At 70.2% G+C, this 57,671-nt stretch carries 49 protein-coding genes and 1 tRNA gene (1 of these 50 running past the window's edge); 15 read left to right on the forward strand and 35 right to left on the reverse strand.

Annotated elements, in window-relative coordinates; all coding sequences use genetic code 11:
- Positions 1-54: 54 nt before the first annotated feature.
- Positions 55-1,632 (reverse strand): DUF7059 domain-containing protein, encoded by a 1,578-nt coding sequence (locus tag AB4079_RS05395; protein ID WP_441786268.1) that lies wholly within the window; start codon positions 1,630-1,632, stop codon positions 55-57.
- A 63-nt stretch (positions 1,633-1,695) separates the two neighbouring features.
- Between AB4079_RS05395 and AB4079_RS05400 the strand changes: the two genes are divergently transcribed.
- The 4 genes from AB4079_RS05400 to AB4079_RS05415 all read left to right on the forward strand — a co-directional run bounded on the left by AB4079_RS05400 (position 1,696) and on the right by AB4079_RS05415 (position 4,097).
- Positions 1,696-1,971 (forward strand): acylphosphatase, encoded by a 276-nt coding sequence (locus tag AB4079_RS05400; RefSeq protein ID WP_441786269.1) that lies wholly within the window; start codon positions 1,696-1,698, stop codon positions 1,969-1,971.
- Positions 1,972-2,098: 127 nt separating this feature from the next.
- Positions 2,099-2,992 (forward strand): aminodeoxychorismate lyase, encoded by an 894-nt coding sequence (locus AB4079_RS05405; RefSeq protein ID WP_441786270.1) that lies wholly within the window; start codon positions 2,099-2,101, stop codon positions 2,990-2,992.
- 144 nt (positions 2,993-3,136) lie between these two features.
- Positions 3,137-3,472 (forward strand): hypothetical protein, encoded by a 336-nt coding sequence (locus AB4079_RS05410; RefSeq protein WP_441786271.1) that lies wholly within the window; start codon positions 3,137-3,139, stop codon positions 3,470-3,472.
- A gap of 13 nt (positions 3,473-3,485) precedes the next feature.
- A complete protein-coding gene (locus AB4079_RS05415) occupies positions 3,486-4,097 on the forward strand; it encodes a dihydrofolate reductase family protein (RefSeq protein ID WP_441786272.1) in 612 nt (203 codons plus the stop codon).
- Here the strand turns inward: AB4079_RS05415 and AB4079_RS05420 are convergent.
- The 15 genes from AB4079_RS05420 to AB4079_RS05490 all read right to left on the reverse strand — a co-directional run bounded on the left by AB4079_RS05420 (position 4,075) and on the right by AB4079_RS05490 (position 21,633).
- The gene (locus tag AB4079_RS05420; protein ID WP_441786273.1) at positions 4,075-4,854 is read right to left on the reverse strand and encodes an alpha/beta hydrolase; all 780 of its coding nucleotides are present in this window, start codon (positions 4,852-4,854) and stop codon (positions 4,075-4,077) included. The genes AB4079_RS05415 and AB4079_RS05420 overlap by 23 nt on opposite strands.
- Positions 4,851-5,639 (reverse strand): HpcH/HpaI aldolase/citrate lyase family protein, encoded by a 789-nt coding sequence (locus AB4079_RS05425; RefSeq protein ID WP_441786274.1) that lies wholly within the window; start codon positions 5,637-5,639, stop codon positions 4,851-4,853. The genes AB4079_RS05420 and AB4079_RS05425 overlap by 4 nt, the downstream gene beginning before the upstream one ends.
- The gene (locus AB4079_RS05430; protein ID WP_441786275.1) at positions 5,636-6,823 is read right to left on the reverse strand and encodes a CaiB/BaiF CoA transferase family protein; all 1,188 of its coding nucleotides are present in this window, start codon (positions 6,821-6,823) and stop codon (positions 5,636-5,638) included. The genes AB4079_RS05425 and AB4079_RS05430 overlap by 4 nt, the downstream gene beginning before the upstream one ends.
- Complete coding sequence (locus tag AB4079_RS05435) at positions 6,820-8,844, reverse strand: formylglycine-generating enzyme family protein (protein WP_441786276.1); 2,025 nt, start codon at positions 8,842-8,844, stop codon at positions 6,820-6,822. The genes AB4079_RS05430 and AB4079_RS05435 overlap by 4 nt, the downstream gene beginning before the upstream one ends.
- The gene (locus AB4079_RS05440; protein ID WP_441786277.1) at positions 8,819-9,748 is read right to left on the reverse strand and encodes a ribokinase; all 930 of its coding nucleotides are present in this window, start codon (positions 9,746-9,748) and stop codon (positions 8,819-8,821) included. Before AB4079_RS05440 ends, AB4079_RS05435 begins: the two co-directional genes overlap by 26 nt.
- Positions 9,745-11,127, reverse strand: coding sequence for an ADP-ribosylglycohydrolase family protein (locus AB4079_RS05445; RefSeq protein ID WP_441786278.1), 1,383 nt, complete (start codon positions 11,125-11,127; stop codon positions 9,745-9,747). The genes AB4079_RS05440 and AB4079_RS05445 overlap by 4 nt, the downstream gene beginning before the upstream one ends.
- Positions 11,127-12,269 carry an ADP-ribosylglycohydrolase family protein gene (locus AB4079_RS05450; protein ID WP_441786279.1) on the reverse strand — a complete coding sequence of 381 codons (1,143 nt, stop codon included), beginning with the start codon at positions 12,267-12,269 and terminating at the stop codon, positions 11,127-11,129. Before AB4079_RS05450 ends, AB4079_RS05445 begins: the two co-directional genes overlap by 1 nt.
- A 58-nt stretch (positions 12,270-12,327) precedes the next feature.
- Positions 12,328-13,620 (reverse strand): ABC transporter substrate-binding protein, encoded by a 1,293-nt coding sequence (locus tag AB4079_RS05455; RefSeq protein WP_441786280.1) that lies wholly within the window; start codon positions 13,618-13,620, stop codon positions 12,328-12,330.
- A gap of 29 nt (positions 13,621-13,649) precedes the next feature.
- On the reverse strand, positions 13,650-14,531 hold the full coding sequence (locus AB4079_RS05460) for a carbohydrate ABC transporter permease (RefSeq protein ID WP_441786281.1): 882 nt from the start codon (positions 14,529-14,531) through the stop codon (positions 13,650-13,652).
- Positions 14,528-15,478, reverse strand: coding sequence for a carbohydrate ABC transporter permease (locus AB4079_RS05465; protein ID WP_441786282.1), 951 nt, complete (start codon positions 15,476-15,478; stop codon positions 14,528-14,530). The genes AB4079_RS05460 and AB4079_RS05465 overlap by 4 nt, the downstream gene beginning before the upstream one ends.
- Positions 15,475-16,515, reverse strand: a complete 1,041-nt coding sequence (locus AB4079_RS05470; RefSeq protein ID WP_441786283.1) for a LacI family DNA-binding transcriptional regulator — start codon at positions 16,513-16,515, stop codon at positions 15,475-15,477. Before AB4079_RS05470 ends, AB4079_RS05465 begins: the two co-directional genes overlap by 4 nt.
- Before the next feature lie 128 nt (positions 16,516-16,643).
- Positions 16,644-18,503, reverse strand: coding sequence for a thioredoxin domain-containing protein (locus AB4079_RS05475; RefSeq protein ID WP_441786284.1), 1,860 nt, complete (start codon positions 18,501-18,503; stop codon positions 16,644-16,646).
- Between the two features lie 221 nt (positions 18,504-18,724).
- Entirely contained in the window at positions 18,725-19,135 is a 411-nt protein-coding gene (locus AB4079_RS05480; protein WP_441786285.1) for a hypothetical protein, read from the reverse strand.
- Positions 19,136-19,193: 58 nt separating this feature from the next.
- Positions 19,194-20,027 carry an aldo/keto reductase gene (locus AB4079_RS05485; RefSeq protein ID WP_441786286.1) on the reverse strand — a complete coding sequence of 278 codons (834 nt, stop codon included), beginning with the start codon at positions 20,025-20,027 and terminating at the stop codon, positions 19,194-19,196.
- 28 nt (positions 20,028-20,055) lie between these two features.
- Entirely contained in the window at positions 20,056-21,633 is a 1,578-nt protein-coding gene (locus AB4079_RS05490; RefSeq protein WP_441786287.1) for a long-chain-fatty-acid--CoA ligase, read from the reverse strand.
- Positions 21,634-21,879: 246 nt separating this feature from the next.
- On the opposite strand from AB4079_RS05490, the gene hrpA reads away from it, so the two are divergent.
- Positions 21,880-25,752, forward strand: coding sequence for an ATP-dependent RNA helicase HrpA (gene hrpA, locus AB4079_RS05495; RefSeq protein ID WP_441786288.1), 3,873 nt, complete (start codon positions 21,880-21,882; stop codon positions 25,750-25,752).
- 102 nt (positions 25,753-25,854) lie between these two features.
- Here hrpA and AB4079_RS05500 read toward each other — a convergent pair whose 3' ends face one another.
- The 7 genes from AB4079_RS05500 to AB4079_RS05530 form a co-directional block, all read right to left on the reverse strand.
- Positions 25,855-26,637, reverse strand: a complete 783-nt coding sequence (locus tag AB4079_RS05500) for an SDR family oxidoreductase (protein ID WP_441786289.1) — start codon at positions 26,635-26,637, stop codon at positions 25,855-25,857.
- A gap of 59 nt (positions 26,638-26,696) precedes the next feature.
- Positions 26,697-27,473 carry an amino acid ABC transporter ATP-binding protein gene (locus tag AB4079_RS05505; RefSeq protein WP_441786290.1) on the reverse strand — a complete coding sequence of 259 codons (777 nt, stop codon included), beginning with the start codon at positions 27,471-27,473 and terminating at the stop codon, positions 26,697-26,699.
- Entirely contained in the window at positions 27,470-28,453 is a 984-nt protein-coding gene (locus tag AB4079_RS05510; RefSeq protein ID WP_441786291.1) for an amino acid ABC transporter permease, read from the reverse strand. Before AB4079_RS05510 ends, AB4079_RS05505 begins: the two co-directional genes overlap by 4 nt.
- A gap of 5 nt (positions 28,454-28,458) precedes the next feature.
- Positions 28,459-29,355, reverse strand: coding sequence for an ABC transporter substrate-binding protein (locus AB4079_RS05515; protein ID WP_441786292.1), 897 nt, complete (start codon positions 29,353-29,355; stop codon positions 28,459-28,461).
- Between the two features lie 235 nt (positions 29,356-29,590).
- Positions 29,591-30,469, reverse strand: coding sequence for a sulfurtransferase (locus AB4079_RS05520; RefSeq protein WP_441786293.1), 879 nt, complete (start codon positions 30,467-30,469; stop codon positions 29,591-29,593).
- Position 30,470: 1 nt separating this feature from the next.
- A complete protein-coding gene (locus AB4079_RS05525; RefSeq protein WP_441786294.1) occupies positions 30,471-31,460 on the reverse strand; it encodes a ribonucleotide-diphosphate reductase subunit beta in 990 nt (329 codons plus the stop codon).
- Between the two features lie 135 nt (positions 31,461-31,595).
- A complete protein-coding gene (locus tag AB4079_RS05530; RefSeq protein ID WP_441786295.1) occupies positions 31,596-34,100 on the reverse strand; it encodes a ribonucleoside-diphosphate reductase subunit alpha in 2,505 nt (834 codons plus the stop codon).
- Between the two features lie 262 nt (positions 34,101-34,362).
- Between AB4079_RS05530 and AB4079_RS05535 the strand changes: the two genes are divergently transcribed.
- Together AB4079_RS05535 and AB4079_RS05540 are read left to right on the forward strand one after the other, a co-directional pair.
- The gene (locus AB4079_RS05535) at positions 34,363-35,574 is read left to right on the forward strand and encodes an MFS transporter (RefSeq protein WP_441786296.1); all 1,212 of its coding nucleotides are present in this window, start codon (positions 34,363-34,365) and stop codon (positions 35,572-35,574) included.
- A gap of 210 nt (positions 35,575-35,784) precedes the next feature.
- A complete protein-coding gene (locus AB4079_RS05540; protein WP_441786297.1) occupies positions 35,785-36,594 on the forward strand; it encodes a hypothetical protein in 810 nt (269 codons plus the stop codon).
- A gap of 85 nt (positions 36,595-36,679) precedes the next feature.
- Here the strand turns inward: AB4079_RS05540 and AB4079_RS05545 are convergent, their stop codons facing one another.
- Together AB4079_RS05545 and AB4079_RS05550 are read right to left on the reverse strand one after the other, a co-directional pair.
- Positions 36,680-37,660 carry an aldo/keto reductase gene (locus tag AB4079_RS05545; RefSeq protein ID WP_441786298.1) on the reverse strand — a complete coding sequence of 327 codons (981 nt, stop codon included), beginning with the start codon at positions 37,658-37,660 and terminating at the stop codon, positions 36,680-36,682.
- Between the two features lie 109 nt (positions 37,661-37,769).
- Positions 37,770-38,864 (reverse strand): ABC transporter permease, encoded by a 1,095-nt coding sequence (locus AB4079_RS05550; protein ID WP_441786299.1) that lies wholly within the window; start codon positions 38,862-38,864, stop codon positions 37,770-37,772.
- A 95-nt stretch (positions 38,865-38,959) separates the two neighbouring features.
- Between AB4079_RS05550 and AB4079_RS05555 the strand changes: the two genes are divergently transcribed.
- From AB4079_RS05555 to AB4079_RS05565, 3 genes are read left to right on the forward strand one after another with little or no spacing between them, the layout of a single operon-like run.
- The gene (locus AB4079_RS05555) at positions 38,960-39,559 is read left to right on the forward strand and encodes a TetR/AcrR family transcriptional regulator (RefSeq protein ID WP_441786300.1); all 600 of its coding nucleotides are present in this window, start codon (positions 38,960-38,962) and stop codon (positions 39,557-39,559) included.
- A gap of 41 nt (positions 39,560-39,600) precedes the next feature.
- A complete protein-coding gene (locus tag AB4079_RS05560; RefSeq protein ID WP_441786301.1) occupies positions 39,601-40,767 on the forward strand; it encodes an acyl-CoA dehydrogenase family protein in 1,167 nt (388 codons plus the stop codon).
- Between the two features lie 53 nt (positions 40,768-40,820).
- The gene (locus AB4079_RS05565; protein ID WP_441786302.1) at positions 40,821-41,933 is read left to right on the forward strand and encodes an aminopeptidase P family protein; all 1,113 of its coding nucleotides are present in this window, start codon (positions 40,821-40,823) and stop codon (positions 41,931-41,933) included.
- Between the two features lie 21 nt (positions 41,934-41,954).
- Here the strand turns inward: AB4079_RS05565 and AB4079_RS05570 are convergent, their stop codons facing one another.
- Entirely contained in the window at positions 41,955-42,389 is a 435-nt protein-coding gene (locus AB4079_RS05570) for a DUF3054 domain-containing protein (protein ID WP_441786303.1), read from the reverse strand.
- 188 nt (positions 42,390-42,577) lie between these two features.
- Here AB4079_RS05570 and AB4079_RS05575 point away from each other — a divergent pair, with 188 nt between their 5' ends.
- Positions 42,578-45,478 carry an aminotransferase gene (locus AB4079_RS05575; protein WP_441786304.1) on the forward strand — a complete coding sequence of 967 codons (2,901 nt, stop codon included), beginning with the start codon at positions 42,578-42,580 and terminating at the stop codon, positions 45,476-45,478.
- On the opposite strand, the gene AB4079_RS05580 is transcribed toward AB4079_RS05575, so the two are convergent.
- Positions 45,417-46,403 carry a LysR family transcriptional regulator ArgP gene (locus AB4079_RS05580; protein WP_441786305.1) on the reverse strand — a complete coding sequence of 329 codons (987 nt, stop codon included), beginning with the start codon at positions 46,401-46,403 and terminating at the stop codon, positions 45,417-45,419. The two genes, AB4079_RS05575 and AB4079_RS05580, sit on opposite strands and share 62 nt — an antisense overlap.
- Before the next feature lie 69 nt (positions 46,404-46,472).
- On the opposite strand from AB4079_RS05580, the gene AB4079_RS05585 reads away from it, so the two are divergent.
- On the forward strand, positions 46,473-47,072 hold the full coding sequence (locus AB4079_RS05585; protein ID WP_441786306.1) for a LysE/ArgO family amino acid transporter: 600 nt from the start codon (positions 46,473-46,475) through the stop codon (positions 47,070-47,072).
- 78 nt (positions 47,073-47,150) lie between these two features.
- On the opposite strand, the gene AB4079_RS05590 is transcribed toward AB4079_RS05585, so the two are convergent.
- The 4 genes from AB4079_RS05590 to galU form a co-directional block, all read right to left on the reverse strand.
- Positions 47,151-47,226: transfer RNA gene (locus AB4079_RS05590), tRNA-Ala, on the reverse strand.
- A gap of 58 nt (positions 47,227-47,284) precedes the next feature.
- A complete protein-coding gene (locus AB4079_RS05595; protein ID WP_441786307.1) occupies positions 47,285-48,379 on the reverse strand; it encodes a hypothetical protein in 1,095 nt (364 codons plus the stop codon).
- A gap of 110 nt (positions 48,380-48,489) precedes the next feature.
- Positions 48,490-49,152: a GNAT family N-acetyltransferase gene (locus AB4079_RS05600; RefSeq protein WP_441786308.1), complete on the reverse strand. Its 663-nt coding sequence runs from the start codon at positions 49,150-49,152 to the stop codon at positions 48,490-48,492.
- A gap of 22 nt (positions 49,153-49,174) precedes the next feature.
- Positions 49,175-50,155: a UTP--glucose-1-phosphate uridylyltransferase GalU gene (gene galU / locus AB4079_RS05605; RefSeq protein ID WP_441786309.1), complete on the reverse strand. Its 981-nt coding sequence runs from the start codon at positions 50,153-50,155 to the stop codon at positions 49,175-49,177.
- Positions 50,156-50,214: 59 nt separating this feature from the next.
- Here galU and AB4079_RS05610 point away from each other — a divergent pair, with 59 nt between their 5' ends.
- Genes AB4079_RS05610 through mscL form a run of 3 tightly spaced genes read left to right on the forward strand, consistent with a single transcriptional unit; the run spans position 50,215 to position 51,634 of the window.
- Positions 50,215-50,799, forward strand: coding sequence for a 5-formyltetrahydrofolate cyclo-ligase (locus tag AB4079_RS05610; RefSeq protein WP_441786310.1), 585 nt, complete (start codon positions 50,215-50,217; stop codon positions 50,797-50,799).
- A gap of 37 nt (positions 50,800-50,836) precedes the next feature.
- Complete coding sequence (locus AB4079_RS05615; RefSeq protein WP_441786311.1) at positions 50,837-51,163, forward strand: FmdB family zinc ribbon protein; 327 nt, start codon at positions 50,837-50,839, stop codon at positions 51,161-51,163.
- A gap of 33 nt (positions 51,164-51,196) precedes the next feature.
- Complete coding sequence (gene mscL, locus AB4079_RS05620) at positions 51,197-51,634, forward strand: large-conductance mechanosensitive channel protein MscL (RefSeq protein ID WP_441786312.1); 438 nt, start codon at positions 51,197-51,199, stop codon at positions 51,632-51,634.
- Between the two features lie 653 nt (positions 51,635-52,287).
- Here the strand turns inward: mscL and AB4079_RS05625 are convergent.
- The 4 genes from AB4079_RS05625 to AB4079_RS05640 form a co-directional block, all read right to left on the reverse strand.
- A complete protein-coding gene (locus AB4079_RS05625; protein WP_441786313.1) occupies positions 52,288-52,470 on the reverse strand; it encodes a hypothetical protein in 183 nt (60 codons plus the stop codon).
- 38 nt (positions 52,471-52,508) lie between these two features.
- The gene (locus AB4079_RS05630; RefSeq protein WP_441786314.1) at positions 52,509-56,267 is read right to left on the reverse strand and encodes an AAA family ATPase; all 3,759 of its coding nucleotides are present in this window, start codon (positions 56,265-56,267) and stop codon (positions 52,509-52,511) included.
- Positions 56,268-56,411: 144 nt separating this feature from the next.
- On the reverse strand, positions 56,412-57,011 hold the full coding sequence (locus AB4079_RS05635; RefSeq protein WP_441786315.1) for a hypothetical protein: 600 nt from the start codon (positions 57,009-57,011) through the stop codon (positions 56,412-56,414).
- A gap of 52 nt (positions 57,012-57,063) precedes the next feature.
- On the reverse strand, positions 57,064-57,671 hold the final stretch of the coding sequence (locus AB4079_RS05640) for an MFS transporter (protein WP_441786316.1). 673 nt of this gene lie beyond the right edge of the window; the window shows 608 of its 1,281 coding nt (coding positions 674-1,281); its start codon lies off the right edge, out of view; its stop codon occupies positions 57,064-57,066.

A 57,671-nucleotide genomic window follows, 5' to 3' on the forward strand; every position in this document is an offset into this window, starting at 1 on the left:
GCCGGGCGGCGGGGCGGCGGGCGGCGGGTCGGCGGGCGGCCGGACGGCGGGGCGTCAGGCGCGCAGGAAGCCGTCCACGAGCAGGCGGCGTACCGCCGCGAGCAGCTCGCGCCGGAGGGCGCCTTCGTCCACCTCCAGCAGCTGCGCCAGCGCCGCGGCGATCGCGCCGACGCTGAGCTCGCCGTCGCAGGCGCCGACCAGGGCCGCCAGCCCGGTGTCGGCCGAGACGACCCGGCCGAAGCCGCCGCCCTGCCGCAGCAGGATGGCCGTGGGCGCGTCGGCTCCCGGCCAGAAGTGCCGCTCCTCCGTCACGTCGCCCGCGACGACGGGACGCAGCCGCGACAGGGCATCGTCGTCGAGGCCCGCCTGCAGATCGTGGCCCGCCAGCGCAGCTCCGACATGCACCCCGAGCCCGGCCTCGTTCGCGCCGACCGACCCGTGCAGCCGCTCGAAGCGCCGGAGCGTCGGAACGCCCTCCGCCCGGCGCAGCAGCAGGTAGCCGAACCCGACCGAGCGCACATCGCGGGCCTCAAAGTCGCCTAGCCAGGCGTCGAGCAGCCGCTCGAACTCCGGTGTCCCCTGCCGGGTGCCGCCGTCGCGGATCCACGTCTCTGCATAGCGGACGGCGTCCTCCACGTCGCGCTCGATGACCCATGCGTCGAGCGGCGCCGCCGACGCGTCCACCCAGCGGCGGACCCGTTCCAGCCCGTCGCCGCTGCCGCGGTACTCCCAGTTGCCCAGCAGTTGCGCGACACCGCCCGGCGTGAGATGGTCACCGCAGCCCTCGACGAAGGATGCGACCAGCGCATCCCCGACCATCCCGCCGTCGCGGTACTCGTACGCGGGAACGCCCTCCGACCGCGGGGTGATGACGAACGGCGGGTTCGAGACGATGTGGTCGAAACGCTCCCCCGCGACCGGCTCGAACATGCTCCCGAGCCGCAGCTCGACGCCGTCGATCTCGTTCAGCGCCAGGTTCAGGGCGGCGAGCCGCAGGGCGCGCGGGGAGATGTCGGTGGCGACGACCCGGCGGGCGTGGCGGGCGGCGTGCATCGCCTGGATGCCGCATCCGGTGCCCAGGTCGAGCGCGCTCTCCACGGGGTTCTGCAGCATCAGCCCGCTCAGGGTGAGGGATGCGCCGCCGACGCCGAGCACGTGATCCTCGGGGAGCGCGTGGCCGAGGGCCAGCTCACCGAGGTCGGACACGATCCACCACTCGGCGGGGCCGGCCGCGTCCACGAAGGCGTACGGGCGTAGGTCGACGGCGGCCCGAACGGTGTCGTCACTGTCGGTGTCGGCGTCGCCGGTGTCGTCGCCGCCGGTGTCGTCGCCGCTCCTGTCGGCGCCGACCGTGATGAGCCCCAGGGACGCGGCCCCGTCCATCCCGAGGGACGGGAGAGCGGCGGCCACGTCGTCGCGCGGAACCGGCCGCGACAGCACGAACAGTCGCGCGAGCGTCGCCAGTGCGGACGGCTCACGGCGGGCGAGCGACCGTTCGGCCGGGATGCGCTGCCCGCGGTGCAGCGCGTCCGCCGCCTCCTCGCCCCACAGCTGGGTCAGAGCGTCGACGGTCAGTCCGGCGGCGATCAGGTCGGAGCGGAGCTGGCGGATGCGGTCGGCGGGTTCGCTCATCCCCCCATTCAAACAGCAGCCCGGTGGGGACGAGAATCGCGGGAGCGGGGGCACAATGGGGCTGTGATCCGCAGGAGAGCGATCGTGACAGGGGGCGTCCAGGGCGTCGGCTTCCGCTGGGGCGCGCGGGAGGCCGCGCAGCGCATCGGCGTGACCGGGTGGGCGCGCAACCGCCTCGACGGCAGCGTGGAGGCCGAGGTCGAGGGGTCGCCCGAGCAGGTCGACCGGATGCTGGCCTGGTTGCGCTCCGGTCCTCCCGGCGCTGCCGTCGAGACCGTCGCCGTCTCCGACGCAGCCCCTGTCGGCGACTCCGCCTTCCGCATCCGCGAAACCGCCTGACCTCCTCCCCTGCGCCCCGCCCCGCCCCCCGCCGTCGAGTACACACAAACTGCACGCTCCAGGGCCGATCCGCGTGCAATTCGTGTGTACTCGACGGTGGGGGGATGTGCGCGTGCAGAATGGGGGGATGACGCGCGCGACTCTGCTGACCATCACCACGCCCACCGGAACGCCCGAGGCCGGGGATCCCGGCTACGTCGTGGCCGACTTCGACGCGCCGCAGGTGCGCATCACCGACCTCTCGGTGACCCGCGGCGACGGCGTGTTCGAGACGGTCGCCGTCATCAACGGCCACCCGCAGGCGCTGGAGCCGCACCTCGCCCGGCTGGCGCACTCCGCCGAGCTGCTCGACCTCCCTGTTCCGGCGGTCGATGTCTGGCGGGAGGCCGTTCAGGCGGGGGTGGCCGACTTCCTGACCCGGCACGGCGCCGTCGACGCCGAGCTCTTCGCGAAGCTGATCTACACCCGTGGCGTCGAGGGCTCCGGTTTCCCGAGCGGCTGGCTCTTCGTCGACGTCGGCGAGGACTTCTCCCAGGCGCGCCTCGGCATCCGCGTCGTCACCCTCGACCGCGGCCTCCGCCACGACGTCGCCGAGACGTCGCCGTGGCTGCTCGCCGGCGCCAAGACCCTCTCGTACGCGGTCAACCGCGCGGCGCAGCGGGAGGCCGTCCGCCGCGGCGCCGACGACGTCCTGTTCGTGAGCAGCGACGGCTTCGCCCTCGAGGGCCCGACCTCCAACGTGGTGACGCTCACCGATGGGGTGGTCCGGACGCCGAACACCGACCAGGGCATCCTGGCCGGAACGACCCAGGCCGCGGTCTTCGACTTCTTCCAGGCCCGCGGCCTGCGCACCGAGTTCGCACCGCTGACCCTGAACGACGTGCAGGCGGCCGACGCGATCTGGCTGGTCTCCAGTGTCCGCCAGGCGGCGCCGGTCACACACCTCGACGACCGCGAGTACCCGGTGGATGCGGCGCTCACCGCTGACCTGAACACGTACCTCCTCGCCCGCACGGAGTGAGCGGTAGACCTTCCGTGTCACCCCGATTCGACGGCCGTCGGCGGCAGCGCCTAGGCTGATTCCACTGCGCGGGCGACGGAGCCGGCGCGACGGCGGCCGCACCACGCAGCGCCGTCCACGACCCCGGGGAAGGGAGGGTGCGAGGTGAGCGAACAGGTGCCGCGCAGCATCGAGCTGCTTCGTCAGCAGGCGCGCGACGAGCTGTCCGCGATCATCGAGCACCGCTGCCGTGCCGGCGAGGACCCCTGGCAGTTCATCCCCGACCTCCCCAGTGTGGACGAGCAGGTCGTCATCGGTCTGCGGGCCGGAGCGATCGAGGACTTCGACCTCGCCGAGGAGCAGTCCCGGGCGCATCATCCCTCCGCAGGTCGCGACGTGTTCACACGGTTCGAGTACGGCGTGCTGCGCCGGATCGCCCTGGAGCACCCCGAACTGAGCGAAGCGGTCTGGGGGATGCTCGACAAGGTGGAGCGTGCCTGACTAGCCTTCCCGCATGGGAATCGTCACCGCCGACATCGGGATCTCGCTGGACGGCTTCGCCGCCGGACCGAACCAGTCGCTGGAGAAACCGATGGGCGAGGGCGTCGACGGGCGCCTCCACACCTGGATGTTCGAGAGCGCCGACGCCCACCAGGCGGAGATCGACGCCATCACGACGGCCGGCGCCTACGTGATGGGCCGCAACATGTTCGGCCCGGTGCGTCACGAGTGGCCGGGCCCGGACGAGCCGCTCGGCGACTGGGCCGGCTGGTGGGGCGACGAGCCGCCGTACCACGCCCCTGTCTTCGTGCTCACGCACTACGCCCGGGAGCCGCTGGAGCTGACCGGCACCACCTTTAGCTTCGTGACCGACGGCATCCATGCGGCGGTCGAGCAGGCGCGCGTCGTGGCGGGCGAGGCCGACGTGTCCATCGCCGGCGGAGCGGAGACGCTCAACCAGGCGCTGTGGGCGGGGATCGTCGACGAGGTGCGGCTGCACATCGTGCCGCTCACGCTGGGGGCCGGCGAGCGCGTGTTCGACCGCGTCCCGCCGCTCGACCTGCAGCTGATCCGGGAGCGGGTGACCCCCGAGGTCGCCCACCTCACGTACCGCGTGCGGCGCTGAACGCCCACTGCAGCGCGGGTCGCCAAGTCTCCCAGCCGTGGCCGCCGGGGAACGTCCGGAGTTCCGTGCGGATCCCGGGCACCCGCTCCGCTCGGCCGACGAGCCTGCCCGCCTGCGTGGCGACGGCCGCCGTCTCCGGTGCTCCGGGATGCGCTTGCTCGTGGTCGCCGACCGCCACCAGGAGCCGGGTGGTCACCCCGGCCGGGTACGCGGCGAGCGTGGTTCCGTAGCCCAACCGCTCGTAGACCGCGTGGTCGTAGCGGGCCGACTCCGTGCCGAAGGCACCCGAGTCGAGCGCCGACGACCCCTCGGGAGGGTCGGGGTCGTAGACGGCCGGGCTGAGGGCGATCACGGTGCCGAAGGTCTCGGGATGCGCAAACCCGAGCCGCACGGCCCCAGCTCCGCCCATCGAGTAGCCGGCGACCGTGCGGGCGTCCCGGCGGCACGTGACCGGGAGGGTCGCCTCCAGCCGGCCCACCAGGTCCTGGACGATCGCCGTCTCGATCGCCTGCCCGTCCGGATGCGCGGAGTCGACCCAGTAGCCGGCGCGGTCGAGCCACGGCGCATCCGGGATCGCGACGACGCCGGGCGGCAGCAGGTCGAAGACAGGCTCCCAGCTCTCGGCCCCGTCGCCGCGGCCGTGCAGCAGAACGGTGAGCGGATGCGGCCCCGGCCCCTCCGGCCGTACCAGGAGGAAGCGCAGCTCCTCGCCCAGCGCGGCGCTGCGGAGGCTCACCCATTCGGGCCGCCGTCTCATCGGCTCAGGATTGCTCGTGCTCGGGCCGCCATCGCTGCATCCACCATCTGCCCGTCGGCCAGTGTGGCGACGCCGTCCGCGCCGAGCGCTTCGAGGACGGCGTGCGCCCATGCGAGCTCGTCCTCCCGCGGCCGGAACACCTCGCGGATCACCGCCAGTTGCCTGGGGTGGATGGCCGAGCGCCCGTGCCAGCCGAGCCGGCGGCCGCGCTCGCTGTCTGCGCGCAGTCCGTCCAGGTCACGAATCCCGGGGTAGGCGGCGAGCATGGGCGCGGGCAGGTCGGCGGCGCGGGCAGCGACGAGCAGCCGCAGCCGGAGGTGATCGAGCACGAGGTCATCGCGCGTGCCCAGTTCTGCGGCCAGGTCCGACTCGCCCGCCCCCAGCGCGGTGGTCGCGGGATGGGAGGCCAGTTCGAACGCGCGCTCCAGGCCGAGTGCGGACTCCACCAGCACGGTGAGCGGGACGCCGGGCGCCAGCTCGGCGATGCGATCGAGCTCGGCCGGCGACTCCACTTTCGGCAGCCGCAGTCCGAAGGCGGCGGCGGTCGCGGTCAGCGCGACGACTTCATGCTCCGCGCCGCGATTGATGCGCACCTGGATCGCCGGGCCCGGGGCGACATCCCGGCCGGTCAGCCAGTCGGTGACCGACGCGAGCGCAGCATCTTTCCGGTCCGCTGCGACGGCGTCCTCCAGGTCGAAGATGACGATGTCCGCATCCGCAGCGACCGCCTTCTCGAAGCGGTCCGGCCGATCGCCGGGCACGTAGAGGGCGGTGGTGGCGGTCATACGACCCCCCTCTCGCGGAGCGCCGCGAGCTGTTCCGGCGTCACCCCGATCTCCGCGAGCACGTCCGCCGTGTCCTCGCCGTGGCGGCGGCCCGCCCAGCGGATGGCGCCCGGTGTCTCGGAGAGCCGGAACAGCACGTTCTGCATCTTCACCGGTCCCAGTTCGTCGTCCGGGACCGTCTGGACAGTCCCCAGGGCCCGATACTGCGGGTCCGCCAGGATGCCGCGCACGTCGTACACCGGGGCGATGGCGGCCTCCGCCGCCTCGAACGCCGCGATCACCTCGCTCGTCGGCCGCGCCACGATCCACGATCCGACGGCCTCGTCGAGCTCGTCCGCATGCTCGGCGCGGGAGTGACCGCTGGAGAACCACGGCTCGGCCACCACCTCCTCGCGGCCGACCAGGCGCAGGACGCGCTCGGCAATCGACTGCGAGCTGGTCGAGACGGCCACCCAGTCGCCATCGCCGGTGCGGTAGACGTTGCGCGGAGCGTTGTTCACCGAGCGGTTGCCGGTGCGCGGCTGCACGATCCCGAGCTGGTCATAGGCCGTGATCTGCCCCCCGAGCAGCATGAGGATGGGCTCGATGATCGCGAGGTCGATGACCTGACCGCGGCCGTCGCGCTCCGCGGCACGCAGGGCGACGGCGACGGCGTACGCGCAGCTGAGCGCGGCGATTCCGTCGGCGAGCCCGAACGGTGGCAGCGTCGGCGGTCCGTCCGGCTGGCCCGTCAGGGCGGCGAACCCGCTCATCGCCTCCGCGAGGCTGCCGAATCCCGGGCGCGACGAGTACGGACCCGTCTGTCCGAACGCGGTGACCCGCGCGATGACCAGGCGCGGGTTCGCCTCCTGCAGCCGTTCGGGCGAGAGTCCCCAGCGTTCCAGGGTCCCGGGCCGGAAGTTCTCGATCAGCACGTCCGCGTCGGCGGCGAGGGCCAGCAGCAGTTCGGCGCCGGCGGGATCCCCGAGGTTCATCGTGACGGTCCGCTTGTTGCGGCCGAGCGTCTTCCACCACAGGTTGACGCCGTCCCTGGCCGGTCCATGCCCGCGGGCGGCATCCGGCCGGGTGGGATGCTCGACCTTGATGACGGAGGCGCCGAAGTCGCCGAGGAAGGTCGCCGCGAGCGGTCCCGCGAACAGCGTGGAGACGTCCAGCACCCGGACGCCGTCGAGCGGAGCAGTCATAGGGCGTCCTCCTGATCCCACGCCAGCCGGAAACCGATGCTCGGCGAGCGGTCGACCCCGAGTCCCGGCAGCAGGTACTTGAAGCTGAAGGACGGCTCCCGGAGCCCGCCGTCGGCGTACCAGTCTGAGCCCTCCGAACGGTGCTCCGCGCCGCCCTTCAGAAGCACGAACCGGGTGATGCCGTCGTCGTGCTCGCTCTCGGTCAGGTTCCAGACTGCGGGATCCCGCCGCTCGATCCCCGTCTCGGCGGCGAGCTGCCACTCGAACTCGTCGGGCAACCGTGCTCCGGCCCAGGCGGCGTAGACCCGTGCATCGGTCAGCGAGACGCCGGTCACGGGCGCGTCCGCTGCGGCGTCCTGCGTTCCCACCAGGAAGCGGTGAGCGACGGCCGGCCGGTAACCGGTCTCGTCCAGGAAGGCGCGGAACTCAGCGACGGACACCTCTCGCGCGGCGACGGCGACCGGATGCGGAAGGGTGACGGTGAGGGTCTCGGCACGGTCGTCGTGCAGACGCGGTGGGAGCGGCTTCCACTCCTCGACGTAGGGCGCGCCCTGGTAGAAGCCGGTCTCACGGCGGCGGTACGTCACGACGATGTCGCGCGTCCCGGCGTCCACGAGCACAGCGTCGGCCGGGATGGATGCGGAGAGAGACCGGGCGGGGCGCACCCGCACCGACTCCCGCGCCGGGAACGCGGAGTCGGACGACGCCGTGTCGTCGGCCGCCGCGACGAGCAGCTCGGCGATGCCGGCAGGCTCCGGAGTGCCGGGCGCGAGCTCGAGAATCCCTGCGATCCCTCGCGCCGGCACTGTGATCGCGCGCACATCCCGCACACCGGCCGTCACGTCGTACCGGCGGGCGCCCTCGGCGAGGTCGCCGGCGAGTGGATCGCCGTGCCAGTCGGCATCGCCGCGGTTCACGATCGTCCACAGTGCGTGTCCATCGAGAGCCCACCGGGACACGTAGACGCCGGCCCCGACGGCAGCGTCCGTCGCGCCGTCGAGCGGCGACCACTCCCCCGCCACGAGCAGCTCGCTGAGTGCGCGCTGCACGCGCAGCATCCGTCGCAGCGTCCCCTCGTCGCGCGGGTTCCAGCCGACCCAGACGCCGAACACCGCATCCCAGACCAGGATGCCGGTGCCGTTCATCCAGGCGGCCTGCAGCTCGGCGCTGTGGTCGCGGTTCCAGCGGCGGACGCCGTGCATCATGTGCCGCCGCTCGAACCAGTGCGCGCGCATCACGCCGGGCGCCTCCGAGTCGGCGAACCACTGCGCCCAGCTGAGCTGGTGATCCTGGATGCGCTGGTTCGGCACCCGCGACTCGCCCTCGAGCACCTGCGCCGGCGTCGCGCCGAGCAGCGCCGCGACCAGGGCGGAGTCGCCCTCCTTCATCGTGTCGAGGAAGACGCCGTCCACGCCGAACTCCTGAACCAGCCAGGCGAGCTCGTCGGCGTCGGGACCGGCGGCGCGCCGGGTGCCGACATCCCACGGGTTGTAGTCGACGAACACCCGCAGGCCGCGTTCGTGGAAGCGGTCCACGACGTCCTGCAGACCGGGGACGTCGCAATAGAAGTCGAACTGGTTGCGGTCGTCGATCCCGATGACCGGATAGGCGTGCCACAGGACGACCCCGTCCAGGCCGCCCTGCGCGGACACCGCTTCGAGGAAACCGTCGACCGTGAACTCCTGGCGCTGGTGGTCGAACAGCCGGTCGTCCCACAGCCACACCTGCGCGACCGCGTAGGCCGACTGCGCCCAGCGGGTCTCCGGTCGGTCGTAGAGTTCGCCGGTGTAGCCGAGACGGTCACGCGCCTCCTCACGCCAGGCGGCCAGCTCCTTGCGCCACGCAGGCCAGTCCGCCGGGTCGTCCGGCGCCGCGAACACCTTCACGATGTCGCCCGTCTCGGGCGGTAGCCCACCGCCGATGGGCAGCGCCGTCGGCCGGTCGATCGGCCGCGGTACGAGCGGGTCGAACTGGTTGGTGCTGGCCTCGTCGGGGTCAGCTGCGGTCGGCGACGAAGGCACGGATCTCCTCGAGCGTGGGGATGGACGGGACAGCGCCCGGGCGCTGCACAGACAGCGCGGCGGCGGCCGTGGCGAAGCGGGCTGCGGCCGCCAGCGACGCGGAGCGGTCGGATTTGATCGCGGTGCGACCGCCCGCGCGGTCCAATTCCGCGGCGAAGGCGCCGCAGAAGGTATCGCCCGCGCCGGTGGTGTCCACCACTGCGACGCGGTGGGCGGGGACCGAGACGGGCTCCGCCCCGAAGGGCACCACCAGGCACCCCGCTCCGCCCAGGGTGAGCACCACAGACCGGCCGTCGGCCGCGAGTGCGGCTGCGGCCTCTCCGGGCGTCACGGTTTCCGGTGCCAGCAGTGCGGCCTCGTGCTCGTTGACCACCAGGATGTCGACCCTCTCGAGCAGCTCTGCCGGGAGGTCGCGCACCGGAGCTGCGTTCAGCACCACGAGTGCACCGGCCGCCCGAGCCTGCGTCGCCGCCTCGACGACGGTCTCCAGCGGTGTCTCCAGCTGCAGGAGGAGCACGTCGGCTGCGGCCAGTGCTTCCCGCTCGTCCGGCCGCAGTCCGGTCAGGAGGGCGTTCGCGCCCGAGTCGACCACGATGCTGTTCTCGCCCGCCGGGTCGACGGTGATGAGCGCGGTCCCGGTGGGGGCGTCGACGCGGCGATCGAGAACGGTCGCGCCCGTCGCACGGGCCTCGGCGGCCAGGCGGTCGCCCGCTGTGTCGCTGCCGAGCGCGACCACGAACGTGACGGCGGCTCCCGCTCGCGCAGCGGCAACGGCCTGGTTGTTGCCCTTGCCGCCCGCGACGGCGTCGGCCGACCGGGCGAGCACGGTCTCCCCCGGCGACGGGATGCGGTCGACCCGGTAGACGAGGTCGAGGTTCGCGCTGCCGACGACGACGGTGCTCATGCCGCCACCCCCCGGGTCCGTCGAGCGAGCTCGCTGAAGCGCACGTCCGAGAAGCCCGGCACCGACGTGGCCAGCCGGTCGTGCAACGGGTCGATCCACCGGCCGGGCAGCGCGGCGGCGCCGGTGAGCGCGCCGGCGATCGAGCCGGCGGTGGCACCGACGGAGTCGGTGTCCCAGCCGCCGGAGACGGCCAGCGTGATGGTCCGCTCGAACTCGCCTGCCCCGCGTGCGAGTGCGAAGGCGAGCAGTGCGGCGTTGTTCAGCACATGCACCCAGTGCAGCCCCCCGAACTCGGCATGCAGCGCATCGACGGCGGCGACATCGTCGAGGTCGGAGGCGGCGAGCTCGACCCCGCGGCGGACGGCGGCGGCGTACCGGCTCTGCGCCGGGACGACCGACAGGCCGGCGCGCAGCACCTCATCGATCGGGGTGCCGGCGACGGCCGCACTGCAGGCCGCAGCGACGAAGAGCGCCCCGTAGACGCCGTTACGGCCGTGGCTCAGCGCCGCGTCCGTCCACGCCAGGCGCGCGGCGGCGACGGGGTCGCCGGGCGTCGTCCACCCGTACACATCGGTGCGGATCTGCGCGCCGATCCAGTCCCGGAACGGATTCCCGACCCGGCCGGCGACAGCGGGCTCGAACCCGTCCAACAGGTTGCGGTACGTGATCCGTTCCGCCGTGAAGACCCGGCCGCCGGGCAGCGCGTCGAGCCAGGACTGCGCGACATCGTCGGTGGTGAAGCTCCGGCCGCGCGACTCCAGCAGCTGCAGGGCGATCAGCGGGAAGTTGAGGTCGTCGTCCTCCGGCATCCCGTCGATGTTCTCGACGAGGCTGGTCGGCCGGCTGCGACGGTTCCAGGGGTAGCGCTCCGCGACCGCCGGATCGAGACCGATCTCGGTGAAGTACGACCTGATCGGCCAGTTGCCCGTCGAGCGCGCAATTGCACGGATGCCCTCCAGCGAGACCTTCTCGACCGGTTTCCCGAGCAGGCAGCCGGCCGCCCGCCCGAGCCACGCGCCGAGGAGGCGATCGTCGAGACGCCCGCCGACGTCGCGCGGGCCGCCAGCGGCCGGCCGGCCCGCAGCCGAATGGCCGTCGCCCGGCGACGCCGCAATGATCTCGTCGAAACCCTCCGGCTCCGCCGCGACCAACTCCGCGGGGTCGGGACGCTCGTCCACCTCCCGCAGCACCTCGCGCGCCAGCCGGCGCAACGGCTCGGCAGCCGGCTCCGGCGTCGCACCACTGACCGGCGCGGACGCCGCTCCGCCTGCGTCGCGCCAGCGCTCGCGCAGGTCGGCGACCTCGCGGCCATCGAGCTCCGCCGCCACGAACGCGTGCGGCACCAGGTCCTCCGGTTGCGTCCAGGACAGGCGCAGCATCACACCGCCTCGGCGTCGATCAGCGCGTACGCCGAGCGACCCGCGGCGACGACGTCCGCCCGCCGCGCGTCCTTCGCCCACACATCCCGCGCGACGGACGCCATGACCGGCCCCGTCGCCGTGACATCGATGCGGCTGCTTTCCGAGACGGCCGTGAGCCACTCCTGCGGGACGACCTCCAGGCCGCCCAAGGCTCCGGCGATCGACCCGGCCATCACGGCGATGGAGTCCGAGTCGCGGCCGTAGTTGACCGCGCCGAGCACCGCCTCGCGGTAGTCGCCGCCGGACGCGATCAGCATGCCGAGAGCGATCGGCAGCTCTTCGATCGACTTCGTGCGGCTCGGGATGCGCGCATCCCGAGCAGGTGCACGGTAGTGCGGGCCGACCGTGTCGAACGGCTCGACCGCAGCCCGGAGCACGCTGAGTCCGGCGCGCCAGTCGGTGACCCGGGATGCGGCCTCCGCGACCGCTTCGATGGCGTCGCGGGTTCCGTCCTTCGCCAGCCGCAGCGCGGTAGCGATCACCGTGTCCAGGTCCGCTCCCGGCCGCATCGCCTCGGCGACGGCGGCGGCGAACACTCCAGCAGCCTCCCGGCCGTAACTGGACTGGTGTGCGCCGGCCACATCGATCGCTTCGGCGTACGCTGCGTCCGGTGCGCCCGCGTTGACGATGCCGATCGGCCCGACGTACATGGTGGCGCCGCAGTTCACGATGTTGCCGACGCCCGCCTCGCGCGGGTCGATGTGGCCGTAGTGCAGCCGGGCGACCATCCACTTCTCGGCCAGGAAGATGCGCTGCAGCAGCAGCGCTTCGGACTCGAACTCCGGGATCCAGCGCTTCTCGCCGATCAGCAGCGGGACGAGGTGGTCGGCGATCGCGTACGCGTCCAGGTGGTCGCGGAGCGTGTCGTACACCTCCACCAGCGCGTTCGTCATCAAGGTGTCGTCGGTGATGTGGCCGTCGCCCTTGTGGTAGGGCGCGATCGGTCGCGCGTTCCGCCAGTCGGCGAGGAACGGAGGGACGATGCCCTGGATGAAGCCGCCGTAGCGCTCCTGGATGGCCTCGGGCGTGTTGCCCTCGGCCGCTCCCCCGATCGCGTCTCCCACGGCCGCGCCCGCGAGCGCGCCCGTGCTTGAGTTCACCAGGGCATCCATCGTCTCTCCTTTTGTTCCGTGTGTCTCGTGGCGGCTGCGCGTCCGGTCAGCCGACCGCGGACCAGCCGTCCGTCAGCTGCTTCTTCAGATCGTCCAGGCTGATCGCGTTGGTCAGGTACTTCTGCAGAGCCGGAGTCGCGTACTGGTCCTTCCACTGCGGATAGTTGGTGGCCGCCTGGAAGGGTGCAGCCGTGAGCTCGTCGCCCGACTTGAGGATGACGTCCCAGCCGTTCTTGCCGGACGTGTCCTTCGCGACCTGTGCGCGTGCGGCGGACGACGCGGGGATGAGCCAGTCGCCCTCGGCGAGCTTCGCCTGGTTGTCGGCCTTCATGAAGTAGTCGATGAACTTCGCCGCCTCAGGGATGTGCTTGCTCTGCGCCGAGACCGACATCGTCTGCGGGTTGGCGGCCTGATCGGCGCCCTTCGTTCCCGCGAGCGGCGGGAGCACGGCCCAGTCGAATCCTGCCGGGGCCGATTCGCTGATCTGCTGCGCCACGTAGTTGCCGCCGATGTACATCGCGTACTTGCCGCCGAAGAAGCCGGGGAGCACGTCGCTTCCGCTTTGCGTCAGCGACACGGGGTCGAGCGATTTGTCCGTGTAGGCCATCGCGTTGATGCGCTTCGGCACCTGCAGTTCGTCGTCACCGACGTGGATGGTGGACTTGCCGTCCTTGTTGTCGAAGAACGTGCCGCCGAAGCCGAGGGCCAGGTTCATCACGGTCGCCGTCGGGGACTTCATGCCCCAGCCGGTGCCGAAGTTGCCGCCCGAGGTCAGCTTCTTCGAAAGCGACTCAAAGTCGTTCCAGCTCAGGGTCTTCCCGTTCGGGATGTCGACCCCTGCGGCCGAGAACGCCTTCTTGTTCGCGAACACGACGTATGACTGCAGCAGCGTGGGGGCCGCGACGATCTTGCCGTCGGGCGTGGTGACCGACTTCCAGATGTTCTTCGAGACCGCGTCCTTGGTGTCGGAGCTGAGCTTGCTGCTCAAATCGGCGAGGTAGCCCTGCTGGGCGAAGCCCATGATGTCAGCCGACTCGTCGTGGATGATGTCCGGCGCGGTTCCGCCCTGGAACTGCGTGACGAGCTGGTCGTGCACGTTGTCCCAGCTTCCCTGCTGGAGCTTCACCTGAATGTTCGGGTTCGCCTTGTTCCACGAGTCGACGATGTCCTTCGTCGCTGTGACCGTGGTGTCCTGGAAGGCGAGCGACTGGAAGGTCAGCGTGACCTTGCCTCCTGTCGCGGTGTCGTGGCCGCCCGAGGACGAGCAGCCGGCGAGGGCGAGCGTCGCGGCGGCGATGCCGGCGACGAGCGCGCTCACCCGGAAGGTGCGTGTGCGCATGGTTTCTCCTTGGTTGGGGTTGGTGGGTCTCAGCCCTTGACGGCGCCGCTGAGCAGGCCGGAGGTCAGGCGTTTCTGGATGAGGAGGAAGAACACGAGGCTGGGGATGGTCGCGAGCAACGAGGCCGCTGCGAGCTGTCCGAGCTGGACCTGACCTTCGGCGCCCACGAAGCGGGCGAGCGCCAGCGGCAGGGTCTGGAGACTGGGGTCCTGGATGAGCACAAGCGCGAAGAAGAACTCGTTCCAGGCATTGATGAAGGTGAACAGGCTGGTGGCGACGAGTCCCGGTGCCAGCAGCGGGAGCACGATGGTCCGCAGCGTCCGCAACCGGCCCGCGCCGTCCATCGCGCCGGCTTCTTCCAGCTCCACCGGGATGCCGGCGATGTACCCCTGCAGCATCCACAGGGCGAACGGGAGCGACCAGACCGTGTACACGAGCACCAGGCCGGCCAGATTGTTGATCAGGCCGATGTTCTTCAGCACGAGGAACAGCGGGATGATGATCAGGATGAACGGGAACACCTGGCTGAGCAGGATCCAGCCGGTCGCGATCCCGCGCAGCCTGGTACGGAAGCGCGCGAGCGCGTAGGCCGCCGGAAGGGCGATGATCGTGACCAGCACGGTGGTGGACACCGCGACGATCAGGCTGTTCCCCGCGGCCGCCACCAGGTTCGCCTTGTCCATCGCCTGCACGAAGTTCTGGAGGTCGAAGGTGGTCGGCAGGAAACCCGGGTTCGGTGACTGGAGCTCGCGCGAGGTCTTGAACGCCGTCGTCAGCAGGAATAGCAGTGGGAAGCCCAGGAAGATCATGTACAGCACGAGGGCGACGTACTGGAGCGGGCGTGCGATGTGACGAGCCCGCTTCACCGAGGCGCTTTTGACGGGACCGGAGGCGAGAGTGGTGGAGGTCATGCGTTGCGACTCCTCATCTGACCGCGGAGGTACAGGAACAGGAAGATCGCGATGACCACGACCATGACGTTGCCCATGGAGGCTGCATACCCGAAGTTCCCGTAGCGGAAGGCTTCGTTGTACGCGAACAGCATCGGGAGCATGGTCGTGCCGCCCGGGCCGCCTGCGGTCAGAACGAAGACGAGCGCGAACGAGTTGAAGTTCCAGATCAGGTCGAGCGTCGTGATCGCCACGATGACCGGCCGCAACGCCGGCAGAGTGATGTGCCAGAACCGTCGCCAGGTGCTCGCGCCGTCGATCGCCGCCGCTTCATGCAACTCGGTCGGCACATTCTGAAGGCCCGCGAGCAGGGTGATGGTGGTCTGCGGCATCCCGGCCCAGACACCGACGACGATCACGGCGGGAAGCGCGATGGAGGCGTTGCCCAGCCAGTTGATGTCGCTCGGGAGGCCGAGGCCGCGCAGCGCCTGGTTGATCGGTCCGTAGCTGGGATTCAGCATGAGCCGCCACATGATCGCGATGATCACCGGCGGCATCGCCCACGGCACCAGCGCCAGCGTCCTCGCCAGCCAGCGAAGCCGCAGATTCAGGTTGAGCAGCAGCGCGAGGCCCAACGACGCGAGAAACTGCAGGATCGTCACGCTGAACGCCCACAGCAGACCGATCCCGAACGAATTCCAGAAGAGGGCGTTGCCGCCCAGCTTCGTGTAGTTGTCGATTCCGTTGAAATTGATGGGCAGGTTGTAGCCGGCGCGCGCGTCGGTGAAACCCAGCAGGATGCCCTGCACCAGCGGGTAGACGCTGAAGATGACGATCGGGAGCAGGGCGGGCAGCACGAGCAGCACCGCGTCGCGGCTTCGACCGCCGGCGGGGCCGCCGGCCAGGCGCCGGCGCCGTCTCGGCGCCTGGGGCGAAGCCCCGGTCGGAGGCGCGACCGTCGTCGTCATTCGCCGGCCACCTCTCGGGCGGCGGAGGACTCCCGGATGCTCAGTGTCGGCTCGATGACGACCGTCTTGGTCGCGACTCCCGGGTTCTCCAGACGGCGGATGAGCAGCTTGGCCGCCGTGCGGGCGCGCTTCGCTGAGCCGAGGTTGACACTGGTGAGGGCCGGGTCGGCGAGTTCAGCGGCTTCGCTGTCGTCCATCCCGACCACCGCCACATCGTGGGGCACCCGGATGCGGCGAGCCGCGAGTTCTTTGAGGACCGCGACCGCGATCAGGTCGTTCGCGCACACGATCGCATCGGGTGAGCACTGACCGAGCAGGCGCGCTGCCGCCTTGCGACCCGCCTTGTAGGTGAAGTCGGACGCCGCGACCTGCAGGTCCGCGGTCGTCGGGAGTCCGAGACGCTCGACGGCCCGGAGGTACCCCTCGAGGCGGGCCGCACCGGGGACGGTGTCGACCGGGCCGTTCACGAAGGCGATGTGGCGACGGCCCGTGGAGGCGAGGTGCTCGACAGCGAGGCCGACGCCCGCAACGGAGTCGGCGCGGACGCTGTCCACGTCCGCCTCCGAGGGCAGCGAGCCGATGACGACCGTCGGGATGCGGCTGCCCTGGAGTGCCGCCACCAGCTCCTCGGTGACACGGAGCGGGCTCATCAGCAGTCCGTCGGCGAACCCGCGATTGAGGCTTCCGAGCAATTCGATCTGGTCCTTCGGATCGCTGCCGGTCGACGACAGCACCAGGCGGTACCCCTTCTTCGCCGCGACCCGGGCCACCTCGTGCATCATCTTGACGTAGACCGGGTTCCCGAGGTCCGCGACCGCGAGCGCGATCTGGTCGGTACGTCCGGTCTTGAGCGTCCGCGCGCTGGCGTCGGGGACGTAACCGAGCTCGTCGGCCGCGCGGCGGACGCGCTCAGCGAGCTGTGCCGACGCGGGCTGGCCGTTGAGGACCCGGGATACCGAGGCGATCGAAACGCCCGCGCGTTCGGCGACGAGGACGAGCGTGGACCGTTTCGCTTCGATCGTCGGCTGCTCGGACATGCACTGCTCCTGCTTCATTGGAAGGATCGCTGCTGGAAACGTTCTTGGGAACGTTTACGAGAACGTTTACAGGAACGCTAACACAGACGTGCGTCCATGTCGAACGCGACGAAGCGGAAGGAATGCGGTTACAGGTCCGCGGCGTTCGTCACGGGAATGCGGCAGACGAAAGCCCGGCACGGGTACGCCGTCGCAACTCCGCCCTGGGCCGTCCGGCCCTCGAACAGTTCGAAGCCCTGAGCGGCGAGCGCGGCCGCCTCCGATTCGGTCGCCATGGCGACAAGGGGCGCGCTGTGCCGCCGGGCGGCGGACACGAGCCCGGATGGTGCCGCGGCTGACCCTTCGACCGCATCCGGAACCACCACGACGAGTTGCTCCGCCTCCCCCGCCAGCCGGGACATCAGTGCCAGCGAGGTCCCGAAGGCGCTCGGCGCCTGGATCGCCTGCGCCGCGACCATCCGCATCCCCTCGCGTGCCGCCCGCTCGTAGCGTCGTTCGCCCGTCATCAGGTACAGCGTGTGGGCGGCCTGCGCCATCGACGAGAGCCCTGACGGGTAGGCGCCCTCCGACGGGTCGACGCGCACCGCCAGCCCGGTCGCCTCCAGCACCGGGTCTCCACCGCCCGGAGTCTCGAACGGGCACGTTCCGTCGCCCGCCGCATCCAGGCACAGGTCGACCAGGTCGCGTGCCGCCGTCGCCGCGGACACATCGCCCGCGGCGAGCGCCAGCTCGAGCGGCCCGGCTGCCAGGCCGCCGTAGTCTTCGAGCGTCGCGCCTGCCTCCGAGCGGCGGTCGCCGAGGGAGGTGCGCAGCAGGGTCCCGTCCTCGCGACGGTGGCGGCTGAGCACCGCATCCGCCGCCTCCCGGGCCGCCGCGATCCAGGCGGGGCGGTCGAGGATGCGCCCGGCTCGGGCCAGCGCGCCGATCGCCAGGCCGTTCCAGCCGGTGAGCACCTTCTCGTCGAGCGGCGGAGGGTCCAGCCGGGCGCGGTCCGCCGGCGGGAGCGTGTAGTAGGTGCCCTCCACGCGGGCGCCGTCGATCGTGCTCTCCGAGTCCTGCGCCGACGCGAAGCCGCCGGAGGGCCGGCGCAGCACGCCGAGCAGGAACGCCGCGACGCCGTCGGCCGTGCGCTCGGCCCACTCCGCGCCGGTCTGCTGCCAGGCGCGGGCGTAGGCGTCGAGCAGGAGCGCGTTGTCGTAGAGCATCCGCTCGTAGTGCGGCTCGCTCCAGTCGCGCCGGGTGGCATAGCGGAAGAAGCCGCCGTCGACCACATCGCGCAGCGGTGAGGCGGCCATCCGTTCCAGAGTCCGCGCAGCAAGCTCATGGCCCGACGGGCGCGCGAGGAGGAAGTCGAGCAGTGGCGCGACCGGGAACTTCGGCGCCGTGCCGAAACCGCCGAACTCCGGGTCCTCCGCCTCCGCCAGCTGGGCGACGGCGGCATCCAGGGCCCGATCGTCGGGGAGGTCGGAGACCGAGGTCGCCGCCTCCGCCGCCGCGGCGAGCGCGCTCACGACCTTGCCCGCGTCCGACTCGACCTCGCTGCGCCGAACGGTCCACGCATCCGACACCGCGTCCAGCACCTGCCGGAACGACGCACGACCGGCAACCGGCTGCGGTGGGAAGTACGTGCCCGCGAAGAAGGCCCGGCCCTCGGGCGTCGCGAAGACCGTCAGCGGCCAGCCGAGGTTGCCCGTGAACGCGCTCGCGGCCGACAGGTACGCAGCATCGACGTCGGGATGCTCCTCACGGTCGACCTTGATCGCCACGAACCGCGCGTTCAGCTCCTCCGCCGTGGCCGGGTCGCTGAAGCTCTCCCGGGCCATGACGTGGCACCAGTGGCAGGTCGCGTAGCCGATCGACACCATCACGGGGACGTCGCGCCGCCGCGCCTCGGCGAACGCGTCGGCTCCCCACGGGTACCAGTCCACCGGGTTGTCCGCGTGCGCGCGCAGGTACGGGCTGATCGCGTCCGCGAGCCGATTCGACATGGGCTCACCCTACGACGGCGGTGCCGGAACGGAAGCCCCGGGTTCCGCGCGTATCGCGGGGCGCCTCCGCTCGCCGACCACCCGTGCCGGTCGGAGATTCGTCCGCTTGCGTCGGAGATCTGCCCCCCACAGCCCTCGATTCTCCGTCCGGCCGCGGTCGGTCGGAGAATCGGCCGCGATTCTCCGCCGTTACGCAGGAACCTGGATCCCGACCAGCAGCATCAGCCCGCCGTATCCATCCCCTGCAGCCGCACCGACGAGTTCAGGTAGAACGCGGCCAGCACCGCGTAGCTCAGGCACGCGATGGCCGGGATGATGGCGTTCTCGGGTTTGCTGGCGAAGGCGCCCACACCGGAGATGAAGGCCAGCACGGCGAGGAGGGCGCCGATCCAGAAGCCCGCCGCAGGCCGCGCCGTCGCCCGCCACCAGGGGCGCGGGTCGGCCCGGTTCTCCTCCGCACCACGGAACGTGCGCACCCCGACGACGACATAGGCGACGTTGAGCACGGCGACGATCAGCACGTCGAACGTGGGATTCACCAGTCGCGCGATGAGGAAGACGTTGAGCACCAGGATGAGTGCGAAAACGCCCACGATGTAGGCGATCTTCCCGGTGGCGGACGTGATTCTCACGCGTCGAGCCTAGCCCGGGGGTGCGGCGTCGCAACGCCGCTCCCCCGGTCGGCGGAAATCAGTTCACCTCTGCGGGGTGGGCGCTGACGCGTCCCTCGCGCTCCAGCGAGTTGATCGCCGCGACCTCGTCGGCCGTCAACTCGAAGTCGAAGACGTCGAAGTTCTCGGCCATCCGCTCGCGCCGGTTCGACTTGGGGAACACGATGTTCCCGGTCTGCAGGTGCCAGCGGATGACGACCTGCGCGGGCGTCTTGCCGTGCGCTTCGGCAGCCTCCGCGACCTCGGGCACCTCGAACAGCGGGTACTTGCCCTGGCCGAGCGGGCCCCAGGCCTCGATCTCGATGCCGTTCCTGCGGGCGAACGCGGTCACCTCGGGCTGCTGGTGCGCCGGGTGCAGCTCGATCTGGTTGACGGCCGGGACGATGTCCGTGCTGGCGAGCAGCTTCTCCAGGTGCGGGACCAGGAAGTTGGAGACGCCGATCGCCTTCGCACGGCCGGACGCATAGATCTTCTCCAGCGACGTCCACGCCTCGACGAAGGTGTCCTTCTGCGGCGTCGGCCAGTGGATGAGGTACAGGTCGACGTAGTCGAGGCCCAGCTTCCCGAGCGATTCCTCGAACGCGTTCTCCGCGTCCGTCTGGCGGTCGTTCCACAGCTTGGTGGTGACGAACAGCTCCTCGCGCGGGATGCCGGAGGATGCGATCGCCCGGCCGACGCCCTCCTCGTTTCCATAGATCGCAGCGGTGTCGATGTGGCGGTATCCGACCTCGAGGGCGTCGGTGACGATCCGCGTCGTCTCGGCCGGGTCGACCTTGAAGACGCCGAAGCCGAGCTGAGGGATGGTGGTCCCGTTGTTCAGGGTCAGAAGCGGGGTATTTGCGTGTGCAACCATATCCGCCACGGTACCAGGGGCGGGTGGATCAGCCGACCGGTTGCGCGCCCGCCTCGGCCTCGAACCGCGCCACCAGCTCCCGCTTCAGCACCTTGCCGCTCGGCCCGAGGGGCAGTGCCTCAAGGATCTCCACGCGACGCGGGTACTTGTAGGCGGCGACCTTCTGCTGTGCGAAGGCGACCAGCTCCTCCCCGTCCGCCTCGCCGCCGGGCATCAGGGTCACCGCGGCCATGATCTCCTGGCCGTGCGTCTCGTGCACCACCCCGAAGACGGCCACCATCGCGACGGCGGGATGCGTCGACAGCACCTCCTCGACCTCCCGCGGGTACACGTTGTACCCGTTGCGCACGATCATGTCCTTCTTGCGGTCGACGATCGTGATGTAGTCGTCGTCGCTCTTCGTGCCCAGGTCGCCCGTCCGGAACCAGCCGTCCACCACCGCCTCCGCGTTCGCCTCCGGCAGGTTGAGGTATCCCTTCATCAGGTTGTGGCCGCGGACGACGATCTCGCCGAGTTCACCCCGGGGCAGCAGCTCGATCCGGTCGTCCACCTCGGGGTCGGCGATCTCCACATCCACACCCCAGATCGGCGTGCCCACCGTGCCGACCCGCGTCGGGCGGCCGCGGTGGTTGAAGGACGCGACGGGCGAGGTCTCCGTGAGGCCGTAGCCCTCGTGCACGTCGATGCCGTACACCTCCTTCATCCGCTCGATGACGGCGACGGGGATGGCCGCGCCGCCGCTCATGCCGTAGCGGAGCGGCGGACGGTGCTGGTTCGACTTCGCCGCCTCGAGCAGCGCGATGTACATCGTCGGCACGCCGGTCATCACCGTGCAGGCGTGCTCGTTGAGCAGCTGCAGCGCGGTGGCGCCGTCGAATTTCGGCACCAGCACGACCGCCGCGCCGGCCCGGAAGCCCATGTTCATGACGCAGGTCTGCCCGAACGTGTGGAACAGCGGCAGGCAGCCCAGGATGCGGTCGGTCGGTTCGAGGTCGAGGGTCGTGCTCAGCAGCACGTTCACCTGCTCGATCAGCGAGAAGTGGCATCCCTCCGCGCCCTTCGGCTTGCCCGTCGTGCCGCTGGTGTAGAGGATCGTCGCCGTGTCGAGCGGGTCCCGCGGCACGTAGCTGTCGATGGGGGTGGATGCGGCGGCCAGGTCCTCGAGCCGCGGGAACGGCGCCTGCTCCAGCAGCTCGTCCGGCACGAGCACCGACAGCGTCGGGATGCCGGCCAGCCCGGCACCGCGTGCCCCCTCGCCGAGCAGCGGCGCGGCGCAGATCAGCACCGAAGCGCCGGAATCGCCCAGCACGTACGCGATCTCCTCCGCCTTCAGCAGCGCGTGCACAGGGACGACGACCGCGCCGAGCGCGAGCACGGCGTAGTACGCCCGCGGGAAGTCGGGCACGTTCGGCAGCATCAGCGCCACCTTGTCGCCCGGTTCCACACCGAGGTCGCGGAGCGCGCCCGCGTACGCCCGCGTCTGCTCCCACAGCTCGCCGTAGCGGATCTCGCGGCCCGCGAAGATCAGGGCGACGTTGTCGGGGTGCCGATGCGCCGTCTCCGCCAGGATGCTCGCGACCGACATGGTGGCATAGCCGTGACTCATGGGGTTCTCCTCGTCTCCGTCGACGCCGGACCCTCTCCGGGTTAGGGCGAATCTACGTCGCCCGCCGCCGCGGGGCAACGCCCCAGCCCGGGGCGCGCCGCCGCCTGTCGTCACGTACCCCGTGTGTCGCACGTACGCCGCCGTTCGTCACGTACGCCCCCGCGCGCCCGACCGCGCACGTTCCGAACGCCGGCGCTCACCGCCGCCGGCCAGGAGGACGCGAGGCGCAGCTAGAATGGAAGGCTCATGTCTTCCACCGAGACCCTCCCGCGCATCGTCTTCCCGAGCGAGCTGCCGGTCAGCCGCATGCGGGACGAGATCGCGCGCGCCATCCGCGACAACCAGGTCGTCATCGTCGCGGGCGCGACCGGTTCCGGAAAGACCACGCAGCTGCCGAAGATCGCCCTCGAACTCGGCCGCACGAGCATCGGCCACACCCAGCCGCGACGCCTCGCGGCCCGGACCATCGCCGAGCGGATCGCCGAAGAGCTCGGCCAGTCCGTCGGCGAGCTGGTCGGCTACCAGGTGCGCTTCACCGACCGCGTGTCCAAGGCGACCCGGATCAAGCTGATGACCGACGGCATCCTGCTCAACGAGCTGCGCCGTGACCGGATGCTGCGCGCCTACGACACGATCATCATCGACGAGGCGCACGAGCGCAGCCTCAACATCGACTTCCTGCTCGGGTACCTCAAGCAGCTGCTTCCGCAGCGTCCCGACCTCAAGCTGATCATCACGTCGGCGACCATCGACCCGCAGAGCTTCGCCGAGCACTTCGCGTCCGCCGACGGCACACCCGCGCCGATCGTCGAGGTCTCCGGCCGCACCTACCCGGTCGAGATCCGCTACCGCCCACTCGTCGCGGAAGCGATGGAGGAGGACGACGACGATCCGGATCCCGTCCCCTCCGTCGACCGCGACTACCTGCAGGGCATCAACGACGCCCTCGACGAGCTGGCCCGCGAGGACCGCGGCGACGTGCTCGTGTTTCTGTCCGGCGAGAACGAGATCCGGGACGCGGCCGACGCCATCCGGGGCCGCAATCTGCCCGGAACGGAGGTGCTGCCGCTGTACGGGCGCCTCTCCGCCGCCGAGCAGGACCGGGTGTTCCAGCCGTCCACGATGGCCGGCGTCCGCCGGCGCGTGGTGCTCGCCACGAACGTCGCCGAGACGAGTCTCACCGTCCCCGGCATCAAGTACGTGGTGGATGCCGGCACGGCCAGAATCAGCCGCTACAGCACGCGCGCGAAAGTCCAGCGCCTCCCCATCGAAGCGATCTCGCAGGCGAGCGCGAACCAGCGCTCGGGCCGGTCCGGCCGCACCAGCGACGGCATCGCCATCCGCCTGTACTCGGAGGAAGACTTCGAGAAGCGGCCCGAATTCACCGAGCCGGAGATCCTGCGCACCAACCTCGCCGCGGTCATCCTGCAGATGATCTCGCTGGGGCTGGGCGACATCGCGGCGTTCCCGTTCCTCACCCCGCCCGACTCCCGCGGCATCAAGGACGGCCTCGACCTCCTCACGGAGCTCGGCGCGATCAGCGCGGCGAAGGAGGGCTCGAAGCTGACCGCGGTCGGCCGCCAGCTGGCGCAGCTGCCGATCGACCCGCGATTCGCCCGGATGGTGGTCGAATCCAAACGGCACGGCACCTCGCGCGAGGTGATGGCGATCGTCGCAGGCCTGACCATCCAGGACCCGCGGGAGCGTCCCGTCGAGAAACGGGGCAGTGCCGACGAGAAGCACGCGCGCTTCGCCGACCCGACCAGCGACTTCCTCACCCTGCTCAACCTCTGGAACTATCTGGAGGAGCAGCAGAAGGAGCTCTCCTCCAGCGCGTTCCGCCGCCTCTGCAAGGCCGAGTACCTGAACTTCCTGCGGGTGCGCGAGTGGCAGGACGTCTACCGGCAACTGCGGCAGCTCGCGAAGCCGCTCGGCCTGACCATCGGCGAGCCGTCGGTGAACCCGGACGGCATCCACCGCTCGCTGCTCGCGGGTCTGCTGTCGCACATCGGGTTGAAGGATGTGCGCGAATCAGGCAACAAGGGAAGCGCGCGCGGCGCGCGGCAGTCCGAGTACCTCGGCGCGCGCCAGACCCGGTTCGTGATCTTCCCCGGCTCGACCCTCGCCAAGAAGCAGCCCAACGTCGTGATGAGCGCCGAACTCGTGGAGACGTCCCGCCTCTTCGCCCGGATGAACGCCTCCATCGACCCGGCCTGGGCCGAACCCATCGCCGGCGACCTGTGCAAGCGGCAGTACAGCGAGCCGCACTGGGAGAAGAACCAGGGCTCGGTCGTCGCGTACGAGCGGGTCACCCTGTTCGGCGTGCCGATCATCCCGCGCCGCCGCGTTCAGTACGCGCGGATCGACGCAGCGCTGTCCCGGGACCTGTTCATCCGGCACGCCCTCGTCGACGGCGAGTGGGACTCGCACCAGGCGTTCGACCGCGCCAACCGGAAGCTGCGCGCCGAGCTGCGCGAACTGGAGGAGCGGACGCGGCGCCGCGACATCCTCAACGACGACGAAGCGGTCTTCGAGTTCTACGACAAGCGCATCCCGGCCGAGGTGGTGTCCACGCGGTCGTTCGAAGGCTGGTGGAAGACGGCCCGTCAGGAGACCCCCGACCTGCTGACGATGACGCAGGAGGCGCTGCTCGACGAGGATGCGGCGGACATCGACGAGGAAGCGTTCCCGCCGGTGTGGCGGCAGGGCGACCAGCGGCTCACGCTGCGCTACCGGTTCGAGCCGGGAGCGGAGGACGACGGCGTGACCGTGCAGGTCCCCCTGCCGTTGCTCGCCGGGCTGCTCCCCGACGGCTTCGACTGGCAGGTGCCCGGCCTCCGCCATGAGCTGGTGACCGCACTCATCAAGTCGCTGCCGAAAGCCATCCGCCGTCAGGTGGTTCCCGCGGCGGACTGGGCGCAGCGGCTCCTCGGCGAACTGGCCGGGACGGCCGGAATGCGTGCCCACGAGGGAGAGCGGCCCGCCGGGTCGCTGACCGACACCCTCGCCGCGACGATCTCGCGTCTGACCGGGTCGCGCGTCAGCGGCAGCGACTTCGACCTCGACCGGCTGCCGCCGCACCTCCGGCCGACTTTCCAGGTCGTCGGCGAGCGCGGGCGACCGATGGCCAGCGGTAAAGACCTCGCCGCGCTGCAGGACCGGCTGCGCTCACGGGCCCGCGACTCCGTGGCCGCCGTGGCGGAGGCGCGGACGCCCAACGCCCTCGAACGGACCGGCCTCACCAGCTGGGACTTCGACGAACTCCCGCGCTTCGTCGACTCGACGCATACCGGGCCCGGCGGGACGAAGAACGTCATCCGTGCCTACCCGGCCCTGGTCGACGACGGGTCGTCGGTCAGCATCCGCCTGCTGGGCACGCCCGCCGAGCAGGCTCGCGCCATGCCGGGCGGGGTGCGTCGCCTGCTGCTCGCGAGCGTCCCCTCGCCCGTCGCCTACGTGCAGCAGCACCTCACGTCGAACGAGAAGCTCACCCTCGCCGCCAGCCCGTACCCCAACACCAAGGCACTCTTCGACGACTGCCTCCTCGCCGTCGTCGACTCGGTGCTGTACCGGATGAAGCCGGACGGCCAGCTGTTCATGCGGGCCGAGTTCGAAGCGGTCCGCGACCGGGTGTCGGGCATCGTGATGGATGCGATGTTCGAGACGGTCGCGCTCGTCACGCGCATCCTCACCGCGGCCCGCACCGCGGAAAAGGCGATCTCGTCGGTCACCGCACTCACCTACCTGCCGGCGCTCAACGACGCGAAGGGTCAGCTCGGTGGGCTGGTCTGGGCGGACGGAAAGGGGCGCGGCTTCGTCGCGGCGACCGGCATCGAACAGCTCCGGCACGTGCCGCGCTACCTCGCCGGGATCACGCAGCGGATGCAGGCGCTGCCGACCAATCCCGGCCGCGACCGCGCGTGGCAGACGCAGGTGGAGACGGCCGTTGCCGTCTACACGGACGCCGGCGGCCGCATCCCTCCCGCCCCCGACGCATCGGCCGCCCTCGTGCACGCCCGGTGGATGCTGGAGGAGTTCCGCGTCTCCCTCTTCGCCCAGTCGCTCGGCACCGCCGAGTCCGTCTCCCTCCCCCGCCTCCGCAAGCTCCTCGCCTCCTAACGCCCCGCCCCCCGCCGTCGAGTACACAAAAAGTGCACGCCCCAACGGCGTGTCGCGTGCAGTTTGTGTGTACTCGACGGCGGGGGGCGGGGGCGCAAGGGGTTAGACGGAGAGGTGGAAGCCGCCGTTGGAGTGGAGGAGCTGGCCGGTGATCCAGCCGCCGGCCGGGGAGAGCAGGAAGGCGACGATGTCGGCGGTGTCCTGCGGGCGGCCGAGACGGCCCAGGGCGGTTTCTGCGGCGAGTGACTCGGCGAGCTCCGGCGTCATCCAGCCGGTGTCGATCGGGCCGGGATTGACCAGGTTCGCCGTGATGCCGAGGTGCGCCAGCTCCACCGCCGCCGCGGTGACGATGCGGTCGAGGGCGCCTTTGCTCGCGCCGTACGGCAGGTTGTGCGCGGTGTGGTCGCTGGTCAGGGCGACGATCCGTCCGAGACCGAAAGCGCCAGGCTCGAACTGCTCGGCGAACGCTTTGATGAGCAGCCACGAGCCGCGCGTGTTCACGGCGAAGTGCCGGTCGAACGCCTCCACCGAGGTGTCGAGGATGCCGCTGTCGACCGAGTGCGCGTGGCTTGCGATCAGCGCTTGGATCGGCCCGAGGCCCGCGCGGACGCGCTCGACGGCGAGGGCCGGGGCTTCCGGGTTGGCGAGGTCCACCGCGACGGGAAGCGCTCGGGCGCCGAGCGCTCGCAGCTCGTCCGCGAAGGCGTCGTGGGCGCGTTCGTGGGCTCCCCACGGCATCGTCGCGTCGTAGTCGTCCCAGAAGGCGAATGCGACATCCCAGCCGAGGGTGGCCTGGTTGCGGGCGATCGCGGCGCCGATCGAGTTCGGCCGGCTCGCACCGGTGACGAAGGCCACGGGCCGGGTCGAGCGGGCGTCGTTGTCCATCCGACGATTCTGTCAGACGCGACGCCCGCCCGATGCCGGAGATCGGGCCGGAGACCGGGCTACAGCACCTTGGACAGGAACGCCTGCGTCCGCTGGTGCTGCGGGTTGCTGAGCACCTCGCGCGGGTCGCCGGATTCGACGACCACGCCGCCGTCCATGAAGACCAGCTCGTCGGCGACCTCGCGGGCGAAGCCCATCTCGTGCGTCACGACGATCATCGTCATGCCGCTCGAGGCCAGGCCCTTCATCACGTCGAGCACCTCGCCGACGAGTTCCGGGTCGAGCGCCGAGGTGGGCTCGTCGAACAGCATCAGCTTCGGGTCCATCGCCAGCGCCCGCGCGATCGCGACCCGCTGCTGCTGTCCACCGGACAGCTGCGACGGGTAGTGGTCGCCTTTCTCGCCGAGCCCCACCCGGATGAGCAGCTCGTTGGCGCGTTCGACGGCCTTCGACTTCGAGAGCCCCTTGACGCGGATGGGCGCCTCGATGATGTTCTCCAGCGCCGTCATGTGCGGGAACAGGTTGAACCGCTGGAACACCATCCCGATCTCACGGCGCTGCCGGGCGGCCTCCTTCGGCTTCAGCTCGTAGAGCTTGTCGCCGTGCTGGCGGTACCCGACGACCTCGCCGTCGACCGAGAGCCGGCCGGCGTCGACGCGTTCCAGGTGGTTGATGCAGCGCAGGAACGTGGACTTGCCGGAGCCGGACGGGCCGATGATGCAGAGCACTTCGCCCTGGTTCACCTTCAGGTCGATGCTCTTGAGCACCTCGTTGGAGCCGAAGCTCTTCGAGACGCCCTCGGACAGCACCATCGGTGTCGCTGTGGTGTCGCTCATCCTTTGCCTCCGAGGTCGTTTCCGTCGGGCGCGCCAGCGGCGGGGAGTGCGCCGGTGGCGAGTGCTGGTTCGTTGCGGTCGGGGCGTCGTGCGTTGATGCCGCGCGAGAAGCGCTTCTCCAGGAAGTACTGTCCGGTCATCAGCAGTGATGTGAACAGCAGGTACCAGAGCGACGCCACGATCAGCAGTGGGATGGGCGTGTACGTGACCGCCGAGATGTCGCGCGCGACGCCGTAGAGGTCCGTGGTCAGCGGGATGGCCGCCACCAGCGACGTCGTCTTCAGCATCGAGATGACTTCGTTGCCGGTCGGCGGGATGATGACGCGCATGGCCTGCGGGATGACGATGCGGGTCATCGTCTGACCCCACGACATGCCGAGCGCCGTCGCCGCCTCCTCCTGACCGTTGTCGACGGAGAGCAGACCGGCGCGCACGATCTCCGCCATGTAGGCGGCCTCGTTGAGCGCAAGGCCGATGATCGCGATGATGAACGCGTTCTGCATGAAGCCGAGGTCGAGGTGGACCCCGACCTGCGTCCACGGCACGCCGAGGAAGATCTGCGGATAGATCAGCGAGAACAGGCCCCAGAACACGAGCTGCACGTAGACCGGCGTCCCGCGGAAGACCCACAGGTAGACCCAGGCGACCGACTTGACGACGGGGTTCGGCGACTGCCGCATCACCGCGAGGATGAGGCCCAGGATGACGCCGATGATCATCGAGAAGACGGTCAGTTCGAGGGTGACGAGCGCAGCGGCACTGATGCGTCTGTCGAAGACGTACTTGCCGACGTACTGCCAGCCGTACGCGGAACGCTGGGAGGCGTCGATGACGAACCACACGACCAGCAGGATCAGGATGGCGGCGAAGACGATCCGCCACGGGTGCCTGAGCTTGACGGCCTTGATCGGTTCGGACCGGGAGCCCGCCGGCGACGGGACGGATCCCGTCGCCGGCCGGACGGTGTTGCCCTGTGACATGAAAGTCAGCCCTTCGAGGCGGCGTTGACCTCGGCGGTCGTAGCGGCGCCGTCGGCGACGCCCCACTTGTCGAGGATCTTCTTGTACGTGCCGTCGTCGATGAGCGCCTGAACGGTCTTCTGGATGACCGGCGTCAGCTTCGAGTTCTTCTGCAGCGGGATGCCGTACGGCGCCTGGTCGAAGGTCTTACCGGCCTCCTGGAGCTTGCCGCTCGACTTCGAGATCGCGTACAGGGTGACGGGCGAGTCGGCGCTCAGGGCATCCGCCTTGCCGAGGATGACCGCGTTGGTCGCGTCGTCCTGGTTGTCGTAGCGGAGCGCCTGGATGGCGGGCTTGCCCGCGTCCGTGCACTTCTTCGACTTCGCGGGAACCTCGTCGGTGTCTTCGTACGTGGTGGACTGCACGGCGACCTTCAGGCCGCAGGCGTTGTCCGGGTCGATGCTCTTGCCCTTGGCCGAGGCCCAGAGGATGCCGGCCGAGTAGTAGTTGACGAAGTCGACCTGCTGCTCGCGCTCGGTGGTGTCGGTGAACGAGGACATCCCGATGTCGTCCTTGCCGCCGGTGATGCTCGGGATGATGTTGTCGAACTTCGCGATGGCGAAGTCGGCCTTGAGTCCGAGCTTCTGGGCGATGGCGTTGGTGAGCTCGACCTCCCAGCCGACGGGCTGACCGTTGTCGTCCTTGAACTCGTTCGGCGGGTACGTGTCGTCCATGCCGACCACGAGCTTGCCGGAGTCCTTGATCTTCTGGGGCAGCTGCCCGGCGAGGGTGTCGTCCTTCTTCACGGCCGCTGAACTCGGCGTTGAGCCAGAGGTCGGTGAGGAGTTGTCGACACAACCGCTCAGCGCGAGCGCTGCGATGGCGGCGACGGCGGCGATGGGAACCGCGGTTCGGATGCGCATGATTGTCGTTGTCCTTCTTCCTGATGCAGGAATATGTCTGCGTGTTGCACGGGTAAGGGGAGGATACCGCAGCGGCGGGGCCGCCCTTCAACACTAATTATCGTTGGGAACGGTGTTTTTCACGGAGGTTTCCGACACATTTCCGTGCCGAACGCAGCGAAATCCGCCGTTGGGGCGGTTTCACGCAGCAAAACGGGCCTGTCACAGCCGCGGCCGTGCGCCGAGTCTCGTTTGCTTATCGGTTCGAGGTCTCGACCGGACGCGCCGGGTCGTTCGACCAGGCGGAATAGGACCCCGCGTAGAGCGACGGCATCGGCAGGCCGGCGGTGACCAGCGCGAGCGCTTCGTGCGCGGCCGTCACCCCGGACCCGCAGTAGACGCCGACCGGCGTGCTCTCCTGGATGCCGAGTGCCGCGAATCGCGCGGCGAGGACGTCGGGCGGCAGCATCCGCCCGTCGGCGTCGAGATTGTCGGTCGTCGGCGCGCTCACCGCTCCGGGGATGTGTCCAGGACGCGGGTCGACGGGCTCGACATCGCCGCGGAACCGCTCCGCAGCGCGCGCGTCGAGCAGCACGCCGTCGTGCGCGAGCGCGGCAGCGGCGTCCGCGTCGAGGGTCGGCAAGGTGCCGAAGCTCAGGTGGATGCCGCCCGGTTTCGGTTCGACCGTGTCCGTTTCCAGCGGCATACCGGCGTCGCGCCAGGCGGCGAGTCCGCCATCGAGCACGCGCACCTCGCGCACGCCGGCGTGGCGAAGCATCCACCAGGCGCGTGCCGCGGAGGTTCCGGAGACATCGTCGTAGACGACCACAGCGTCGTCGTCGTCGAGGCCCCAGCGCCGCGCCGCCGCCTGGAAGGCATCCTCGGTGGGCAGCGGGTGGCGCCCGTCGGTCGGCAGGCCATGCCGGGCGAGCTCGGTGTCGAGGTCGACGTACACCGCGCCCGGGATGTGGCCCTGCTCGTACTCCTGGCGGCCGGGCGGTCCGCCCAACATCCAGCGCACGTCGAGGACGCGCCACGTGGAGCGCCGCCGGCCGGCGCCGCTCCACAGGGATTCGGCCCCGAGAGCGACGTCCAGCGCAGCGGCGGTGATCAGCGGAGGGAGCTCCACGGGCACCTCAGCGCCCGCTGGAGGCCTTCGCGTTCGACTCGTAGGAGGTGTTGGTGGACTCGAAGAAGTTCACCAGCTCCAGCGTGTCGTTCGCTGTGGCCATCCACTTGGCGGGGTTGGAGACCTTGTACTCGGCCTCGAAGCCCAGCTCCTCCAAGCGGCGGTCCGCCAGGTACTTGACGTACTGGTTGATGTAGTTGGCGTTCAGGCCCAGGATGCCGCCCGGCAGGAGGTCGCGGTTGTACTGCTCCTCCATCTCGACGGCGTCGAGGATCATCTGACGGATCTCGGCGGCGAACTCCGGCGTCTGCAGGTCCGGGTTCTCCTCCAGCACCGTCAGGATGAGGTTGATGCCGAACTTCAGGTGCAGCGACTCATCGCGCACCACCCAGTCGATCAGCGAGCCGAAGTTGCGCAGCAGGTTCCGCTGACGGAACGACAGCGCCACCATGAAGCCGGAGTAGAACCAGATCCCCTCGAGGATGACGTTGTACGCCACCAGGTTGCGGATGAAGTCCTGCTTGCCCTCGGTCGTGGTGATGTCGAGAGTCTGCTCGGTCATCCGCTTGATGAAGCTGACCTCGAACTCTTCCTTCTTCGCCATCGACGGGACGTCGACGTGGGAGTTGTAGGCCTGCCCACGGTCGATCGGGAACGTCTCCAGGACGTACTCGAACGACATGCAGTGGTTCGCCTCCTCCCACATCTGCTTCGCGAGGTAGAGGTGTGCCTCGGCCGCGTTGATGTAGGGATAGACGCCGAACGCGAGGGCCTTGTTGACCAGCAGCTCGTTCGGGTTGAAGTAGCTCATCAGGAAGGTGACCGCGTGGCGCTCCTCGTCCGTCATCCGCTTGAAGTCGGCGATGTCCTCGCCCAGCTGGATCTCGTTCGGGAACCACGTGTTCGCCACGGCCTGGTCATACAGGTCCATCGCCCACTGGTACTTCACGGGCTTCAGCAGCAGGCCCTCTTCGATTCCGGTGCCCAGAATCCCCATCGTTCGTTCTCCTCGTTACTTCTACGTGCGTTGCCGTACTGGCGGATGCCGTGCGGGCGGACTACTGGCAGGACTCGCACTGCAGGTCGTCCATCGGGTCGACCGGCACGTAGTATTCCTCGATCTTGGTGCTGTTCACTTGCTCTCACCACCCGGGGTGCTGTTGGAGGACAGGCCGCCGAAGCCGAAGCCACGACGGGCGGGGGCCGAAGCGGGCGCGGTCTCGGTCACGGCGGGAGCCGCGGCCGGTGCCGGCGCCGGCGCACCGGCGCCGACGGTGGCGAAGCCCTTGCGGCCGCCGGAGATCTCCTCCGACTTGTTGACCTTGACCGTCGACTGCTCGGCCTGGTGGCGCGGCTTCATGTGGAGGTAGTACGTCGTCTTGACGCCCTTCTCCCAGGCCGCGTAGTAGATGTCCATCATGTCGCCGAGATCGCGCGTCTCGAGGTACATGTTGCGGCTGATCGCCTGGTCGATCCACTTCTGGGCGCGGGCCGCGACCTCGATGAAGGAGTACGGCGAGAGCTGGAAGCTCGTCTTGAACGTCTCCTTGACCTCGTCCGGGATCTCGGCGATGTTCTGGATGTCGCCCTGCGACCGGAGGATCGCCTCACGGACGTCCTGCCAGATCCCACGCTCCTGGAGCGTCTCGACCAGGTTGCGGTTCACCTCGAGGAACTTGCCCGACGAGGTCGAACGGCTGAAGATCTGCGAGAACTGCGGGTCGAAGCCGGGCGTGGTGCCGGCGACGAGGCCGATGGATGCGGTCGGCGCGATGGCCATGAGCGTCGCGTTGCGCATGCCGCCCTTGACCTTCTCGCGCAGGCGGTCCCAGTCGAGGCGGATCGTGCGGTCCACGGTGATGGGGAGCCCGCGGTCGGCCTCGGTCAGCGCGATGGAGTCGAAGGGCACGAGACCCTGCGACCACCGCGAGCCCTCGAAGTTCGGGTACGCCCCGCGCTCCTGAGCCAGGTCGGCGCTCTCGTCGATCGCCGCGTACGAGACGTGCTCCATGATCTCGTCGATCAGCGTGTACGCCTCTTCGCTCTCGTAGCTGAGGCCGAGCTTCTCGACGACGTCGGTGAAGCCCATGACGCCGAGCCCGATCGCACGGTTCTGCTGGTTGGAGAAGTCGGCCTCGTCGACGCTCGACACCGTGATGTCGATGAGGTTGTCGAGCTGGCGGACCGCCTGGCGGGCGCTGGCCTCGATGCGCTCCCAGTCCATCTTCCCGTCGATCAAGTGACGCGACAGGTTGATCGAGGCGAGGTTGCAGACCGAGACGTTGTCGCGGTCCTGCGGCAGCGTGATCTCGGTGCACAGGTTCGAGAGGTGGATCGTGCCCGTGTTGTTGTTCAGCGCACGGTTGTTGATCGTGTCCTTCCAGGTCAGCCACGGGTGGCTGGTGGTCTGGAGGCTCATCAGGATGTCCTTGAACTGCGCACGGGCGCTGATCTTCTTGAACATGCGCATGTTGCCGGCCTCGGCTTCGGCGACGTAGTGGGCGTAGCGCTCGGAGAAGGCCTTGCCGTACAGCTCGTTGAGGTCGGAGACCTCCAGCGGGTCGAAGAGGTACCAGTCCTCGTCGTTCTGGACGCGCTTCATGAATTCGTCGCTGATCCACACCGCGGTGTTGGCGGTGCGGGTGCGGCGGTACGGGTCGCCCGAGTTCTGGCGCAGGTCCAGGAACTCCGGGAAGTCCATGTGCCAGTTCTCCATGTAGAAGCACAGGGCGCCGAACTTCTTGCCGCCGCGGCTGACCGCGCGCAGCACCGAGTCGATCGTGTGCATGAACGGGATCGGGCCGGTCGAGGTCGTGTTGTTCGAGCGGATGGGCGAGCCCTGGGCGCGCAGCTTGGTGACCGCCAGGCCGATGCCGCCGGTGCCCTTGGTGAGCCACATGACGTCGCGGACGCTCTTGGCGATGTGCTCGATGTCGTCCTGCATCTCCATGACGAAGCAGTTGGAGAGCTGCGGGTATGCGGTGCCGGCGTTGACCAGCGTGGAGCCCGCGGCGAGGTACTCGAGCTTCGACATCTTGTCGTAGAACGCGAGGGCGTGACTGGTGGGGTCGGCCTCGTTGAGGGAGAGGCCCATCGCGATGCGCATCCAGAAGAACTGCGGCACCTCGAGGGAGTCGCCGTTGCGCGCCTTGATGCCGTAGCGGTTGTTGAGGGTGACGACGCCGATGTACTTGAGCAGCTCATCCCGCGACGGGTCGAGGTACCCGGCCAGGCGGTCGAGGTCGAAGGCGGTGGTGAAGCGGCCGTCGAGCAGCGTCTCGGCGACGCCACGCTCGATGTAGCTGCGGAAGAGGGAGGTGTGCAGCTCGACCAGTTCTTCATGACTCTGGTAGTCGCCGAGCACGCGCTTGTAGATCGTCTTGAGGAGGAGGCGTGCGGCGACGGTGTCGAACGCGGGGTCGTCCTTGACGTTCTGGAGGGCGACCTGGATGACCGCTTCGTCGAGCTGCTGGGTCGTGATGCCGTCGAACAGGGTGAGTTCGAGCTCGCTCGCGATCTGCGTCACCCACGTGATGTTCTCGTCCAGACCCTGGGCCGCGTTCTCGATGGCCAGGTTGATCTTGTTGGCGTCGTACGGCTCGCGTTCGCCGTTGCGCTTGACGACTGTGATTCCCACTGTCTCTCCCTCGTAAATGTGCCGCTGACGCGGCGGAAAACCGCACGCAACCGGGCTCTCGGCGTCCCCTGGCGACCGACCGGCCTTGCGTGCTCGACCACTATATAGCGGGGGTCCGACATTTACATTGCCCCACATCTAGTGGGCGTGTCGTCCACAGGTGGGGACAACTTATGCACAGTTTCCACACCCCCCAGCACGGGGGACGTCAGTCTGTGGACAGCCCTCGACGCGACCTGCCGGACCGATAGTGTGGACCCTTGTGAGCAGCTACACCAGCCTTCTGAAGACGCCGGGCGTCGCCCGCATCATCGCGGCTCAGCTCACCGCGCGTTTCCCGTTCGGCATGCTGTCGCTCGCGTTCCTGCTCCACATCGAGCGCGTCCACGACTCGTACGGAGCGGCCGGCCTCGTGCTCGGCGCGATGAGCATCGGGCAGGCGATCGCCGGTCCGATGACGAGTCGCCTGATGGGTGTGCTCGGGATGCGCGTCGTGCTCTGGACGACGCTGCTGCTGTGCTCGGCCGCGGTCGCGGCGATCGGCCTGTTCGTCATGCCCATTCCGCTGACCATGGCCGTCGCGTTCTTCGCGGGCCTGTGCATGCCGCCGATCCAGCCGGCCGTGCGCACCATCTACCCCAAGATGGTGAACTCGCGGCAGCTCACTCCCCTGTTCTCGCTCGACGCATCCGCCCAGGAGATCATCTGGATCGCGGGGCCGGTGGCGATCACCTTCGTCTCGACCCAGATCGGCACCGTCGAGGGCATCCTGATGTCCGTCGCGATCATGCTGGCGGGCGGCTTCTGGTTCATCTCGTCTCCAGAGGTCGGGCGGGTGCGCATCCCGCGCAGCAAGCGACGGTTCGGGACGGTGCTGGCGCGACCGCCGGTGCTGCTCGCCACGGTCGTCGGCTTCCTCCTCATCGGCTCGTGCGCGGCCGTCGAGGCGGGCGTCGTGGCGAACTTCGGAAACGGGTCCCCGCTCGCCGGGATCGTGCTCGCCATCTGGTCGCTCGGATCGCTGGTCGGCGGACTCGCGTTCGGTCACATCCCGATCGGCCCCTGGGCGACGGCGCGCCGTATGCTGATCGTCTTCGTCGGCGTCGCCCTCTCGACCTTCATGCTGTGGTCGTGGTGGGGCCTCTCGCTCACCCTGATCATCGCCGGGCTCGGCATCGCGCCGGCGCTGGCCGTGCTCTTCGCGATCGTCTCGGCGAGCGTGAAGTTCTCGGACACGGCGGAGGCCTACGGCTGGGTGGGCACGGGCCAGCTCATCGGCGCGGCCCTCGGCTCCGCCCTCGCGGGCTTCCTCATCGACGGGGTCGGAGCGGTCGGAGCGTTCTGGGTCGCGGGGGTCTTCGCCCTCGTCGGGTTCGTCGTCCCGGCGCTGGCGCACCGCGTCCACCCCGACCTGCGCGGCCGCGACGCGTCCCCCATCCCCGACACGGAGCCCGTCCCCGTCCAGCCCTCCTGACGCGGCCCTCTCGACCGCTGAGGTGCTCGTAGATGCACTGAAGGTGGCATCTGGGGTACAACTACGAGCACCTCGGCGAACCCCCTGTGGAGAGTTCGAGCGGTCGGATCGCAACGGTGCAAGGGTGATCGGATGACACCGCGCTCACGCCTCGAAACGTCCGGCGATGTGGGGACTCCATTCACCACATCGAACGCCCTCCGGGGAGGGATGTCTCCAGGCCAGTTACGCTCAGATCGACTCGTCCGTCCGTTTCGTGGCATGCGGATTCCTCGCGAAGCGGACACCTTCATGACACGTCTTGAGGCATTCGCGGTGCATCGAGGAACTGACTTCGCCTTCAGTCACACGACTGCCGCCCGACTGTTCGGGGTGCCGCTTCCAGCGGGGAGTTCCGATCTGATTCACGTGAGCGTGCCTGCGGACTGCCGTGCACCGGTGGTTCGCGGTTTCGTCGGGCACAAGCTGACTCGATGGCAACGTGTCGAGGTATCCGGGCTTCCGACCACATCAGCGGAGCAGACCTGGCTGGACCTCGCGACCATCCTCAACCACGAAGACCTCGTGATCGCCGGCGACTTTCTCGTCGGTGGCCGGCGGCCCCTCGCCGATCTGACGCTGCTGCGTGCGGCTCTCGAGGCATCGCCCGGCAGACGCGGAGCCAAACGAGCCGGCCGAGCACTCGAACACATCCGCGTCGGATCCGAATCACCCGGCGAGACGCGGCTGCGCCTCATTGTGTGCGGCGCAGGTTTGCCGGAACCGCTCCTCAACTACAACATCGTGGACCATGCCGGCCACTTCGTCGCCCGCGCCGACCTCGTCTATCCGGCGGCGCGTATCGCGCTCGAGTACGAGGGAGACGTGCACCGGGTCGACCAGGACACCTGGCGCAGGGACATCACGCGGCGAGAACGGGTGGAGGATCTGGGCTGGCGGATGGTCCGAATCACCGCCGGGGATCTGCGCGAGAGCCAGCAGCTCATCGCACGCATCCGCCGCCTCCTCCGAATCCGCTGACGTGCCGCGAAGTGCTCGTAGTTGCACGCGACACGCCGCCACGCGGCGCAACTACGAGCACCTCAGCGGCGCAGAAGCCGGGAGGCTACCAGCGGGGGTGGACGGTGGCGCGGAAGTGGTCGTCGTAGATACGGCGGACGGCGGCGTCGAAGTCGTCCGGGAGTCGCAGGGAACCCGCGGCGGCGTTCGCTCGCGCCTGCTCCGGCGAGCGGGCGCCCGGGATGACGGTGCTCACGCCGTCCTGTGCGACGATCCACGCGATAGCGGCCTGCGCCGGCGTCGCACCCTCGGGCACGAGGGCCGCGAACTCGCGCGCGGCCTTCACGCCCTCCTCATAGTCCACACCCGAGAAGGTCTCGCCCACATCGAACGCCTCGCCGGCGCGGTTGTACGTGCGGTGGTCGTCTGCCGCGAACGTGGTCTGCTCGCTGTACCGGCCGCTGAGCAGCCCGGACGCGAGCGGAACGCGCGCGATGATGCCCACCCCGGCCTCGCGCGCGGCGGGCAGCACCCGGTCGAGTGGCTTGAGGCGGAAGGCGTTCAGGATGATCTGCACCGTCGCCGTGCCGGGCCGCGCGATCGCGGCGAGCGCCTCATCCACCGTCTCCACGCTGACCCCGTAGTTCTCGATCGCGCCCTCCTCCACGAGCGTGTCGAGGGCGTCGTAGACGGAGTCGCTGGAGAACACCGGAGTGGGCGGGCAGTGCAGCTGGACCAGGTCCAGCCGGTCGACGCTGAGGTTGCGGCGCGAGCGGTCCGTCCACTCGCGGAAGTTCGCGAGGGTGAAGTTGGCGGGGTCCTGCTCCCCGCGGCGCCCCATCTTGGTCGCCACGGTGAGCGGGAGCTCGGGATGCTCGGTCACGAACCGCCCGATGATCTGCTCGCTGCGCCCGTCGCCGTAGACGTCGGCCGTGTCGAAGAAGGTGACACCCGACTCCGCCGCCGCCTGCAGAACGCCGAGCGCGTCGTCTTCGGAGACGTCTCCCCAGTCCGCTCCGAGCTGCCAGGTGCCGAGTCCGACGACCGACACCTCCCGTCCTGTTCCGCCGAGGATTCGCTGTTCCATACCGCCAGCGTATGCGTTGCCGCCGGGCCGCCGAACCGACCGGCCCGCAACGCTCCGGCCGGTCATCGGCGGACGTACATCACTCCGCGGGCACGTCACACCGCGGCCATCACACCGCGGCCTCGGTCACCTCCTGGTCGCGGAAGTGGCCCGCCAGCATCGCGATCACACCGACCGCTGCCCAGCCGAGCAGCACCAGCCAGGCGAACGAGCTGTCCGCGTCCGGGAAGTAGGACAGGTCCCGCAGCAGGGTGACGGAGGCGCCGGGGACGAACCACTGCCCGATCGCACCCCAGGGACCGACCATGAACTGCAGCGGCTGGGCGGCCGCGGACAGCGGGTTCCCGACCAGGACGGTCAGCACAGCGCCCACCGCGATTCCGGCGCGCCCGATCAGCGCGTTCATCCCGACGATGAAGGCCGCGGTCGCGAACATGGAGAGGCTGACGGCCAGCGCATTCGGCCAGAAGTCGCCCTGAAGGATGCCGAACCAGCCCTGCAGGATGCCCGTCACCGAGAGTCCCCCGACGACCGCGTAGGCGCCGACGGCGACGAGTCGGCGCCGGCTTCCGGCGACGAGGAGCGAGATGAGCACTCCGCCGAGCATCCCGCCGAGGACGAGCGGGAAGGAGGCAGCGGTGAGTCCGAGCCCGCGGGAATCCGTGGATGCGAGCGGGACGATGTCGGTCACCTTTACGGTGATCGTCGGCGCCTGCGTGCCGACCGGGGCCCGGTCCGCGGCGATGGCCTGCCGCACGGCGGCATCGGCCTGCTGCTGCGCCTGCGCCTGGATCTTCGAGGCGACCTGGCCGAGGATCTGGCTGACGGCGGCGCCGTTCGCGGAGGCGGTCAGCACCTCGGGCGCGTCACCGAGCACGATGGCCCCGTAGACGTCACGGGTGCGGATGAGCTCCACGGCCTCCTGCCTGCTGGACACGGCGGTCACGTCGAAGGCACCGTGGGCGGCCGTGTCGAGCTGCTTTTCCACCGCGCTCACGGTGGCCGGGTTTCCGGCGACCGCGAGCGGCAGATCCTTCACCGTCGAGGTGATCGTCGGCCAGAGGAACGCGAGGAGCACGACGACGACCGCTGCCGCCGCTCCGACGGCGAGCAGCAGCGATCGGACCCAGGAGGTGTGCGGCGGCTTCGCGGTGGGCCGGGCGGCTGCCGATGTGGGGTCGTTACGAACGGGTGCGGTGATCATGATATCCTCCAAAAACGAATGCTCGTTCTTTATCGTGATCCTTCCATCCGCTATTGTCAAGAACGATCATTCTTTTTGCGAGACGGGAGCGGCCCTTGCCGAAAGTCACCGAGGAGCACCGCACGGCGAGACGCCGCCAGATCACGGATGCCGCGCTGCGCTGCTTCGCCCGGACCGGCTTCCAGCAGACCTCGATGGCGGACATCATCGCCGAGTCCGGGCTGTCGGCCGGGGCCATCTACGGCCACTACAAGAGCAAAGAGGACCTCGTCGAGGCGACGGTCACCGACGTGCTCGACGCCCGCTTCGTCGATCTCGCCGAAGCCCGACGGCGTGATCCGCAACCCTCCCCCGCGCAGCTGGTCGGGCTCCTGGTCCACGGACTGACGGCGCAGATCGGCGACCTGCAACTGCTGCTCCAGGTGTGGGGGCAGGTGCCGATCAACCCCGCGCTCGCCCGGCTGGCGGCGCACATCGGTACGCGGATCCGGACCATGCTCGGCGACTACCTGGCCGAGTGGTACCACCGCTACCGCGGATTGGACGTCGAGAGCGCCCGGCGCGCGGCAGACGACGACGTCGCCCTCTATGTCGGGATCGTGCAGGGCTACGTGGTCCAGACCGTCCTCTTCGACGACTTCGACGGCGAGCACTACCTCGCCGCAGTCGAGCGGATGGAACTGCGCGGCAGCTGACGCCTGTCACGTCGCGGCCAGGCTCGCCTAGTGTGAGGAGGGTGACCGAGCACGACACCCCCGGGCCCCTCTCCGACGAACTGCTGGAACGCATCCGGCAGCGCGCCGCCGACTACGACCGCGACAACCGCTTCTTCACCGAGGACTTCGCGGAGCTGGCCGACGCCGGCTACCTGCGCGCTCTGGTCCCGACCGAGCTCGGTGGGCTCGGGCTGACCCTGCAGCAGACCGCGCGCCTCCAGGTCCGGCTCGCCGGCGCGGCACCCGCCACGGCGCTCGCGGTCAACATGCACCTGGTGTGGACGGGGATCGCGAAGACGTTGCGCGATCGGGGCGACGACTCGCTGGAGTTCGTGCTGCGCGAGGCCGGCGCCGGCGAGGTGTTCGCGTTCGGGCTGAGCGAGGCCGGCAACGACCTCGTCCTGTTCGGGTCGACCACGGAGGCCAGACCGGAGCCTGACGGCTCGTACCGCTTCCACGGACGCAAGATCTTCACCTCGCTCTCCCCGGCGTGGACACGGCTGGGCACCATGGGCCTCGACAGCACGAGCCCGGACGCGCCGAAGATCGTCTACGGCTTCATCGAGCGCACCGGCGGCGGGTTCGAGATCCGCCAGGACTGGGACACCATCGGGATGCGCGCCACCCAGAGCAATACGACGGTGCTCGACGGCGCCCGGGCTCCGGCGGATCGCGTCGTGCGACGGCTCGACCCGGGTCCCAACCCCGACCCGCTCGTCTTCGCCATCTTCGCGAATTTCGAGATCCTGCTCGCGGCGGTCTACACGGGCATCGGCGCCCGGGCGCTGGACCTCGCCGTGGCGTCCGCTCACCGGCGCACCAGCCTCAAGAACGAGGGGCGGAGCTACGCGAACGACCCCGACATCCGCTGGCGGGTGGCGGAGGCGGCGATCGAGCAGGACGCACTGCTCCCCCAGCTGGATGCGCTGGCCGGGGATGTGGATGCGCTCGCCGACCACGGACGGCTGTGGTTCCCGAAGCTGGTCGGGCTGAAGGTCCGGGCGACCGAGACGGCCCGGCGGGTGGTCGACCAGGCCATCCGGGTGTCGGGCGGCTCCACGTTCTTCGCCGGTAGCGAGCTCGGCCGCCTGTATCGGGATGTGCTGGCCGGAATCTTCCACCCGTCCGACGCGGAGTCGGCGCACAACACCGTGGCGAACGCCTGGCTGGGGCCGGTCGAGGAGTAGCCCCGGAGCCGAAGCAGAATCGCCCAGCAGGAGCCGGGAGAGACGGAGTGACGATGCAGCAGATCACTGAGCAGCATTTCGCCGAGCGACTGGAGCGCGGGGCGCGGCAGGCGCGCGCCGCCGGGTTCGACGGCCTGGTCGTCGCACCCGGCCCGGACCTCGCGTACTTCGCCGATTACCTCCCGGTCGCGACCACGGAGCGCATCACCCTGCTGGTGATCCCGGCCGAGGGCGGACCGGCCATGCTCGTCCCGGCGCTTGAACACGGCGGCGCTGCGGAGACACGCGCGGCCGGGGCGATCCGGCTGGTCGACTGGTCCGACGGCGAGGACGAGTACGTCCCGGCGGCGGCCCTGCTCCAGGAGGAGGGACGCTACGCGATCTCCGACGCGACCTGGGCGATGCACCTGCTCGGCCTTCAGGACAAGCTCCCGGACGCCCGATTCGAGGCCATCTCGCACGCGCTCCCCCTGCTGCGTGCGATCAAAGGGGCGGATGAGGTGGATCGGCTCGCCGCAGCCGGCGCAGCAGCCGACGCCACGTTCGAGGACATCGTTCGGCTTCCATTCGCCGGACGCTCAGAGCTGCAGGTCGCCGCAGACCTGGACCGCCTGCTCCGTGAACACGGACACGAGCAGGTCGACTTCACGATCGTCGCGTCCGGGCCCAACGGGGCCGACCCGCACCATGAGCCGGGCGAGCGGGTCATCGCCGACGGCGACATGGTCGTGCTCGACTTCGGCGGTCTGCTCGAGGGTTACGGCTCCGACACGACCCGGACCGTGCACGTCGGTGAGCCCAGCGACGAGGAGCACGAGGTGTTCGACGTGGTCCGCCGGGCGCAGCAGGCGGCGTTCGAGGCGGTTGCCGTCGGCGTTCCCTGTCAGGAGATCGATCGGGCGGCCCGGGCGGTGATCCGGGAGGCCGGGTACGGCGAGTTCTTCATCCACCGGGTCGGCCACGGCATCGGTGTGACGACGCACGAGCCGCCGTACCTGGTCGAGGGAGAGGAACGGCCCATCGAGGCGGGGATGTGCTTCTCGATCGAGCCCGGAATCTACCTGCCCGGCCGGTTCGGAGTCCGGATCGAGGACATCGTGGTGGCTGCGGAGGACGGCGCGCACCGGCTCAACAACTCGAGTCGCGAGCTGCACCTGGTCGGGTGACCGCCGCAGTCGAAGGAGCTGCTACGCGCGCAACTGCGCCTGCTGCGTCCCCTGCGCCCCCTGTGCGCGCTGCGAGCGCCGTGCGAGGCGCCCCCTCCGGCGCGCGATCGGCAGCGCGACCAGCCGCCAACCGACCAGGAACACCCCCAGGACGACGGCCGCGACCGCGATGAACGAGGGCTGCACGCCCTGGCCTGCGGAGGTGCGGATCAGCATCCCGAGCGCCACCGTCATCAGCCAGATCGGGATGCCGGACCAGACGATGGAGAGCGGACGCCGCCACGCCCAGGTGACCAGCCAGCCGGTGACCAGTGCCACCAGGAATGGCCACAGCGTGTCTACGATGCCCTGCACCGAGTTCGCTTCGCTGTGACTCCGGCGGCCCACCATGACGAAGAGGGTCACGAGGGCCACGTCGATGACGAATGCGACCAGCGCGGTCCTCCAGGGCTTCACGCGTTCAGGCTACGCGGCGTCGCCCGTACGTTCGCTGGGCGGAACCCGTGCTGATACTGACCGTTATCGAGAATCGCCACATAATCCACAATCGGCAGCCTGTCCACAGATCGCGAGATCGCTGGACACGGCGTCGGTACCCCCTCAATAGACTGACGAACAGCCGCCACCCGAGCCTTGGAGCCCCGTTGTCGAACTTCGATTTCCTCACCCAGCCGGGGCTTCCGCGCCCTGATGTCACGTCCGACGACGCCATCCGGATCGCCGGGGCCCGGTTCGGACTCGAGGGTCGGATCACCGAGCTGGGCAGCAACCAGGACCGCAACTTCCGCATCGATACCGGCGATGAGCGCTTCGTGCTCAAGCTCGCCAATCCGGTCTTCTCGGCGGATGAGCTTCGTGCGCAGAATGCCGCCCTTGCCGTGCTCGCCGAGTCGGGAATCCGCATCCCCGAGGTCGTCGTCTCGACGGAGGGCGACGAGCTGGTCGAGGTCGAGGTGCGCGGGGCCACCCTGCTCGCGCGCGTCCTGCGTTACCTCGAGGGCGAGCCGCTCACCGACGTCGGGCGGCCGAGCCGCGAGCAGTTGCGGACGCTCGGTGCACTGGCCGGCCGCGTCGCGGGCGGTCTGGCGGAGCTCCGGCATCCGGGTCTCGACCGCACCACCCAGTGGGATGCACGGATCAGCGGCGAGGTCGTCGAACTGCTGCTGGAGCACGTCGCGCAGCCGGCGAAGCGAGCCGTGGTGAGTGAGGCGACGGATGCGGCCCTCGCCCGTCTCGATCCGCTGCGCGGGCGGCTCCGCGTGCAGGCGGTGCACGGCGACGTCACGGATGACAACATCGTCCTCGGCGACGACGGCCCCGGTGTGATCGACTTCGGCGACGTGTCCGACGGATGGCTCGTCGCCGAGCTGGCCGCGACGGTCGCCAGCGCGCTCCATCACGTCCCGGACGAGCCGCTGTCGGTACTGGATGTCGTCCAGGCGTTCCACACCGAGGCGCCTCTCGACGACGCGGACCTCTCCGCCCTGTGGCCGCTCGTCGTGCTGCGCGGCGCGGTGCTGGTGGTCAGCGGCGAGCAGCAGGTCGCGCTGGAGGCCGACAACGTCTACGCCGACGAGAACCGCGCGCACGAGTGGGTCGCCTTCGACGTGGCCCGCCGCCTCGACGCCGCCGAGATGGAGACGCTGATCCGCGGCCGACTTGCAGGTCTGAGGGGTCCGGTGCAGCCCGACGAACCGAGCGCCTCCTCCGCGGTTGCTTCCGGCCGACTGGTGGCAGTGGACTCCACCTCGGTGAACCTCGCCGACCTCTCCGTCACCTCGCGTGATCTCGACGCCGGCGCGTGGCTCAGCTCGGAGGCGGAGGACACGGAGCTCGCCCGCGTCTGCCGCGAGCACGGTCACGCGATCACCCGCTACGGCGAGGCCCGACTGACCCGCGCCGGCATCGACCGCTCCCTGCCGTCCGCCACGATCGCACTGGGCGTGACGGTGGAAGCGCCGACCGGCCTCCCTGTCACCGCTCCGTTCGCCGGTGAGCTTTCGCTCGCCGAAGGCTCGTGGCTGCTCCGCGGCGAGGGAGTGGAGCTGTGGCTCGACGGCCTGACGCGCCCGCTCACCACGGCGACCGTCTCAGCGGGCGACCAGATCGGCAGCGCCGTCCGCCTGACCGCGCAGCTCAGCACCGTCCCCGGCCACCGGCCTCCCGCCTTCGTGACGCCGTCTCTGGCGTTCTCCGAGTGGATGGCGGTCTCCCCCGACTCGTCGGCCCTGTTCGGCATCGCGACCGCCGTCGCCGCTCCCGACCCGGAGGCCGCGCTCACTCGCCGGGAAGAGTCCTTCGCCGACGTGCAGGAGCACTACTTCGCGCATCCCCCGCTGATCGAGCGCGGCTGGCGCCACCACCTCGTCGACACCCACGCCCAGAGCTACATCGACATGGTCAACAACGTGACCCAGATCGGCCACGGACACCCCCGACTCGTGGAGGCGGTTCGCGACCAGTGGGCGCGCCTGAACACCAACTCGAGGTTCCACTACGAGGAACTCGCGCGCTTCACCGAGCGCCTGGCCGAGATCGCGCCGGACGGGCTCGACACCGTGTTCCTCGTGAACAGCGGCAGCGAGGCGGTCGATCTGGCCCTCCGCCTGGCGCAGGTCCACACGAACCGGCGGACCATCCTGGCGGTCACCGAGGCGTACCACGGCTGGACCATGGCCGCCGATGCCGTCTCCTCCTCCCTCGGGGACAACCCGCGGGCGCTGGAGACCCGGCCGGACTGGGTGAAGCTGGTCGCAGCCCCCAACTCCCTCCGCGGCAGATACCTCGGCCCCGACTCGGCTGCCGCGTACCTGGCCGACCTGGATGCCGACCTCGACGGCCTCGACGCCTCCGGAACCGAGGTGGCCGGCTACATCGCCGAGCCGGTCTTCGGCAACGCCGGCGGTCTGATGCTGCCGGACGGCTACCTCGCGGGGGTTTACGAACGCGTCCGGGCTCGCGGCGGCGTGTGCATCGCGGACGAGGTCCAGGTCGGCTACGGCCGGCTGGGGCACTACTTCTGGGGCTCGGAGCAGCAGGGAGTCACTCCGGACGTCATCACGGTCGCCAAGGCGATGGGCAACGGCCAGCCGCTCGGCGCGGTGATCACCCGGCGTGAGATCGCCGAATCCTTCGCCGCGGAGGGCAGCTTCTTCTCCTCCGCCGGCGGCAGCCCGGTCTCGGCGGTCGTCGGCCTGACGGTGCTGGATGTGATGCGAGACGAGGGCCTGCAACAGAACGCGGCGACCGTCGGCGACCATCTGGCCGGCCGCCTGCGCGAACTGGGCGAGCGGCATCCCCTGGTCGGTGCCGTCCACGGCATGGGCCTGTACCTCGGGATGGAGCTGGTCCTCGACCGCGCGACCCTCCGTCCGGCGACGGCCGAGGCAGGCCAGGTCTGCGAACGGATGCTGGCGGAGGGCTGCATCGTCCAGCCGACCGGCGACTACAGGAACGTGCTCAAGATCAAGCCGCCGCTCTGCATCACCCGCGAGAGCGCGGACCGCTTCGCGGACGCGCTCGATCTCGTCCTGTCGACGCTGTAGCGCCCGTCGGGCGGAGCACCCGGGCGGCTTCCTCGGCGATCGCGCCGGCGACCGCGTCGAGCGCGGCCGACCGCAGCGACCACTGGTGCCAGTAGAGCGGCACCTCCTCGACCCGATCCTCGTCCAGCACCACGAGCGAACCGTCCGCGACGAGGGCGTCGGCCTGCAGGTCGGGCAGCATCCCCCATCCCATCCCCAGAACGGCGGCCTCGACGAACTGCGTGGACGCCGGGATGAAGTGGCGCGGCGGCCGGGCGGCCGGCGCGAACCCGTCGAGGTAACGGTCCTGCAGGGCATCCTTCCGGTCGAACACGAGCACCGGCGCCACCGCCGCGGCCCGGGAGCCCCAGCCGCCCGGGCACCAGCGGGCGACGAACGCCGGGCTCGCCACCGCGCGGTAGACCATGGACCCCAGCGCGCGGGCCGTGCACCCCTGCACGGGCTCGGCGTCCGACCCGATCGCCGCCAAGGCTGTCCCGTCACGCAAACGATCGAGCGTGTGCTCCTGGTCGTCGAGTACGAGCTCGAACGCGAACGCGTACGGGATGCGCTCCAGCCTCGCGAGGGCGGGCAGTACCCAGGTGGCCAGCGAGTCGGCGTTCACGACGAGCGGGACAGCGACGCGCGGGACGGCGAGCGGCGAGCCGTCGGCACGGGCAGATTCGTGGTCACCGGCGAGCGCTGCGTCCGCCTCGGCTTCGAGAAGCGCCAATTGGCGGGCGAGCCGAAGCAGGACGCTTCCAGCGTCTGTCGCCTCGACCGGCTTGCTCCTCCGCACCAGGACCCGGCCGCTCTGCTCCTCCAGCGCCTTGATGCGCTGACTCACCGCAGACGGAGTGATGTGCAGCAGGGACGCAGCGGCCTCGAACGTTCCGCCGTCCACGACCGCGGCGAGGGTGCGCAGGTGCTCGACGTTCGCCGACATGAAGCAAGGCTAATGCACGATAAGAAACCTGAGCTGTACTGATCCAATTCCGACCCGTAACGTCGTAGCGTGCTCGCGACCTTCCTCACCGGCCTGGGCTCCGCCGCCTCCCTCATCATCGCCATCGGCGCGCAGAACGCGTTCGTGCTCCGCCAGGGTCTCCGCCGCCAGCACGTGCTGGCCGTGGTGGCCATCTGCGTGCTGAGCGACGCGATCCTGATCGCCGCCGGCGTCGCCGGGATCGGGGTGCTCGTGAAGAACGCGCCGATCGCTCTGCAGATCGTCCGCTGGGCCGGCTTCGCCTTCCTGATCGGGTACGCGATCTACGCCGCGCGACGCGCGCTCAAGCCGGAGTCGCTCACCGCCGCCGGCGCCGTCGCGGGCTCGCTGGCCGCAGCCGTCGGCACCTGCCTGGCCATCACCTGGCTGAACCCGCACGTGTACCTCGACACGGTGCTGCTGCTCGGCTCGCTGTCCGCGTCGCACGGCGACCCCGGGCGCTGGGTCTTCGGTGCGGGCGCGGCCACCGCCAGCCTGCTCTGGTTCTGCCTGCTCGGGTTCGGCGCGCGCTTCGCCGCCCCGGTCTTCGCCAAGCCGATCGCCTGGCGCATCCTGGACGGCGGCATCGCCCTGCTCATGCTGGTGCTGGCGGTGCTGCTGGTGGTGTGACGCGGCACGACCAGAGCGTCCGCGGACAACCGGCGGACAAGCAGAAAGGCCGCCCGATTCGGGCGGCCTTTCCGGTGGTGGTGGAGCTAAGGAGATTCGAACTCCTGACCTCTTCGATGCGAACGAAGCGCGCTACCAACTGCGCCATAGCCCCGGGGAACTGCTTAGAAAGACTAGCACCCTCCTCGCGTCACGTCGAAATCGCGAGGCGCTCAACTGGCGGCCCGGCGGCGGCGCAGGACCGCGTCCAGATCGAGGCTTCCGGTGTCCGACCCGTCGAGCAGACCCATGCTCGCGTAGCGGCTCGGAACGGCTGCGCCAGCCACGGAATCAGCCGCCATACGAGCGGACGGCACGGCCTCAGCCGCCGGCGAAACGTCGACGCGGGCGACCGGACGCAGCGGAACCGGCGCAGCCACCGGTGCCGGCTCGGACTCCGCCGCCTTGCGCTCGAACTCCGCGCGGGCGGCCGCCCGGCGCAGTTCGGCGGCGGCATCCACCGACGCCATGGCGGCAGCGGCGACGGTCCCCGGCGACAGGTGCAGCGGCTTCGGCAGCGGGCGCGGCGTCCAGCTCTGGCGCAGGCGCTCCTGCACCGGCAGGTCGTGCTGCGCGTCGTCGTACAGTTCGGGTACGACCTGCGAGGTGCGCACCATCGGCTGGGAGGCTGCGATGGGACGCTGCGGTCGCGCCAGGCGGCCCAGCATCCACCCGGAGAGGATGACCGCTCCGGCGGAGATCGCGGCGAGCAGCCAGGCGCCGGTCTCGAACATCACGACCGCTCCGCCGACGAAACCGGCGAGGCCGGCGACGAGCACGAGAGTCGAGAGGGCACGGGTCCGGCGCAGTCGGCGCCGGCGCTGCGGGGAGAGCGGCACGGTCGCCGTGGCGGTCGCGAGCACCCGGGCGCGCTGCGCCGCGGCGGCGCGAGCGGCGCGCTCCATGGCGATGGCGTCGGCGGCGGCCCGCTCGGCCTCCTCGGCGGCGCGGCGGCGCTCCTCCGCGATGGCCTGCTCGCGGCGGGCATGCGCGGCGGCCTCGGCCCGGGCGGCGGCGAGGGTCTTCTGCTCGGCCCGGCGCAGGATGCGCTGCTGCTCGGCGACCGTACGCGCGGTCGCCTCGACCCGCACCTCGTCGGGCAGCTCACTGGTCTCGGCGAGGATGCGCAGCGTCTGCTGCAGCCGCACGGCGTTCCGCTCCGTCGCCAGGTATTCACGGCGGCGCAACCACACCGGGACGAGGTAGGCAAGCCAGAGGGCGGCCGCTATGGCGACGACGACCCCACCGCCCATCACATCCCCGTTCATGCCTCTAACGGTAGGGGCGGCGGGCGCCCGGTCCGCGTCACCGGGAAGGGTGTGTCCCGCGATCCAGAGTTCTCTCAGCGAATACAGCGGCCGGGTTCAGCGCGAGGCCGTCACCGCTGACGCGCGACCGGCAGCGGGATCGCCGCGGCCGCGCGGTCCTCGGCGGGGATCACCGCGGCATCCAGCGGCACGTTCCCGTCCAGCCAGCGACGGAGGACTCCCTGGCTCAGCTCCTCCGACACCAGGCCGAAGCAGAAGTGGTCGCGCCAATCCCCGTTGATGTGGATGTAGCGGCGCCGCAGACCCTCGTAGCGGAAGCCCAGCTTCTCCACCACGCGCAGGCTCGGGGTGTTCTCGGGCCGGATGCAGATCTCCATCCGGTGCAGCCCCAACTGGTAGAAGCAGTAGTCCGTCGCCAGCGCCACAGCCGTCGGCGTGATGTTGTGCCCGGCGAACTCCTCGGCGACCCAGTACCCGATCGTCGCGCTCGACAGCGACCCGTACGCGATCGACGAGACGTTCAGCTGGCCGGCGAGCCTGCCATCCCACTCGACGATGAACGGCAGGCCGTGCCCGGCGCGCGCGTTCGCCAGGAGCGACCGGATGCTCGCCCGGGTGTCGAACGACCCGGGCGCGTACGGGCTGGTCGCCTCCCACTGCCGCAGCCAGCCGCGGTTGTCGAGAAGGGAACGCTCCAGCGGGCGCGCGTCGCGCAGGCGGATGGGACGCAACCCCACGCGGCCCTCGCTGAGGGTGGGGACCACGATGGCCACAGACTCCTCCTTCAGCCGACCGTCAGCGGGACCGGTCGGCGAGCGTCTGGATGGGGCCGGTCGGGTCGGCCGGCATCTCCTGCACGTACTCGTCGGGGGCGTCCGCCGTGAGGCCTGCGGCGAACTCCCGCAGCCACGGCCGAAGCTCGGGACCGAGGTCTTCGCGGTCGGTCGCCAGGCGCACGATCGCCTTGATGTAGTCGAGGCGATCGCCGGTGTCGTAGCGGCGGCCTCGGAAGACGACGCCGAAGACGCCGCCCGTCCAGTCCGGCGCCTCCGCCATCGACTGCAGAGCGTCGGTCAGCTGGATCTCGCCGCCGCGGCCCGGCTCCGTGCGCTCCAGGACGTCGAAGACCTCCGGGCGCAGCACGTAGCGGCCGATGATGGCGTAGTTGGAGGGAGCGTGCTCCTTGTCCGGCTTCTCGACGAGGCCGGTGATGCGCACCACGTCGTCCTCGTCGGTCGCCTCGACGGCCGCAGCGCCGTAGAGGTGGATGGAGTCGGGGTCGACCTCGAGGAGGGCTACCACCGACGCGTGGCGCTCCTCCTGAACCTGCAGCATCCGCCTGAGCAGGTCGTCGCGCTCGTCGATGATGTCGTCACCGAGCAGCACGGCGAACGGCTCGCCACCGACGTGCATCTTCGCGCGCAGCACAGCGTGGCCGAGACCCTTCGGGTCGCCCTGGCGGACATAGTGCATGTCAGCGAGAGCGGTCGAATAGTTGACCTTGTCAAGCCGGTCGGTGTCGCCCTTCTTGGTGAGCATCGCCTCCAACTCGGCGTTGCGGTCGAAGTGGTTCTCGAGGGCGTTCTTGTTGCGGCCCGTGATCATCAGCACGTCGTGCAGCCCGGCGTTCACGGCCTCCTCGACGACGTACTGGATGGCGGGCTTGTCCACGACCGGCAGCATCTCCTTGGGCATCGCCTTGGTGGCCGGGAGGAAGCGTGTGCCGAGGCCGGCTGCGGGGATCACTGCTTTCGTAACGCGGTCGTGATTTGCCATGCCGCCTACAGTATCCGCAATTCGGCGGTGCACAGGATGGCATCTCTTAGGATTGCCCTATGGACCCGGACACTGCCGCTCATCGCAAGCGCGCCCTGCGCGCGGAGCTCCGCGAGCGACGGCAGAACCTCACCACGACCGAACGCCAGGGTGCGACGGCCGGTATCACCCGCAACCTCGTCGACCTGGCCACCGACCTCTCGGTGCGCAGCGTCTCCGCCTACCTCTCCACCAACATCGAGCCGGACACCCGCCCGTTCCTCAACTGGGCGCACAGCCAGGGCGTGCGGGTGCTGCTGCCGATCTCGCGGGAGGACGGCCTCCTCGACTGGACCACCGGCGACGGCGAGACCGAGACCGAGGGGCTGTTCGGGCTCCCGGAGGCGGTCGGTGACCTCCTCGGACCGATCGCGATCAACGACGTCGACCTCATCCTCGTGCCCGCCGCCGCCGTCGACGCGACGGGTATGCGGATGGGATGGGGCCGCGGCTACTTCGACAAGACCCTCGGGAGCATGGAAAAATGTCCCCCGGTGTACGCCGTCCTGTTCGACGGTGAGCTCGTGGACGAGGTACCGCGGGAGCGCCACGACCAGCCGGTCGACGGCGCGGTCACGCCCACCCGCATCGTCCAATTCACCTGACCTCCACCACCTGACACCGAAGCGCAGCGGAAGAAGAATGCCCACCTACTCCTACACGTGCCGCGACTGCGGCCACGCCTTCGACATCCAGCAGGCCTTCACCGACGACGCCCTCACCTCGTGCCCGAACTGCGGCGGCTCGCTCCGCAAGGTGTTCGGCGCGGTCGGCGTGACGTTCAACGGCTCCGGCTTCTACCGGACGGACTCGCGGGGCGGGGCGAAGTCGCCGGCCGCGGCGGGAGGCGCTTCGTCGGGATCGGGGTCGTCGGGATCCGGATCGGGGTCGTCGGATTCGGGTTCGTCATCTTCGTCTTCGTCGTCTTCGTCGTCTTCGTCATCGTCGTCCTCCGGCTCGGCCGCGTGACCCCGCACCTCCCCTCCCCCGAAAGGATCGGTCTTGCTTAAAGGCTTCAAGGAGTTCATCCTCCGCGGCAACGTGATCGACCTGGCCGTCGCGGTCGTCATCGGCGCCGCATTCACCGCCGTCGTCACCTCGATCGTCACGAACCTGATCAATCCCCTGATCAGCTCGTTCTTTACCGCCAGCTCCCTCGATAACGCCATGGTGGTGACCCTCAACGACTCTCAGATCAAGTTCGGCGCGGTCCTCGGCGCCATCATCAACTTCTTGATCGTCGCTGTCGTCGTGTTCTTCGTCTTCGTCTACCCGATCAACCAGTTGAAGAAGCGTGCCGAGCGCCTCCGGAGCAAGGGCGTCGTCGAGCCGGACGCTCCGATCACCGAGCTGGACCTCCTCACCGAGATCCGCGACCTCCTACGCTCGCAGCAGGCCCCGCCGCAGCCCGCCGGCAAGCACGCCGACCCGCTCCCGTAACCCTCGCCGCTCGGCGCTCGGCGTCGAGGTGCTCGTAGATGCACCCGGTCCCGGCGTGTCGCGCGCAACTGCGAGCACCTCACGTCACTGTCGCGACCGAGCGCGGGTCACCAGTGCGGCGACTCGTGAGTCGATGCGCCTATCCCGCGCGAGTCGCGACATGTAGTCGCAACTCGGCGGGTGGGACGGAAGGCCCCCTCCCGACCACGGACCCGACCCACGCAACCGGCTCGCGAGTCGTGAGTCGTTGCTGCTACCCGACGCGAGTTGCGACATGTAGTCGCAACTCGGCGGGAGGGATGGTGCGCCCGCGCCCCAGCCACCGACCCGACCGCGCGGGCCGGCCGACCTGCCGCGAGACGTGAGTCGATGCGCCTATCCGGCGCGAGTTGCGACATGTAGTCGCGACTCGGCGGAAGGGACGGTGCGCCCGCTCCCGCGCCGACGACCGGACTGCGCGGGCCGGCCGCGAGACGTGAGTCGATGCGCCTATCCGGCGCGAGTTGCGACATGTAGTCGCGACTCGGCGGAAGGTCGGCGCGCGACGCGGGACGCGGGACGCGGGACGCGCGACGCGGGACGCGCGACGCGCGACGCGGGACGCACGACGCGCGACGCGCGACGCGGGACGCGCGACGCGGGACGCGCGCGGGTCACCAGTGGGGCGGGACGTCGCGGCGCAGCTGCTCGTCGTTGGACGACCAGGTCGGAGCGTTGTCGGAGTCGGCGGGCGGCGCGTCGGAGTCGGCCGGCTCGGTCCGCGGTGACGGGTCCGAACCGGGCGCGCCCGGGCGCTGCACGCGGCGGTGCGGTCGTCTCCCCGGTGTCTCGCTCACCCATCCAGCCTAAGGCCGCCCGAGAAGACGGGCGCGGCTCAGGCCAGCGTCGGCAGCGTGATCGGAGCGGTGACGGCGTCCGGTTCGCCCTTGCCGATGAGCGTCGCGATGCGGCCGGCGACGGCGTCCGGATCGGCGAACAGCTCGAAGCTGTGCACCCGGAGGTAGTGCCAGCCGAGCCGGCGGAGCACGTCCGGGCGCAGCCGTAGCGACTCACGAAGGCTGCCCTTCGACACGTCCGTGTCCGTCTCGACGACGACCGCGCGGCCCTCGTGCGATGCCACCAGGGTGAGCTTCCCGCGGTAGCCGAGGTGCACCTCCAGGCCCCGCCGCGCCAGGCGCTTGGCGAGGTCGAGCACCATCGGGTCGGCGTCCGGGCTCAGGTATTCGGGCGCGGCCGTCTGCAGCTGGTCGGCCTCCCCCAGCACCTGCGCCAGCGCCGCGATGCCGTGCCGCATCCGGGACTCGTCGATGTCTTCCGGTTTGAAGCAGGAGACGATGTCCATGCCGCGACGTCCGCGCGTCATCCCGACGGCGAGCAGGCGGTCGCCGCCCGGCTCGGCGAGCGCGCCGAAGTTGGACAGCAGGCGGCCGTGCGGGGTGCGCCCGTACCCGATCGAGAAGATGACCCGGTCGCGGCTCTGGCCGACCGACTGGTCGAGCGTCACAACGGTGAACGGTTCCGCACGGTCGCCCAGGATGAAGTCGGCCAGCTCCGACCGCTTCGAGAAGGCGGAGAGCACCGCCTGGTTGACGCGTACGGCGTGCCGCTCGCTTGCGGTGATCACCATGAGGGATTCGCGGGGCCGCTCGGTGGCGTGGGCGAGCACCAGCTCGACCACCTTCGCGACCTCGGCGTCGGTGGATTCGACCGCTCCGGTGTCGCTGTCGGGCATGCCCTGGCCGCCGGTGACGTAGTGGAGCGCGAGGCTGCCGTGCCCGAGGTATGTTCCCGCCCATGGCAGGGAGTCGATCGTCCCGCCGTAGAAGCGGCGGTTGACGAGCTCGGCGAGGTCTTCGCCGCCGGCGCGGTAGCTGCGGCTGAGCGTGTACACCGGCAGCAGCTCGGAGAGCCGGGCGAGCGCGGAGTCGGCGTGGAGCGCATCCACGTCGACCGCTTCGACGGTCCGGCCGTACTCGTGCACGCCGATGTCGAAGCGCGACGGCGTCTGGGTGACCGGGTCGCCGAAGGCGACGACCTGGCGGGCGCGACGGATGACGGGCACGTTCTCGGCGAGGCTGGACGCCCCGGCGTCCACCAGCAGCACGGCGTCGAACCCGACCTCGCGGCCGATCGACGAGATCTCGTACGGCGACACCAGCCACACCGGGGCGAGCGGGCGCGCCAGGTGCGGCGCGGCCTCGTTCAGGGTGGTCGCGGTGGGGATGCTGCTCTTCAGCAGACGCTTCAGCGCCGCGGCCTCGTCCGGCCAGTCGACGATGCCGATCTTCCACGTCTCGGCGAGCATCCACGCCAACTGCCTGCCGGTCGCGGAGGCGTGCGCCTCATCCACCAGCCGGAAGTCGGCCTCGAGGCGGTCCAGCACGCTGGTGTTGGCGTTCAACAGGGCGCGGTCGGAGGCGAGCAGCGATTCGAGGACCGACTGCCACCAGGCCAGCTCCAGCTCGGCGCTGACCTGGGTTTCGGGCACGTGACGGATGGACAGGTCGGAGATGAGCGGGTCGAGCTCCAGCTCGCGCAGCTGCGTCAGCAGCGCGGTGCGCTCCTGCAGGTTGGCGAGCACCTCGGACTCGGCCGCGAGGCCGGCCACCTGACGGGTGAGCTCCTCCACCGGCAGCGCCGCCAGCGACTGGGGCGTGCCCGTGCGGCGCAGCGGGATGTCCAGCCGCGCCAGGTCTTCGGCGACGCGCTGGTAGGCGACCTGCACGTCCGCGATCCCGATCGGCACCTCGGGGACCACGCCGGCGACGGCGAACCGGTTCCAGAGGATGCGCTGCTGCTGGATGCGGCGCAGGCTCTCGTTGAGGTCGGTGACGTGCACGCCGGGCCGCACGTACTCGAGTGCGTGCTTGCGCAGGCGGCGGCGGTTGGCGCTCGTCATCGACGGCGACTCGCGACGGGAGGCGGTGGCCGCGATCAGCTCGGTGAGCGACCGGTCGAACACCGACGGTGTGAACTTGTCGAGGGTCTCGCGGATGTCGAGCAGCAGCCGCAGGTAGACGCCCAGCTCGACGATCGAGGCGAAGGGGCGCATCCGGGTCTGCCCGATCAGCGCGTTGGCACGGTCGAGGAGGCGCGGCAACTCGGCACGGTTCAGCTTCTTGGCCAGCTCGTGCGCACTCTTCCCCTCGTCCGTCGTGTTGAAGGAGGCGCCGTACCAGGGCGAGTCGTTCGGTCCGTACCGGAACTCGCCGAGGCGGGCGGCACGGATGAGTGCGTCGGCTGCGGTGGCCCGGTCGCGGGCGAGCGCCTCGATGGCGTGCCGGCCGAGTCGTGCCGTGGTGGACGGCGGCGCGGAGAGCAGCGACAATCCCGACAGCTCGCGCAGCGCATCCAGGATCGACACGCGGAGCACGGGGTCGCGCCGGGTCAGGGCGGCGCGGTAGTCGACCAGCACCTTGCGCAGGCGCACCAGCGCCTCGTCGACGTCGGTGACCTTCGGCTGCGTGGCCTTCTCGTTGCGGGCGATCGACTGCACGAGGTCGCGGCGGAGAGTGCGCGGGGTGACGGCCAGCCCGGGCAGCCCGGCCTTGGCCAGCCGCTGGGCGATGTCGTCGAGGCTGGACCGGCGCGGGCTGACGACCAGCACGCGCTTGTGCTGCGCGACGAGAGCGCCGATGGCGTTGACGATGGTCTGCGTTCCGCCGGTTCCCGGCAGCGTCTTCACGACGAGGGAGTTGCCTGCCGCGATCTGCGCGACCACGTTCTCCTGCGCCTCGTCGGCGTCGAGCAGGAGGGTGTCGGTGGCGGGCGGGCGCTCATCCTGGCGGATCGGCTCCACGGGGTTGAAGGCGGCCTCGACCGTGGTTCGGGCCGTCGGGTTGCCGGCGAGCGCATCCAGCAGCACGGTGTCGAGGTCGCGCGCCTCCTCGCTCAGCGCGGGGGCGACGTCGGCGAACGAGGATGCGACCAGCCGCGGCTGCACGTTGAACCAGGGCAGGTGGGAGGTCAGCCCGCGCAGCCGGTCGATCACCGGCTGCGGCTTGAACACGCCGTTCGAGACGGCGAGCGCCACGAAGGCGTCCGCGTCGAGGGTGATCTGGAACTGCTCGTTGAGGGCGCGGGCGAGCTCAGGGTTGAGGAACGTCTGGCCCTTCAGCTTCAGCTCGAAGTCGCGGCCGTAGCGGCGGATGGCGAGCGGACGCAGCAGGATCGGCGCGAAGAACTCGTCGGTGCCGTGCCGCCACTGGGCAAGACCGATCGCCAGGTGCACCGACTCGATGCCGCGGACCGAGCGCAGCTCGATGCCCTTCTGGGTGATCGCGTTCGCGGCCGCGCGGGCCGTGCGGAGCGCCAGCTCGTCGCGGATCAGACTGGAGAGCAGCGTGCTCTGGCCGGTGATGAATTGCGGCAGGCCACCCGGATGCGTGGTGCTCAGTTCGATGCGGGTCCGCGGGCCGTCCTCGAAGTGGAGCAGCGGGGAGTCGCCGCCGATCGCCGCGATCTCGTCGCGCCACCGCGTCCACACCGGCTCGGCGATATTGCCGGCGACCAGCGCCGGATCGCCCAGACTGAGCGTGTGCGGGGCGGTCGTCGTGCGCGGGTTCAGGGCGTCGTCGTCTGCGATGACCGACGTCGCGTCGTCATCCTCGGTCTTCCTGTCCAGTCGCCACACACCGACACCCTACGTTCACATCCGCGGAATCAGCGGGAACCCGGGCGGGTTTCGTGCGGATATCACACGCGAAGTGCCGCGCGGGGCGGCTGCGGGTGCGCAGAGGGCGCCCCGGACGGTCTGTCAGGGCGACGGCGGCTGCCGTCAGTGCGACGGCGTGGGCGACGGGGTCGGGGTCCCGGTCGGCGGCGACGAGGTGGGCGACGGGGTGGAGGTGAGGCCCGGGGTCGAGGTGGGCGACGTCGACGTCTCGGACGACGACGAGGAGGGCGACGGGGTCAGCGTCCCGTACGGCGCGAGCGCCGCGGTGACGACCGGCACCTGCAGCCCCACCGACGTGCCCGCGCTCGTGACGGACACGGTGGTCAGCGAGCCCGGCTTCGCATCCAGCCCGGTCACCAGGGTCTCGTCGCTCGGCGGGTTGCCCAGCCGCTTGGTGGCACGGGGGTTCAGCGAGACCGTGATCGTCTGACCTCCGGTCGGCACGATGCTCACCTCCTGCGTGTCCGGCCCCTGGTTCACCAGGGTGACGACGAGGTTGGCGGTCTGATCGTCACCGCTCACGAGCACCGCATTGCCGACGAAGACGTCGCCGACGGTCGCGCTCACGCCGACGCTGGCCTCTTTGATGTCCAGCGTGTCCTGCGGCGCGAACAGGTCGCAGGCGGTGAGACCGGAGAGCGCGGCGGCAGCGACGACGGCCGCCGCGACGGTGCGGCGGAACTGCGAAGTGCGGAACGTCATCATCCACCTCCGGGGGACCACGGTGGCGCCACACTAGCGTCCGCACGCCCCGTTATGGAAGACGCTTCGTGCCGCGGAGGGCGATGATTCCGATGACGCCGCAGAGCAGATAGAGGGAGGCCTGCACATCCAGGATGCGCACGATGTCTCCGGAGCCGGCGAGCAGGCCGCCCAGCAGCAGGCCGACGCCCTGCGCCGCGCCGTCGAGGGTGGTGATCGCGGCGATCACGCGGCCGAGCGCCCGGGGCGGAACCGCCGTCTGCACCAGGGTGATCTCGCCCGTGGCCGTGGTCGCGGCGGGCAGGCCCATCGCGATGAACAGGCCGGCGTACACCCACAGCGCGGTGGTGAACGGCGCCAGGTTCCAGGTGAGCAGCGACAGCATCCCGAACACCAGGTAGCCGCCGCCGATCAGCGACCGCGGGCCGAGCCGGCGCGCCAGCACGCCGGTGATGAGGCCGCCGAGCACCCCGCCGATCGCCTGCACACCGCGGATGACGCCGACGCCGGTGTCACCGGCGCCCAGATTCTGCGTGACGTAGACGAGGAAGAGCACCAGGAACAGCCCCTGCGCGACACCGCCGAGCGTCGCGATCAGGGCGATCGTGCGGAGGGTCGCCGACCGCGCGATCAGCCGGAGCCCCTCCAGCCACTGGCGCA

The organism is Leifsonia sp. 2MCAF36, from assembly GCF_052115525.1.
Lineage (GTDB): Bacteria > Actinomycetota > Actinomycetes > Actinomycetales > Microbacteriaceae > Leifsonia.

Excerpts from the sequence above, each read along its gene's own strand:
- AB4079_RS05395 (WP_441786268.1), bottom strand. The coding sequence starts at position 1,632 with ATGAGCGAACCCGCCGACCGCATCCGCCAGCTCCGCTCCGACCTGATC.
- AB4079_RS05405 (WP_441786270.1), top strand. The coding sequence starts at position 2,099 with ATGACGCGCGCGACTCTGCTGACCATCACCACGCCCACCGGAACGCCC.
- AB4079_RS05415 (WP_441786272.1), top strand. The coding sequence starts at position 3,486 with ATGGGAATCGTCACCGCCGACATCGGGATCTCGCTGGACGGCTTCGCC.
- AB4079_RS05420 (WP_441786273.1), bottom strand. The coding sequence starts at position 4,854 with ATGAGACGGCGGCCCGAATGGGTGAGCCTCCGCAGCGCCGCGCTGGGC.
- AB4079_RS05425 (WP_441786274.1), bottom strand. The coding sequence starts at position 5,639 with ATGACCGCCACCACCGCCCTCTACGTGCCCGGCGATCGGCCGGACCGC.
- AB4079_RS05430 (WP_441786275.1), bottom strand. The coding sequence starts at position 6,823 with ATGACTGCTCCGCTCGACGGCGTCCGGGTGCTGGACGTCTCCACGCTG.
- AB4079_RS05440 (WP_441786277.1), bottom strand. The coding sequence starts at position 9,748 with ATGAGCACCGTCGTCGTCGGCAGCGCGAACCTCGACCTCGTCTACCGG.
- AB4079_RS05445 (WP_441786278.1), bottom strand. The coding sequence starts at position 11,127 with ATGCTGCGCCTGTCCTGGACGCAACCGGAGGACCTGGTGCCGCACGCG.
- AB4079_RS05455 (WP_441786280.1), bottom strand. The coding sequence starts at position 13,620 with ATGCGCACACGCACCTTCCGGGTGAGCGCGCTCGTCGCCGGCATCGCC.
- AB4079_RS05460 (WP_441786281.1), bottom strand. The coding sequence starts at position 14,531 with ATGACCTCCACCACTCTCGCCTCCGGTCCCGTCAAAAGCGCCTCGGTG.
- AB4079_RS05465 (WP_441786282.1), bottom strand. The coding sequence starts at position 15,478 with ATGACGACGACGGTCGCGCCTCCGACCGGGGCTTCGCCCCAGGCGCCG.
- AB4079_RS05470 (WP_441786283.1), bottom strand. The coding sequence starts at position 16,515 with ATGTCCGAGCAGCCGACGATCGAAGCGAAACGGTCCACGCTCGTCCTC.
- AB4079_RS05475 (WP_441786284.1), bottom strand. The coding sequence starts at position 18,503 with ATGTCGAATCGGCTCGCGGACGCGATCAGCCCGTACCTGCGCGCGCAC.
- AB4079_RS05485 (WP_441786286.1), bottom strand. The coding sequence starts at position 20,027 with ATGGTTGCACACGCAAATACCCCGCTTCTGACCCTGAACAACGGGACC.
- AB4079_RS05490 (WP_441786287.1), bottom strand. The coding sequence starts at position 21,633 with ATGAGTCACGGCTATGCCACCATGTCGGTCGCGAGCATCCTGGCGGAG.
- hrpA (WP_441786288.1), top strand. The coding sequence starts at position 21,880 with ATGTCTTCCACCGAGACCCTCCCGCGCATCGTCTTCCCGAGCGAGCTG.
- AB4079_RS05500 (WP_441786289.1), bottom strand. The coding sequence starts at position 26,637 with ATGGACAACGACGCCCGCTCGACCCGGCCCGTGGCCTTCGTCACCGGT.
- AB4079_RS05505 (WP_441786290.1), bottom strand. The coding sequence starts at position 27,473 with ATGAGCGACACCACAGCGACACCGATGGTGCTGTCCGAGGGCGTCTCG.
- AB4079_RS05510 (WP_441786291.1), bottom strand. The coding sequence starts at position 28,453 with ATGTCACAGGGCAACACCGTCCGGCCGGCGACGGGATCCGTCCCGTCG.
- AB4079_RS05515 (WP_441786292.1), bottom strand. The coding sequence starts at position 29,355 with ATGCGCATCCGAACCGCGGTTCCCATCGCCGCCGTCGCCGCCATCGCA.
- AB4079_RS05525 (WP_441786294.1), bottom strand. The coding sequence starts at position 31,460 with ATGGGGATTCTGGGCACCGGAATCGAAGAGGGCCTGCTGCTGAAGCCC.
- AB4079_RS05540 (WP_441786297.1), top strand. The coding sequence starts at position 35,785 with ATGTCTCCAGGCCAGTTACGCTCAGATCGACTCGTCCGTCCGTTTCGT.
- AB4079_RS05545 (WP_441786298.1), bottom strand. The coding sequence starts at position 37,660 with ATGGAACAGCGAATCCTCGGCGGAACAGGACGGGAGGTGTCGGTCGTC.
- AB4079_RS05550 (WP_441786299.1), bottom strand. The coding sequence starts at position 38,864 with ATGATCACCGCACCCGTTCGTAACGACCCCACATCGGCAGCCGCCCGG.
- AB4079_RS05565 (WP_441786302.1), top strand. The coding sequence starts at position 40,821 with ATGCAGCAGATCACTGAGCAGCATTTCGCCGAGCGACTGGAGCGCGGG.
- AB4079_RS05580 (WP_441786305.1), bottom strand. The coding sequence starts at position 46,403 with ATGTCGGCGAACGTCGAGCACCTGCGCACCCTCGCCGCGGTCGTGGAC.
- AB4079_RS05595 (WP_441786307.1), bottom strand. The coding sequence starts at position 48,379 with ATGAACGGGGATGTGATGGGCGGTGGGGTCGTCGTCGCCATAGCGGCC.
- galU (WP_441786309.1), bottom strand. The coding sequence starts at position 50,155 with ATGGCAAATCACGACCGCGTTACGAAAGCAGTGATCCCCGCAGCCGGC.
- AB4079_RS05610 (WP_441786310.1), top strand. The coding sequence starts at position 50,215 with ATGGACCCGGACACTGCCGCTCATCGCAAGCGCGCCCTGCGCGCGGAG.
- AB4079_RS05615 (WP_441786311.1), top strand. The coding sequence starts at position 50,837 with ATGCCCACCTACTCCTACACGTGCCGCGACTGCGGCCACGCCTTCGAC.
- AB4079_RS05635 (WP_441786315.1), bottom strand. The coding sequence starts at position 57,011 with ATGACGTTCCGCACTTCGCAGTTCCGCCGCACCGTCGCGGCGGCCGTC.